The sequence below is a fragment of the Flavobacterium sp. RHBU_24 genome, from assembly GCF_046613695.1.
Classification (GTDB): Bacteria; Bacteroidota; Bacteroidia; order Flavobacteriales; family Flavobacteriaceae; genus Flavobacterium.
The window spans coordinates 1-46,258 of record NZ_JBKJHD010000024.1 but is presented as its reverse complement, the minus strand read 5'-3'; the positions used below and the strand labels follow the sequence as shown (position 1 = coordinate 46,258).

Below are 46,258 nucleotides of genomic sequence, written 5' to 3'. Positions count from 1 at the left end.
GACTTTGTTTGTGTTTGGATTACAGTTAACTAAAGCTATTAACTAGCAACTTGAATTACTTAATTAGGTGTTGCAGTTTGAGTCAAAAAAATGACGGTTTCGCGCAGAACCTCAAATAAATTTTAGCCTGAATTTTACCTTTCAACAGATTTAATTGTTTTTTGCCGAAAAAACGTGCTGTTTCAGACAAACAGGATTTTACCTATTGGCTAGTTTGGATTTACGTTTATAACTTTACCTCACACCGAACGACTACAGCGTTCATAACAGAACCTGAACACTACACGAATTATTGTTGGTCACATAACCTTAAACTTTAAGGAATGATCATTAAAAAAGTCTTTACAGAATTTATTACAATACTACTGGTTAGTTTGTTTCTTTATACAGCGCTAAGCAAATTCCTTGACTTTAAAGGTTTTGTTTATGACATGAATAACCAGCCGTTTCCAGACTCGTTAACACCAATACTAGTGTGGTCTACTCCTTTTTTTGAAATAGGCATAGTAACCGCCCTCGTATTTAAAACAACAAGGGAAGTTGGCTTTTTCGCCTCAACGCTTCTTATGGGCTTATTCACTATCTATACGGCAATGGTCATGCTCAATGGGTTTGCCTACATTCCCTGTAGCTGCGGAGGTATAATTAAGCACCTGACATGGCCGCAGCACCTTGTCTTTAATATGTTTTTTCTGGTCATAAGCTTCGTAGGGATAAGATTGAACCGCAGGTATGATCAGTTACGAATAATGCGTGGCCAGGCCACTTAAAAATACATTCCGGCCGGGATTAGGGTAAGCCGAAAACCTTACAGAGTAGGCAAAAAATTTCCAATTATTTACATTATGAAAAGATTTCAGATTATGCTTATAGCAGCCGTTGTGTTTGCTGTAGGCAGCGCGTTCACTACCGCAAAGAACAGCAAAACTGCTGCGGTTGATCTTTACTGGTTTAGTACCAATACGGCTGGGACAGTTATTACATCTCCGTCTATTCCCGACGTCGCGGAGCCACTTGCAACAAATCGCACAACTTGCCCCAATGCAACGGGCGCATTATTCTGCGGTCGAGGCTATACCGAAGCACAGACTGATCTGGATGGCAGCGGTAACCGTGTTTTGAAATCCTCTACCAACATAATCTCGGGTTCTCCTGCTAAGAAGAACAATTAACAGGTATTCACAAAGGATATAGATTGCGGTTATGCTCTCTATATCCTTTATTCTATATGTAAGTTAACACTTGTTAGTTTCATTTTTTAGTCAGTGCAGTTACCTTGTATTGGGCACCTATTTATCTGAAATAACCAAAACTGGCATCGTTGCTGAGTTTTCTTTCAGGATTAGCCCGAACTTCTTCAATCGGTTATTGTATTCTTGGTAATTTTCATTTTCTGCTAAAGCCAAAGATATATTGACATTTCCTTTAATTCCTGTTTCATCTTTGATAAGCGGCCCCACCTTATTACGTGCTTGTATATAGGAGGTTAATAGCTCAACAGGCCGATTTTGAAACATAAAAAAGCTTTCATCATCCGCCATTTTGTAAGTAGCTGTTTGTTCGGTAGTGCTTTCAATTGAACCATCGTAACCAATATCCTTTACCAACGCAAGATACCGGACTGGTAATTGCTGGACGGTTATATTAATCTTGAAAAAACGTTCTAAATCGGTTCTCATAAAGGCAAATGCTTCATCCCATCTATAATCTGAAGGAATGATAAGTTCATAGCACTTGACATTTCGCTGTATCCATTTGGAATATGCCGTATCGAGATAATCTAAAGAAAGCCAAAAAAATCTATCTTTATCTTTAGCTTTAATTAACAATTGCTTATTATAGACGTCGGAATCGAAGAATCCGTTTGGTACATACAGATGGTCTGTTAAATAGCTTATTGTATCACTTAATGAGGTTTTAATTAGCTCTAAAAGTGTCTTATTAGGCATTGTTATTCTTGTAACAGAACTATCCTTATAAAACACATTACCAGCCTGCACACCATTTTGAAATCCCGACATTGAAGATTTGTATAATAATTGGCGCGATGAACTATCCATATTCTCTGCAAATAAGACATCTCCTTCTTTATAATCTGGGTCCAGGGTTTGCATTGTCCAATCAACAGGCAATCCTTTTAAAAATTTATTAATCACTCCTTCATTAACGAAAGTCTCATCAGTGGTGGCTCTTAAAATGCCCTCTTTATCAATCCAAATCTCATGAGGTATTCCCAAAAAAGGGAATAACGCCTTAAATGCTTTTTCTTCCTCAAGAGTATACACCACAGTGGGCAATTTCAATTCAAATTCGGTACCCTTACGTGCCTTCAGGAATTTAACGGTAGGGCCCTCAAGACTATAAGATACCGGTAATATCAAAAGCTCATCACCAAATAACTTTTGAAGCTTTTCCATTTTGGGAAAAGCTGCGATACATGGGCCACATCCTACAGACCAAATATCAAGAATGACCGCTTTACCTTTCAGTTCCCCCAAGCTTACACTTGGCTTGCTGTATTGCAAAACCTTAGAAAAGAAAAAGTCGGGTACCTTTTCGCCGATTTTTACAGGACGGATTTTTTTGGTTTGCGCATTACAAACCTGTGTCATGGAACTAAATGCCGATAGAACGATGAGGAAATTATATAAGTGAATTTTAAGCTTTTTCATATTATCTTTCATTTTCAGGTATGCCTGTTAAGGCGATTACATTGTTGGGAATAGGAAAAGTATACTTCGGGCTGTTAGGCGTAAGCGTATATGTTTTCCCATTAATTGTATGGTTTATTTCTTTAGCAAAGCGCGGATCTTATTTAGGCGGCGAAGGTCGCTCCAGCGCAAGCCCCGTAACACAAGCTCTTTTCTACGTTCAGAAAGGATAATGTCAAGGGCAGCCGTCCCGGTAGCACTTAAAGGGAAAAACGTTCCAGCTATCCAGCGCTTTTCAAGCAGAGTATTTAATACCTGCATAGCTTCAGTAAATTTTCCTGCCCTGGCAAGGCATTCCGATTTTATGAGGTATATCTCATCGGTTGCAATCCCCGAAAAAGGTAACGGCGATCCGTCATAACTTCCCCAGTAAGAATGGCCATTTCCATCATCAGACGGCATAAAGAATAAACTTTTCCTAAGATCATCATTTCTATATGATTGATAGAGGGCATTATCAATCCTTAAAGGAAAAAGCCAATTTTGCGGATCAGGCTGCATATGCTCGAAAAAATAACCTCGTCATTAAACATTGGTATAGGGTAATATTGGGCCGAGAGCGTATTGTAATCCATGAGGTCGCTTTTGAGGTTCAGGCATGAATCCGCGTAGGCTAATGCTAATGGGTAATCTTCCATAGAAAGGTACACTCTTGCAAGCAAACCGTAAGCCGCAACCTTTGATGGCCGGGTCTTTACTTTTGGCATTATAGGTAATAATCGTGCCGCCTCGCTAAGATCTGTGAGTATTTTGCTGTATGTTTCTTCAATCGTTGAACGGACGGTTGGCATGTTGACATCAGAAGTAATCCTGATTGGTATGCCCAAATCCCGGGAAGCTGTTATTGTATTGTAAGGCACGGCAAATGCCTGAGCCAATTGGTAAAAAGCATGCGACCTAAAGAACAAAGCGCTGCCTGCCACATTGTTAAACTTTTCCCTCTCAGGTGTACTTTCTAACTTAGCAGTGCCGTCCAGCACAACATTAGCGTAAAATACGACCCTGTATGGATTGCTCCAGTCAAGCACCGGTCCACTTTCATAAACTTCCTTTTATCAAGTTCGCTTATTCTAAAGCAATGTACAACTTCCGCAACTCGGTGAAAGAATGGATGAGCGAAGTACTGGAAGTGCTCTTTCAGGCGGCTGCCCTGTGTATCGACACGCTTAGGACGTTCCAGCTTGTGGTATTGGCGATACTTGGCCCGCTCGTATTCGGCCTCGCTGTTTTTGACGGGCTGCACCATACCCTTAGCGCTTGGCTTGCACGCTATATCAACATCTTCCTGTGGCTTCCGGTAGCCAATATCTTCGGGGCTATCATCGGGAAGATACAGGAGAAAATGCTCGAACTCGACCTTGCACAGATCGGCCAGCAGGGCGATACGTTCTTCAGCAAGCAGGATGTCGCTTACCTCATATTTATGATCATCGGCATCGTAGGGTACTTTACCGTCCCTTCGGTAGCAAACTACATTGTACATGCCGGTGGTGGCGCTTTCCAGCAAAAAGTAACCAGTGTCTTCAACAGTTCTTCGCAGGGTGTGGCCAGTACCGCGTCAATGGGTGCAGGTGCTTTAGGGGAACGGCTGGCGAGCGGGGCCGCCAATATGGCCAGTGCCCCATTTGATATAGCTGAGGGCTACCGGGGTGCCGGGCAGGGCAAGCAGGACACCTACCAACAGGATAAATTAAAAGGTAATTCATAAATAAAGGAGGAAACCATGTTCACAAAAATGAAGAATATTGATACGGCGGTACGCCATTTAAAGGCTTTCAGTATTACGGTGGTGATAAGCTGCGTGGCCATCTGCTGTTTTGCAATCTGGAAAAGCTTCAGCCTCGTTTCGGAAACACAGTCGCGTGTGTATATCCTTTCCGGGGGCAAAGCCCTTGAGGCGTTTTCGGCAGGCAGGAAGGATAACGTGCCGGTGGAGGCACGCGACCATGTGAAGACCTTCCACGAACTTTTCTTTACACTCGACCCTGACGACAAAGCCATTGAGGCCACTATAACCAAGGCGCTCTACCTGGCCGATGGCAGCGCTAAACGGGCGTACGACGACCTCAAGGAAAACGGTTACTACGCCGGGCTTATTTCGGGCAACGTCAGCCAGACCATCAGCGTGGATAGCGTAATGGTGGATGTCGCGGAATATCCCTACCGCTTCCGCTGCTACGGCACACAAAGTATTACCCGCCCAACGAGCGCGACCACGCGCAGCATGGTCACCGAAGGCGCGTTGCGCAATGTGTCGCGGAGCGACAATAACCCTCACGGCTTTCTGATTGAAAGGTGGAACACCATAGAGAATCGGGACTTAAAAACAACCGCAAGGAAATAAAAACAAGGCTATGGGATTATTCAACAGACAAAAAAAGGGGGCAGCACCCCCGCAAAGAAATGTGGTAGGCGAAACGCTTCGCAGCTTTACTGTAAAAGCCACAACAGCCTGGGCAAACTGGGTGTCCCTTCGTACCGCAGGGCTGACAAAAAAAGGCTGGTTGACGGCGCTTGCCTGCTTTATACTGCTTATGGGAAGTTACAGCGGCTACCTGATCGTAAGCGCTTTTACCGGCACAGCCCCAATTTCGCTGAAGGTAGCTGCCATCCGTAAGCCTGCCCATACCTTCAACACAGGGGAAGCAAAAGCACAAGCGCGTATTTCCGATGCGGAATACCGGCGGATTGAAGGATTCCACAGGTACATGGACAGCCTTGCTACTGACCCCAAAGGCAGGAAGGCCTACGAAAGCATTATCGCCAAACGCCCCGGCCTGATGGATTCTATCCGGCAGGTCGAAAAATATTATCAGCAATCAAAAACAAATAAACCATGAAAAATCAAGAAATGACACCCAAAATGAAACGCCAGCGCAAATTCATGCTGGTACTGCCGCTACTGGTACTGCCGTTCATCACACTGGCCTTTTGGGCGCTCGGTGGCGGAAAAATGCAGGCCGCCGAAGCCAGCACGGCGCAAACTAAAGGTTTTAACCTTAACCTGCCGGACGCCAACCTGAAGGATGATAAGCCGATGGATAAGATGCGCTATTACGAAGAAGCGCAAAAGGATTCGGCGCGTATCCGGGGGCTGGAACAAAACGACCCGTCCCGCTTAAGCCAGGGGCAGCCCGAAGCCTTCGGCAATCCCTTTAAAGATAATCCCACAGCAGGTGGGCTGAATACTTCTGTAAGCGGAACCGGCCAGAGGAATGACCCAAATACTGCAACTATTTACCGTAAACTCGAACTGCTCAATAAGGAACTGAACAAACCGGCGATTGCCACGGGCAATAGCGATGCTTCAGCCCCCACGCCCCGTGGCGGGGCATCGGTCGGCACCGCTGACGTAGACCGCTTAGAAAAAATGATGCAGGCGATGAACGCATCCGGTGGGCAGGACCCTGAAATGGCCCAGCTCAACAGCATGTTGGAGAAAATTATGGACATCCAGCATCCGGAGCGGGTGAAAGAGCAGCTTGATAACGCTAAAGCGCAAAAACAGCAACAAGCCTACACGGTATCAACGGGTAATGATAAGGCGGTTACACTTTTGGATAATAATGTGTATTACCAAAATCCTGGAAATGGATTTTACGGGCTTGAAGATGACCTTACCAATACGACTGCCCAGAATGCCATACCTGCCGTGATCCATGAAACGCAGACGCTGACCAGCGGTTCCATTGTAAAGCTGCGCCTGCAGGCCGATATCAATGTGAACGGCGTGGTCATTCCCAAAGACAGTTTCATTTTTGGGACCGCCTCCCTTAGTGGCGAACGGCTGGGTATCGAGATCACCAGCATTCGCTCGGGCAACTCCATTTTTCCCATAGCCCTTGAAGTATTCGACATGGACGGGCTTGGAGGCATCCACATTCCCGGTGCTATCGCTCGGGATGTAGCCGCACAGTCGGCTGACCGAAGTGTGCAGGGCGTCGGCCTGACCTCCCTTGATGCGACATGGCAGGGACAGGCGGCAAGTGCGGGTATCGAAACAGCCAAAACGCTTTTCAGCAAAAAAGTCAAGCTCGTCAAAGTGAACGTGAAAGCAGGCTACCAGGTGCTCCTGCGTGACGCAAGGCAAAAGCAGGCAACCGTACAGATTAGTAATAACAACTAAAAACAGCAGATATGAAAACGATCAAAGCAGTAGTGATAACGGGGATATTCCTTCTCCTGAATATAGTGGCAGCAAGTGCCCAGACAGATATAAAGCCGGTTCCGGTTTTTATCACCGCAACAAAAACAACCAATATTATTTTCCCGCAAGCCATCATCAGCGTAGACCGCGGCAGCAGGTCGATACTGGCGCAGAAAGCCAAGGGCGTTGAAAATATTTTGCAGGTTAAAGCGGCAAGGGATAGTTTCCCGGAAACCAACCTCTCGGTGATCACTGCCGACGGCAGGCTGAATTCCTTTGTGGTGAATTACAACAGCCAGCCCCAAGTACTTAACCTTTCAATTGGGGAAAGTACGGTTAGAAACAGTATTACGTTCTCGGAAGCCAACTATAATAAAGCAGAAGTCACACGCTATGCTAAAGCAGCTTTACATAAAAAGACTAACGGGGCGGTTGCCCGCGATAAAACGGCGGGTATCCGGTTTGCGGTACAGGGCTTCTTCATCCACGACGACGTGATCTATTGCAGGCTCGAAATTGAGAACCGTACTAATATCGGTTATGATATCGGCCAGCTTCGCTTCTTCATCCGTGACCAGCAAAAGGCAAAGCGCACCGCCACGCAGGAAATCGAGGTCACGCCGGTACTTGCTGAAAACAGCACAGAAACGGTAAAGGCGAACGCTACACAGGCCATAGTTTTTTCCCTTCCAAAATTTACCATCCCCGATAAAAAATACCTGGTCCTCCAGCTGATGGAAAAGAATGGCGGCAGGCATCTGGAAGTGCGTGTGAAGAACAGGCAGCTCGTCCGGGCAAGGCTTTTACCATAAAGAAAAAATTATGATAGTAGCACAGCAAGATTACAGCATAGTAATGGAAGACCTTTTGGCGCTTCATAAGGAAGGGTTTTCCCACATGGCGTACCCTGAGGGCATACCCTTAAAAAGGGCATGGTCGGATGAAGTTATGACTTTTGATAACCAGTATGACGCGGCGGAGTTTTGCCATGACAACACCAGCGACAGGGATATTTTCAATTACCAGCCGGTATGGCCACTGTACAGGGCAATGGAAAAAGGCCTTGATTCGCCTGAACTTCTTAGCATCCAGGGCGGCATGGTTGACCTTTCCGCATTACTGCGGGATTATTACCAAGTAGAATCAGAAACGATTAAACATAAAAATAACATGGACATGAACCAGAAAAATTTGGATTACCTGCAAGACCAGGTAAAGTACACAGGCTTTGGCGAGGAATTGCGAAACGACCTGAAACAGAAAATAGAAAAAGGCGGCGACGATTTCAAGTTGCAGCACAGCACCAAATTCGGTAACGATACGGTTGAGGCGACGTTGAACTTCAGCAAGTCCAAACAGAGCGAGATGTACTTTTTCAACTCGTATAATGTGAGCCTGCAAAAGGATGGCAGCGCTGAAAAACTTGACCAGACCTTTTACATCAACAAGGGTAATAACATCACCCTCAAAGAAGCCTATAACCTGATGGAAGGGCGCTCAGTGCATAAAGAGTTGACGGCCAAAGAAGGTGAAAAGTATAATTCCTGGGTGCAGCTCGACTTCAAAAATAGCGATGATAAAGGCAATTTCAAACTGAAGCACTACCATGAGAATTATGGCTACGACCTGGAGGCTGCGGTTTCAAAACACCCTATAAAAGAACTGGGCCGCGACGATTTTAAAGACAGCCTGATGGACAGCCTTAAAAAAGGGAATGTACAATCGGTAACCTTCCAGGTGGACGGAAAAGAGCAAAAGCATTTTATAGAAGCCAATCCCCAATTCAAAACCGTTAACGTGTATGACAGCGACATGCAAAGGCTGGGCAGCCGCGAATCGAAATCTGAAAAACAATCGCAGGGTGAAAGCCAGGATAATAAACGTGCCGCTAAAACGGACGTTAAGGATGCGGAAATGGTTGGGGATGATGCACCGAAAGCTGATGCCAAAAAGAAGCGGGGACAAAAGGTGTAAGTGATGGACAGGTCAAAGCCCTTATCGGATTTCTTTACAGCTATCGAGAAAGATGGCCGTATCGGTACTACGCACATCAGCGTTTACGCGGCGTTGCTGAAATACCGCCTTGATAAGGGCTTTGACAATCCTATACAGGTGTTCGGGCGTGACATAATGCGGATCGCTAAAATATCATGGCCGAATACATTTTACAGGTGTGTAAACGACCTGAGCGATTATGGATATATCCGTTACATGCCCTCTTTTAAAAAGACGGAAGCGAGCAGGATATATTTTCCGGAATAAGGGAGTAATTAGTAAAAGTCAATCTAATAACGTGGGTATGGAAAATGTGGTAACGAAAGATGACTTAAGGCAATTTGGGCTGGTATTGTTGAATGATATCCGCCAAGTCGTCGAAAAGACTAATGAGCAACAAGAAAGCTCGCTTCATCCCGAATGGCTGAAAAGCAAGGTGGTGCGCAGGCTCATGGATATGTCGGCCGGTACGTTGCAAAACCTGCGTATAACAGGTAAGATAAGGTACAAAAAGATATTGGGCTCGTACTATTACAATAAGTCTGATTTGCTGAACCTTTTTAACGAATAGTGGCATGATGCGCGATGAATTATTGGTATACCTCGCTCTTTTTGAGAAAGACGAGAGGCTATCGGTATGGCATTTTGCACTGTTGACGGCTATCCTTATTTTGGGATATCGGCAGGGGCAAAGGAAAGTAATAAAGGTAAGCAGGAGTAAAATCATGTCCCTTTCCCATATAAGTACTTTACCGACCTATCATAAGTACTTTAAAGAGCTACAGGAAATGGGATACATAACGTACCGGCCCTCTTATCATCCGGGATATCGGAGTGAGATAGAATTAATTAAGCCTTAAAGATCGTTTCTTTAAGGCTTAATTATTATGGTTTAAAATTTTTATGAGGCCTTGTTAAGTAGTCCTAATTTCTTCTTCATCTCATTTAGTTCAGCTTCCATCCTCATAATTGTATCTATCGATACTTCGGCAGAAGGGGTTTCTTTTTGTATCAGTTTTTGCTTTAATTCCTTCATGCTAACACCAATGTTTTGCTGCTCTGTAATAGCATATTCTTCCGTTTGTTTAACCGATTGGTGTCCCAGCATCTCTTTTACAATATGGATGGGGACATTGTTTGCAAGGGTAACGGTACTGCCAAATGTCCGGCGTGCCTTATGGGTATTGAGTTCACAGGTGATACCAACAATACCGGCTATTTCTTTAAGATACGCGTTCATTTTTTGATTCGAGCGTACCGGAAGTACACAACCTCGTTTACGGCAAACAGGATGGCTTTTATACTTCTCGATAATCTGAAGCGCTTTGGGCAACAATGGGATATTGGTTTCAGAGCTTGTTTTTTGCCGCGCAGACATAATCCATAACTCTCCGTCGATGCCCGGCTTTATATCTGTCGGTTTTAATTGGAAAGCATCAATATAGGCAAGGCCTGTATAGCACTGGAATATAAATATATCCCTTACTTCTTCCAGGCGGGGTACAGTAAACTTATGTTGTTCGATTGCCCGAAGGTCAGTAGCACTTAAAGGCTTTTTATTGGTTTTTACCTTCTTTCCTTTATAACGGTTGAAAGGGTTGCTTGCGATAATTTCTTTATCCACCGCCCGCAAGACGATTTTCTTAAAGTTTGTAATATACTTAACAGTGGTATTATTGTTGCAGTTTTTTACGGTCCTCAGGTAAAAATCATAGTCTTTCACAAATTCAAAGTCCAGGTCCCTAAAATCAATATCCTCTAAACTGTATTTGTACCTCAGGTATTCTTTAACATGTGACCTGGCGGTAATGAAACGCTGGTACGTACCATAAGCGTAATCACCTCTGTCTACCAGCGCCAACATTTCCCTGTTATGCAAATCAAACTCTTCTAAAACTTTGACCTTGGGGGCAATTTTTCCGGTTACAAAGTCCATAAGCTTTTGTACTGTAACGGGTTTATTATTCTGCACCAGTTCAGTCGCAAACTGTGTAAGCCGATAGGTCAGCGTATCAAGATAATAGTTAATTGTCCTTGCGTCTTCCTTAGTTCCGGTGGCACGCTCAGATTTCTGATGCCATCGGTTGGGGTCCCATTTCTTCTTTGTTGATGTTTCCTTTCGCACACCATCCACCGTAATTCTAAGGTAGATATACCTGTAGGATGTTTCCTTTTCCGGGGTCTTCATGAAGAAGTTTAACCCGAAGCTGCTCTCTAACATAATGTAACTTTTTAAATTATTATTAAATGTCGGAATACAGCGTTCTTAAGTCAAGTCGTTAACGTGCTTTACATGTTGATATACAGTACGTTATATCGCTTCCAGTGGCAGTTTTTTTGTTGAAAAAAAACTGCCACTATTCTGCCACAAAACTTTGGGCATTTTTATAAATTTTGGGTGTACAGGGGGTAAAATAAAAACCCTGCAAATCCAAAATTTGCAGGGTTTATGGGCTTTTAAAGATACTTTTACGCTCTTTGTAAAGAAAGTGGTGGGCGATGAGGGGTTCGAACCCCCGACCCCCTCGGTGTAAACGAGGTGCTCTGAACCAGCTGAGCTAATCGCCCCAATATTTGCAATTCTTAGCAAGTGTATTGTTCCGTATTGCGAGTGCAAATATAATACTGTTTTTTATATCTGCAAGCATTCGGTTATAAAATTTCTGCAACCACAAAGGTACTGCCGCCCACATAAATAAAATCGGCAGGCGCAGCATCTTGTAATGCAGCAGAATATGCCTGCGCAGCATCCGAAAAAATTTTACCGGTAAGGCCGTATTTTTTTGCAGCATCTGCCAAAATATGGACATCAAGGCCACGGGGAATGTCCGGACGGCAAAAATAATACGCTGCATTTTTAGGAAATAACGGCAACACCTCATCAAGGTTCTTATCGTTTACCATACCTATAACAAATCGTAAGGTACTATATTGTTGCGCCAGTACCTGCTCAATCACCGGCTTAAGTCCGTGGCTGTTGTGGGCCGTGTCTGCAATTGCCGTTGGGTTAGTGTGTATCTGCTCCCAGCGCCCACGCAGGCCGGTATTTTTAATTACGTTAAGCAGGCCTGACTTTATGTTCTCTTCAGATATGCTAAAATGTTGTTTTAAAATTTCAACCGATTGAAGCACCGTTTTTATATTATTTTGTTGATAGTTGCCTTTAAGCGCCGACTCATAAATGTTTACTGTTTTATCTGCTGTAAAAAAAAGCGGCGCATCCATTTCTACCGCTTTTGCCTCAAAAACCAAGCGTGTTTCATTTGTATATTCGCCAATAACAGCAGGAACATCACGCTTAATTATACCGGCCTTCTCCCCTGCTATTTTTGTTATGGTATTGCCTAAAAACTGGGTATGGTCCATACCAATGTTAGTAATAACCGAGAGAAGCGGCCTAATAATATTGGTACTGTCCAGCCTGCCGCCCATACCTGTTTCTATAATGGCTATATCCACATTTTCTTTTGCAAAATAATCAAATGCGAGGCCCACCGTCATTTCGAAAAAGCTGAGTTCGTGTTGCTCAAAAAATGCCCTATTATCAGTAATAAACCGCACTACAAAATCTTCAGCAATACTTTTGCCGTTTACTTTTATGCGTTCGCGAAAATCTTTTAAATGTGGCGAAGTATACAAACCGGTTTTGTAGCCAGCCTCCTGAAGTATACTTGCCAGCATGCTCGATGTGCTGCCCTTGCCGTTAGTACCCGCTACGTGTACCGACTTAAATTTATGCTCGGGATGTTGCAGGTGGTCAACCAGCAGAATAGTATTTGTAAGGTCTTTTTTAAATGCCGATGCCCCCTGAATCTGATACATGGGCAGTCGCGAAAACATCCATTGGGTAGTTTGCTTATAATCCATACTGTGCTCATAAAAAAACAGGACTGTAGCCAGCCCTGTTTAAATTTCACTATATCCTATTATACCAGCTGGCTTAGCGCTATTTTAAAGGCTGTACCGCTTATACCGGTTTTTGCGGAGCTGTTGTTATATACATTTTGCAGGGCATTCTTTATGGTATCACTCGCATCCATAAAAACAGCTTCATCTGTCATTGATACTTTCGTCTCCATAAAATAAGCAAAAACCCTTGCCATACCGCAGTTAGAAATAAAATCCGGTATAAGGCTAACCCTTTGGTCTGTCGCCTCCATGATAGGGCCAAAGAAAATTTCCTTGTCGGCAAAAGGCACGTTAGCCCCACACGAAATTACTTCAAGCCCGGCAGCTACCATATTGTCTACCTGCTCCTGTCTTACCAGCCTTGAGGCAGCGCATGGTGCAAATATCTCCGCACCCACGGCCCACACCTTGCTGTCAAGCTCATCAAACGGAACCATATCATCAGCTACCAGCTTGTTGCCCTCTTTATCAAGGAACAGTTTCTTTATCTCTTCAAATGAAAAGCCGTCTTTATTAATAAGCCCGCCTTCCCTGTCTATAATGCCCACTATTTTTACCCCCATATTAGCAAGGTAAAATGCCGCTGCAGACCCTACATTGCCAAAGCCTTGTATAATTGCCCTCTTACCGGCTACCGTCCCACCAAAAATAGCATAGTAATGTGCTACCGCCTGGGCTACCCCATACCCGGTTATCATATCTGCAACGGTATATTTACGGCTTACATCTGGCGAAAAAACGGGGTTCTCTATAACCTTTACCACGCCCTGGCGTAGCTGGCCTATTCGGTTTATCTTATCTGCCTCGGTGGGCTTAAAGTGCCCTGTAAAAACGCCTTCCTGCGGGTGCCACACCCCACACTCTTCCGTCATGGGTATAACTTCATGTATTTCGTCTACATTAAGGTCGCCGCCGGTACCGTAATAACTTTTTAGCAATGGCGAAACAGCCTTGTACCAGCGTTGCAATACTCCCTGCTTACGCGGGTCGTTAGGGTCAAAATTTATGCCTGATTTTGCACCGCCTATAGCCGGGCCGGAAACGGTAAACTTTACTTCCATTGTTTTGGCCAGCGAAAGCACCTCATTCATATCAAGGCCTTTGCGCATGCGCGTTCCGCCGCCTGCTGCACCACCGCGGAGCGAATTTATTACCGCCCAGCCTTCGGCTTCCGTTTCGCTGTCTTTCCAGTTAAAAATGATTTCGGGCTGTTTATTTTCAAATTTCGATAGTAGTTCTTTCATTAACATGTTTGTTTTCTCAGCACAAATATACTTAAATGAAAATTGTATGCAACCCGCTATTGTATCGAAAGCTGCACCTTTACAGTGGTGCCTTTACCTTTTTCTGACTCAATTTTAAAAAGCCCGCTTAAGGTTTCGGTCCGTTTTTTAAGGTTTTTAAGGCCAATGCCCGTGGCAGCCTTTTTAACATCAAAACCAATACCATCATCGCTTACCATTATTAATATCTGGTTATCTTCAATTTTACTGATGCTTACCTGCGCGTGTGCCGCATGCGAATATTTATTTATATTTTGCAGTGCCTCCTGTACTATGCGGTAAATGTTAACCTTAAGGGTATTAGAAATAACATCCCAGTCGATATGTTTATCGATGGTAATATCAAATTCGGTATTAAAATTGTTTTTTTGAGATATTACCATAAAATACAGCATGGCCCCAAAATCTTTTCCCTCTACCAGGTTTGCGCTACGGCTAAGGTCATGCGACACCGAGCGTATTTCGGCCTCGAGCGACTGTAGTTCTTTAATATACTCTTTGCGCTTCTCTATGGTTTCGGCATCGGTTTTACGGTTTGTAAATTCCAGGTTAAGCCTTACAGCATATATATTATTAAGTATACCATCATGCAGTTCCATCGCTATGCGGTTTTTTTCTTCCGAACGCGCCACTTCCACCTTGTTTTGCTGTTCGAGCATCAGTTGGTAAATTTCCTCGCTTGCTTTTTGCTGTTCCTGGGTAAGTATAAGCTCCTTATTGCGTGAGTTAAGGTAATAAATGATAAAAATAGCGGCTACAAACAGTAGTACCACTACCGATATACCTATTATAAAACTGTTTTTTCGCAGCAACTCGTCGTTTTGATTCTGCAACTGGTCCGTCTCATATTCAATACGGGCATATTTATTACGGTTTTGAAGGGCAATATCCTGCAGGCTGTCGTTAAGCGATATGTATATATTAAAATAATAATGGCTCCTGCCCAGGTCAAGGTCGCTAAGCCCTTTTAACGTTTTTAGCTTATCGTTATTACTGTCTATTTGTTTAGCGCCTGCGTAAGCTTTGCGGTAGTACTCTACAGCCGTAAGGGTATCCGAAACAGACTGGTAGTATTCTGCAAGGCTAATTTGTGTATCTAATGCCCCCTGCTTATCATTTATACGTTCAGAAATAGCAAGTGATTTTTTATAGTTGCTAAGCGCATCTTCTTTATCTCCCAGGTAAAACCTCGCTTTTGCCAGGCTGTTTAAGGTGCGGGCATATATAAGATCATTATCTTTAGTAACCGGAGAGGCTAATGCAAGGTTATACTGGTCTATCGCTTTTTCGTACTGGCGGCTTTTCTCATATACCGAACCTATATTATGGTAACATATTACACGGAAAGCCTCTTTATCCGCCTCAGAATATTCCTGGTTAGAAAATTTATTAATCTGCTCTACGGCAAGCCTGAAATAATGAATTGCCTCATCGGTATTATCCTGCTGTTTAAGGGTAGAAGCGATAACAACCAGGCATTTATAAACCTCTACATTTAGATTTTGCTCTTTTAGCAGCCGTAACGCCTTAAAAGCCTCTGTTTCACAAAACACATATTCGCCCACGTCATACAGTACATAGGCTTTAAACAGCAATACCAGGCCAAGGTCCGGGTCCTGGGATGCTTTATAATACGGCTCCGCCTTTTGGTAGTATATAAGGGCGCTATCCCTTATTCCTAATTTATAATAGGACAGTCCTGTTAAATAGGAAGCCCTTTTAATACTTACCGAATCGTTATCTTCATGAGACAACTCTATTACTGCTTTAGCTAATTTAATCGACTTCCTCAGGCTTTCTGTTTCAAAATATACCAAAGCCCCCCTTCGGTAATACATACGGGTAAGGGAATCGTTATTGTATTTTTGAAAAATAGAAAACGCTGAATCTATCTTACTTATCCGGAAATTTAAGTCATTGGCCGGATCCTCGCCCGCTGTAATAAGATGCTCCACTTCCTGGTTTTGCGGCAGGGGCTGCGGCCTCTCGCACGATAAGAGGATAAGGGATAAACAAAATATATAAAAATAACCGGCGTGCTTCAAAATTTTTGAGGGCGTTGGTAAAAATACCAACGCCCTCAAAAATAATAAAATATACTATAATATAATACTTCGCTTATGGTTTTTTAGGTGTGCTTACCGGAGGCAGTATAGTACCGTCAGAAAGTGTTTCTGCCTGAGTTGTGTTTTGTAGTTCGCTGTCGTCAGCTGAACAAGATACAAGAGTTGTAGATAGTGACGCTACAAGTGCTATTGCAAGGATAAATTTTTTCATGGTGTCAGTAATTTTAAGTGGAGTGAATACTTTTATTTAATTTTTAGCTTTTTAAGACTCCCAACTAACCGGTATTGTTTGTTTGTCTCTAAAGCAAAAGTAGCACGACACTTGGTATAAACCACTATATTTTACTGGTGTTTTAGCCGATTACACCTTTTTGCGAGGCGTTGGTACTATTTGCGGGGTGAAACACTATATTATATATATTCAGGTGCAATTTTTTTGATAATTGTATCAATATTATCCTTAAATGTTTTTGAAAAAGATACCGAAACCTCATTATTATGCAAATAACATAGTGATTTGCCAGTATTTATACGTGAAACAAAGTTGCTATTTACAATATAGCTATTATGTATACGGTAAAAAAAGGAAGGCAGATTGTTTTCGTAGTGTTTTAATGTTTTATAAGCCGTTAATTTCTTACCGTTTTGCAAATGGAAATCGGTAGTATTATTGTCTGCCTGCAGATATACTACGTCTTTAAGTGCTATAAACTGGTAATCGCCATAACTTTTTATACACACCTGTATATCGATTTCTGATTTTTGATTATCATGGCTTTGCCTGTCCTGCTCCTGGGTTACCTTCTCGGGTAACTCTGGTATATTTTCTACTACCCGGGGCAGTATCCCGCCACTTAAGGGTACTACTTTTTGGAATTTGAAAAGGGTTTTGCGCAACTCTTTGGTTTCTACCGGGTTGATTATATAATCAAATACACCCAACTTTAACGATTCAAATGCAAATTTGTCGCTGTCTGCCAATATTACAAAATAAGGCATCTCATTTTGGTAGCGGTACAACTCGTATATAAAACTTAGTGAAATATCTGATTTAGTTTTCTCTTTAATATTTAAAAAAACAAGTTCCGGTTGCTGTTCCAGTATACTATTTATACCTTCTTCTCTGTTATTACAGGTACCAATACAGTAGTATTCAGGAAAGTCTTCAAACCGATGAAGCAATTCCTTAATGTTATCAGCACTGTCATCTATAATTACGTAAGAATATTGCACAATACAGCAATCTACTATTTATTGGTAAGAAATAACAAATTAAATAATTAAAATTCAGTAAATTTACACTGAGGCTTTTTTTTTAAGAAGATTTGCTTTTACTTGTGTCCCCTAAAATGAATAAAGACCTTAAAATACTGATAGTTGACGACCACCCAATGACGGTTAACGGCTATGTTAATGTACTCTCAGAAGAAAAATTTGAAGGGTATAATTTACATTTCTATAAAGCGCTGGGTTGCGAAGAGGCTTATAACCTTATAGTGAACCCTAAAACCAAGCCGGACATTGCTTACCTGGACCTTAGCCTGCCACCCTACCCAGAGCAAAAAATATTTTCAGGGTTAGACCTCGGCATGCTTATAAGGAAACTGTACCCTGATTGCACTATTATATTCCTTACCATGCACAGCGAGGCATCGCTTATAGAGCGCCTTATAGAAGCTACAGCGCCGCAGGGCATACTGTGCAAAAGCGATATAGACATAGATGAGTTTTTAAAAGCCTTTAAACTTATTTTTTCTGGCAAAACCCATTACAGCCATAAAATTTTAAAATCGCTTAAAGACCGTACGCTCGATAATTTTAAACTGGACAATTATGACCGGCAGATACTCATGCGCCTTTCTGAAGGCATTGCCGCGCATAATATACCTAACTATGTACCATTGTCTTTAAACGCCATAGAAAACCGTATAGCACACATTAAATCGCTAATGCTTGACGGCAAAAATGGTAATGATGACGAAGCACTTATAGAAGCCGTTAAGAAAATAGGCATACTCTAAACTACTATATTGTATAAATTTTTCCGCTGCTGTGGTCCCGCGGTGCGCCGGTAACGCTGCCCAATACATTAATATCGCCCCTTAATTTTAATACCCCAAGCAACGCAAAAATAAGCGCCTCCTTATATTGTATGGTTTTATCGTCGGGTAGAGCAATTTCCATATCCGGCAGTAAATTCTTAAGGCTCTTAATAAGATAAGTGTTGTAAGCGCCGCCCCCTGTAATAAGAAGGCCCGGCTTTTTTACATCTGTGTTGTTTATTGCCTGTGCTATCTGCCGTGCCGCATGCCGTGTAAATGTGCGCAGCTTATCCTCAGTTTGTATATTAAATTCCTCAATAAGCGGTATAACCACTTCTTTTACATATTCAAAACCTAACGACTTTGGGTAAGGCTGCTTATAGAAATCAAGATTTTCCAGCCGCTCCAGCAATAGCGGGTTAATCTGGCCGCCTGCCGCTATCTTTCCCTCATCATCATAAGGGTAACCCAGCCGGTTTGCATAGTAGTTAAGCACGGTGTTTACCGGGCATATATCAAAAGCCACCCGTTTGGCCCCTTCCTCAAAAGAAATATTACTAAAGCCACCCAGGTTAAGGCAGTACCCGTAACCTGCAAACAGCAGCCTGTCGCCTATAGGCACCAGTGGGGCGCCCTGCCCGCCGAGGGCCACATCCTGCACTCGGAAGTCGCACACTACAGTCTGCCCGCAATATGCCGCTATCTGCGGCAGGTTGCCTATTTGCAGCGTGAGCCCATGTTGCGGCTGGTGTAATATTGTGTGGCCATGAGAGCATACCGCATCGAGGTTGGTTAGTGTGTGGCGGGCTATAAACCCTTTTATGATACCGCCCAGCAATGCGGTATATCCTATATTTAGTTGTGTAAGCGCTTCATCGTTATATGATACGGCTTCCTGCAATGTTTTTACCCATTCTTTTGTATAGGGAAGGGTTTCGGCTGTAAGGGTTTCGTAATTCCACTGGCCATTTTTTTCAGAAAGTAAAATATGTGCAATATCCACGCCATCAAGCGATGTGCCCGACATGACCCCTACAACGTTATAGTTTTTCTCAATCATGCGCTAAAAATACAGATTAGTTTTGAAAAATCACCAGTAAATAATTACATTTGGGAAGAATAAACCAAAAATGTAATTTTATAATTATGGATTTTCAACTTACCGAAGAACATAAAATGATACAGCAGGCAGCCCGCGATTTTGCCCGGCATGAGCTGTTGCCCGGCGTAATAGAACGCGACGAAAAACAACAGTTTCCTTACGATCAGGTAAAAAAAATGGGCGAACTGGGTTTCCTTGGCATGATGGTAGACCCTAAATATGGCGGCAGCGGGCTTGATACCGTATCATATGTGTTGGCTATGGAAGAGATAAGCAAGATAGATGCATCGGCAGCTGTTATAATGTCGGTAAATAACTCACTAGTGTGCTGGGGGCTGCAGGCCTTTGGTAACGAAGAGCAAAAACAAAAATACCTTACCAGGCTTGCCACCGGACAGGTTATCGGCGCGTTTTGCCTTAGCGAGCCCGAGGCAGGCAGCGATGCCACATCGCAAAAAACAACTGCTATAGATATGGGCGACCATTACCTGCTTAATGGTACCAAAAACTGGATTACAAACGGCGCCACTGCCGATGTATACCTGGTAATAGCACAAACCCATGCCGAACTAAAACATAAAGGCATTAACGCGCTTATTGTAGAAAAAGGCATGCCCGGCTTTGAAATAGGCCCTAAAGAGCAAAAACTCGGCATACGCGGCAGCGACACCCACTCCCTTATGTTTACTGATGTTAAGGTGCCAAAAGAAAACCGCATAGGCGAAGACGGCTTTGGGTTTAAATTTGCCATGAAAACACTGGCAGGCGGGCGCATAGGCATAGCAAGCCAGGCACTGGGCATAGCAAGTGGCGCTTATGAGCTCGCACTTAACTACAGCAAAGAGCGAAAAGCCTTTGGCAAGCCCATTTGTGAGCACCAGGCCATAGCCTTTAAGCTTGCCGATATGCATGTAAGCATCGAGGCTGCACGCCACCTGTGCCTTAAGGCTGCGTGGGATAAAGACAACGGCCATAACTATGACGTTAGTGGCGCTATGGCAAAATTATTTGCAAGCCAGGCCGCTATGGACATAAGCGTAGAGGCCATTCAGGTGCATGGCGGTAACGGCTATGTAAAAGAATACCACGTAGAACGTTTTATGCGCGATGCTAAAATAACCCAGATATATGAAGGTACATCTGAAATACAAAAAATTGTAATTTCCCGCGCCATTATAAATGAGTAACCGGCAAGCCCGGGTTATGTAAGTACGGCCCGGGCTTTGCCATTATCATTGCCTATTTCCAGCAAAGCGAGTATCTCGGTTATTTTATGCAACAGCACATCCTTAGTCCTCTTCAGGTCTATATGGTAAATCCCTTTTGTATCAGCAGGGGTATCCAAACCTCTTTTAGAAGTTGCCAGTATAAAGGGGAGGCTCATATTAGACAATTTTGCCATGTCGTGCGCTTCCAGTTCGTCGCCCATAAAAAATGTTACAACGTCAAATTTAACTTCAGGCAGCAGGGTATCATACAATATAAACGATATATCCTTGCCCAGGCTATCAACAAGCATTTTATAGTAACCTATCTGGTTATCATATACTAAAACTTTCATCTTCATCTTCATATTTTTTTGTTTTTGCTTACTATATCTAAATAATAAATATTAATTCTTGACTAATTAGTTACAATTTATCTGTTACTTAACGATTAAACTGCACAGTATATCGAAAAATGAATAAAGTGTAGTTAGCCGGTAGTATTAATGTATATTTTTACATAACAGATATGCATTAAACGCATGCAACGCACAGTAATAGTGCATGATGCAGTCCCGGAAGAAACATAACAGTTAAACTCAGGGCCTTATTTAAATAATGCAAGGTGTATAGCGAAGAATAGTATAGCGAGTATGTAAATTTAAGGTGAAAATCCTTAATAAAGAGTTAACAGAGCATCCAACAAGTCACAATAAAAAATTAAATCGGCATCACACACTAAAACAAATCTAAATTATGAATGTAATCGGCCAAAGAATCAAGAAATTGAGAGAAGAAAAAGGTGTTACCCAGGAGAGCATGGCGCTTCAGCTTGATGTAACACAAAGTAACTACGGCAGGCTTGAAAAAGACGACCGCAGGCTAAATGTGGTAAAGCTAATTAAAATAGCAAGGATACTTGATGTAAACCTTATGTATCTTTTTAACGGCATGCTTGAGCAAACCAGCGCGCAGGGCATTGACGGCGGACTTACACAAACTAACAAAGAGGTATATGACATCCTGGTAGAGAGCCTTCGCTCTGAAATACATCACCTTAAAGAAGAAATAAACTTTTTAAGGGTTATTGTAAGAAGTTAATCGACAAAAAAAGCAGCCCCCAAATTACTGCTTATTGATACTTTACCCCTGTTAAGGCCGTTATAAATGTGACATAATTTTTTGTACATTTATATATTATGGTACAACAACCCAAAGCTGTTAAATACAAAGTTATACTTGGTTATTTGCTACTATCGGCAGTAGCTGTAGCAATGATATGGTTTGTTTATACCGAAATTTTAAAAATAGCCCAACCCAGCCAGCTGTCTGATGATAATGCAAAAATCATCAGGGTAAGTAATACCATTGCGTCGCTATATGCCTCTGAGGCACTGGGCCGAAGCGCCATATTATCGGCAAACCCCAAAGAACTGCAACGGTACAATAAACTTACCGATAGCATAAGTAAAGAACTTCATGCCATACGCCTGCATGCAGATACATCCCAAAAGCCAAAATTTGACCGCATAGAAACGCTGCTCCTACGGAAAAAAAGCAGTATTAATGAAATAGCCAAATTTCATGATAAATATGGCCGTGAAAATGTATTTACCAATGCCGTAAATGCCGTATATGCCATACGCGAAGATGCGTTTAAAAAAACAAAGCCCGTAAAAAATACTAAAAAGCACGAGTGGGATGAAACGGTAGAATCGCTGCTAACACCAAAGCTTTTAGACTCGCTAAGGAAACTTCCCGTTAGCAACGACTCGCTGGCGCACGCGTTTGGCAACGCGCTTACCGACATTAAAAAGCAAAATACAAAGCTTAGCCTGCAGCTGTTTCATAAAGAGCAAAAACTGCTGGAAGAAAACCGCATTATTTCAGACCAGCTACGCACCATACTTACCGGTATAGAAAATGAGTTTATAACAAATTCCTATACCGAGGTGCAAAAAACAAGGGCCACCCTAAACAGTACTGTACGCACCGTGGCATGGGCCGGGGCTATAACCCTGTTTTTCCTGATAGTACTGGCCTGGATAATAGTGCGCGACCTGAGCATTAACCAAAATTACCGCCGCCAGCTTGAGCTCCTTAATGATGAAAACGAACAGTTATTGCGTACCAAGAGTATGCTGATGGCCACGGTTACACACGACCTGCAAACACCTCTGGGGAGCATTATGGGCTTTAACACCCTGCTGGAAGAATCGGGTGTAAACACTAGCCAAAAGGCTTACCTTGACAATATACGCGAATCGGCTAACTACATTATGAAGCTGGTTAACGACCTGCTCGACTTTTCGCGGCTCGAAAACAACCGCATTACAATAGAAAACATCCCTTTTAATGTAAAAAAAACCATTGAGGCCACATGCAGCACGCTCCTGCCCATGGCAGAAAATAAAGGCATAGAGCTAAACTGGGATATAGACGATGAGCTGGACCGCTTTTGCCTCTCAGACCCGTACCGTATTAAACAGGTGCTTACTAACCTGGTAAGCAACGCCATAAAATTTACCAGCGAAGGCTCGGTAGAGGTTACAGCAAAAATAACCGGGTTTGATATTACTATTTCGGTAATAGATACGGGTATTGGCATAGCCGAAAGCCAACAGCACCTTGTTTTTAAAGAGTTTACCCAGGCGCACGGGGGCATTGAGAAGAAATTTGGCGGTACAGGCCTTGGGCTTACCATATCTAAGCGTATTATAACACTGTTAGGCGGCACTATAAACCTGGAAAGCACGGAGGGGCAAGGTTCTATTTTCACGATAGTACTGCCGTTTATAGCCGCAAATGAAATTGCCGAAACCAAGCCGCGCGAGTTCCCAAAAAATTCGCTGAAAGGGCTAAAAATACTTATTATCGACGATGATATTACCCAACTGAAGCTGATGGAAGAGCTGCTTAATAAATTAGGAGCCGAAACAGCAAAAGAAATAAACCCTGAAAACATACTGCCGTACCTTAACCGCAATAGTGTGGATATAGTGCTTACCGATGTGCAAATGCCGGTAATGGACGGTTTTGAGCTGGTACAAAAAATACGTAACAGCAAAAACAATGCTATTGCCACACTGCCTGTAATTGCTTTAAGCGGGCGCCGTGACCTTGATAATGAACACTACCTAAATGCGGGATTTACCACAAGCCACCCTAAGCCGGTACGTATTAATGAACTTACACAGCTTATAGCTTTTTATACCGGAATGACGAACGACGAATCACACGACGAACCAACAATTGCCCACCCTACCGATGCGCTTTACAACCTGCGCAGCCTCTGCCAGTTTACCCAGAATGATGCCGAATCGCTGCGTATTATAGTGAATACCTTTATAGAAAGCGCAGATGATAATTGTGAGGAAATGCTTATTGCCGCACGCAATAACGACCATAACCGCCTTGCACGTATAGCACACAAAATGATACCCATGCTAAAGCAGATGGAGGTAAATAGCATAGCGGTGCTGTTACTGCCCCTGGAAGAAAAAACGCTTACCCTCTCCCCTGCCGAACTATTGCAATATTGCAAGGGTATATGTGCAAAAATGGATGAACTGTGCGATATGCTGGGCAGGGAAATTGCGTAACCATTTATAACTACAGGTCGATATTATATAACTTTAATTTGTTATATAGTGTTTTGCGGTCTATGTCCAGCAGCTTTGCGGCTTTAGATTTGTTGTAGTTTGTTTTTTCGAGTGCTTTTTTAATTGCGGCCTCCTCGTTTTCCTTACTGTAACCCAGGTGCTCAACTGTTGCAGCGGCAGCCGGCTCACGCATTTCACTGGGTAACACTTCAAGCTGTATGGTATCGCTTTTTTCTAAAAGTACCGAGCGCTTAATAATATTCTTCATTTCGCGCAGGTTGCCCGGCCAGTCATAGGTTTTAAAAAGGGCTTCCACTTCCGGGCTAAAGCCTTCAATATCTTTCTCAAGGTCGGCATTGGCGGTTTCAAGGAAATGGTTGGCAAACACCATGATATCCTTTTTTCGTTCAGAAAGTCTGGGTACCCTGATATTAAACTCGTTTAGCCTATGGTATAAATCCTCACGGAAGTCGCCGCGCTTTACAGCTTCAGCTAAATCTTCGTTAGTGGCTGCTATAACCCTTATATCTACTTCTATTTCGTGGTTGCTCCCTACAGGTTTTACCTTACGCTCTTGTAGCGCCCTAAGCAGTTGCACCTGAACTTCGTAAGACAGGTTGCCTATTTCATCAAGAAAAAGCGTGCCGCCGTTGGCGGCTTCAAAATGGCCTGTTTTATCATTAACAGCGCCGGTAAATGAGCCCTTTATATGTCCAAAAAATTCGCTGGACGCAAGTTCTTTCGGTATAGCGCCACAGTCTACGGGTATGTAGGGTTTTCCGGCTCTTTTGCTTTCGTCGTGTATTGATTTTGCAATGTGTTCTTTACCTGTACCGCTGTCGCCTATAATAAGGACCGACATATTTGTAGGCGCAACCAGCTGTATGTGCTCCTGTAGCTGTGCGGAATTAGCACTAACGCCTTTTACGTAGCCTTTAGCCACGGCGGGTTTTGCCACTTTCTTTTCTTTTTTTTCAGCAGGTTGATCCAGCGCGTTTTCTTTAGACGAAAGTGCAAGGCCTATAATGTGCAGTATTTCATCAGGGTTTATGGGTTTGCCCACATAGTCAAACGCGCCAAGCTTCATTGCATTTACTGCGGTTTTAATATCGGTATAGCCCGTCATGAGTATAACTCGGGCTTTAATTGCTTTTTCCCTTACATATTTAAGCAACTGTAGTCCATCGCTATCTGGCAAGCGAATATCGGTAAGCATTACATCAAATGGCTGTGCCAAAAGGGCTGCCATAGCCTGTTCCCCGCTAAAGGCATTAGTTACCTCATATCCTTTTTTCTGCAAAAAAGTCTTCAGCATTACGCAAAATGCGGTGTCATCGTCTACTACAAGGATTTTAAAACTCATCTGGGAGATAAAAGGATTATTTACAAATGTAAGGCAAATGCTTATTATTAAATGTTAATAAAAAACAAAAGGAGACGCTCCCGTCTCCTTATGTTGAAGAAAAATTCTTCAAATCACCTTACTATATGTCTTACGCTATTTCTTTTTCTTAATCGCTTACATAATATATATTGTAAAAATCGAGCCAAACTCAAATAGTCATCAGAAATACATTTAAAAACATGAATTTCAGATACTTATTATTTCAAACATAGAGAAGCACCAAAGTAAAAGTGTAGAAATTCTACAATAAAAATGTGGAATTTACACAGTTCTACACACACTACCTCAATAGAGAAAAATGCCCTTTATGTACCTGCCCGTTTGCACGGGTTACCACAAACCAATAGTCTGTAGCGGGAAGCGGGCTACCATTAAACGTACCATCCCAGCCGTCGTCTTCGGGGCCAAAATTAGTTAGGAGTTTACCATAACGATCGTAAATAAAAACCCTGAGCTCAGGCTCTGCCGAGGAAAATTCTATACGCCAGTTTTCATTTTCGCTATCGCCGTTTGGCGTAAAAAAATTAGGGTAATAGAGTAAATGGAGCCTTTTGCTTACCATACTGCATTGTTGTAAATCCCTTACATAGACCGTATAAATTCCTGTGGGTAATCCGGTAAAGGTATTACTCTGCTGGAAATTTATATTGTCAATTGAATATTCATAAAGTGATGGATTATCCATAATAACAGTAAAGCTGTTATCATCACGCGTCCAGTCTACTGTCTCTATATCTTGTATTTCAGGGGGCGGTATGGGCAGCACTATTATCGTAGCCTCGGCCGGGCAAAAAGAGTTTGTATTTATATACCGCACTTCCACACTATACTCACCAGGTTCAGTTACTGTAATGGTTTGGGTGGTTTCGCCGTTGGGAGACCATAAATAGGCATCATACCCGCTACCTGCATCAAGTACTAAAGAGCCTTCTACTTCACACAGGTATTGTGTTTCATCTACGCTAATGCCAGGGCTTTCACCAACCTCTAACTCAAAAGAAACCACCTCCGGGCATACCAAAATATAAATCTGCTCCATACGTGCGTAAATGGTTTGCGGGTTAGCAGTATTGGTAAAATGTTCGGGGTCTGCAATTGCATTAACTCCCGCATCAGCATCTGCCTGGTTTGTATAATAAGTTATCGAATACAGGTCAGGGCTTACCCCGCCCAGTATTGCTGCATTTTGCTGGGTGAGGTCAATTTCCTGAAAAAGAGGTTCATCGGGCTGGGCACAAAAAACAATATCACCAGGGGTTTGAGCATCTACAAGGTCGGGCAGTATAGATATATCGCTAAGCTGGATTGCCTGCTCACCACAGTCATTTTCAACCCTAAACCTATAAACACCTTCCGGCAGGTTAGTAAAAATATTGTTAGTGCCATTATCTACAACTACAGCTAATGTAACGGCGTCAAGCGCATAATATCTCAAGGGTGCAAGGCCTTCGGCATCAATGTATACGCCATTAGGAAAGGTAGTACAATCAAGCTTATAAATGTTTTTGATTTCAACTTTATAGAAGTACTCAAACGGGTCGCCTAATACTTCGGTACATACCTTAGGCGCGGTACCATTTCCTACGCTTTCAAAGGACTTTATAATTCGGAAGTTGCCAAAAAACTGTAAATTAAAATTTACCTGGTTATTTGTGAGTGGTACAGCATTATTATTGTTTGGGAGTGTACCTTCGGTATATGGCACACCGGTATCCGGATGCCCCCACTGCCCGGGATTCGCAGGATCCTCTTTCTGTAACCAGTATGTAGGTGTTAATGACGAAACATCGTTATCGGTAAGGTTAATATCAAATGAATTGCAAAGCGGCGTAAAGGTAAAAGGCGTACCCGTGCCGGGCTCGTATCCGGTAATGGTAACCGTTACTGTATCTGTTACGTCGCAAACGTCAAGCCCTGTAAAAGTATAGTTACCTGCCGGTAGGTTATCCATATACAGTTCTCCTGTGTCGGGGTCTATTAACGCGGTCACATTATAAGGAAGCGTTTCGGTGAAACCGGCCGGAGCTGCTGTCATGTTCAAAGAAACCAAATCGCCGTTGCCGCTGGAAACAATTACCGAACCTATGGAAATCGTACAATCTGAAAGTGGTGTCGCACTGAAACCCAGCGGGACATAGGGTGATACTGTAACTGGAACATCAATATAATTATCGCCGCAACTGTCAGTAAGGGTTATTAAATAATCGCCTACAGGGACATTATTTACTACTAATATACCCGAGCTGTTAATAAGGGCAGTAACGTCATCCGGTACTGGACCGTATTCCGGAGGTGCGTCGGTTATTGTAGCCGTTACTATCTGCCTGTCAGGCACCGTTGCCCTAATATAGTTTGAAAAACAGCTATTATTTCGACCCACAACTGCAGGCACCACTACCTGCTCATCTATTACCAGTGTAAAGGGTTCACTTACCCGGTTACAGGCATCTTTGATGGTAACGGTATAGCTTCCCTCAGGCACTGGCATTCCCTCACCGCCAAAACTTATCGAAGGGTCTGTATAGGTGGCCAAATAACCGGCGTTAAAGTCTACAGGGTTAAAATTTGGCGGCGTATCAACAAAGTGAACTGAGTAAGGTTCATGGAAACCCTGAGCCGAAAGGTTAATATAATAATCGCTGCAGGGAAGTGGAACATCCGTAAGGGCAACCTGTGGCAGTGCATCAAAAACTAATCCCTGCGGCCCTACCGTTATACCGCAACCATCGGTAACGTTAATATCATACGTATACGATACACCGGGGAGAAAAGTAAATGTATATGAAAATTCTACAGTCGAAGGATCGCCACCGGTGAAAGTCTGTGTATCGGTAATATCGGGCGATCCGTCTGAAGGGTGGATAACATACTGAATAGTCAGCGGGTAGCTGATAGCCGTACCTTCCGGGTATGACATGTTGCTTGTTAATGTTGTTGTAGTACAGTCGCCTACTACGGGCGTCTCAAATATGGGCGATTCAAAAATAGGCTCCTGTGGGTCAAAAACAGCGGTAAAAGTAGTTACAAAACCCTGGCCGCACTCATCAAAAACACGGATGTTGTAGGTACCGTTTACAAGCCCTGTAAACACATTTGAAGATTGCGGGGGTGCTACCGATATGATTTCATAGGCACTTGCGGTTCCATTTACCACAGTTACAATAATACTGTTACCGCCTGCACAATTTTGTGATTCAGTCGCTAAAGTATACTCGAGGCCAGAGGTTATGTCGTTAATGGTAAAATTAAGGGTAACGGTTTTGCTTTCAGTGCCAAGTGATGCACTGATAACGGCGGTATATTCTCCGGATACGAGGCCATTATAAACAGGGTTGTTTCCGGAATATTCTATCTCCATACCCGGAAGCGAATATATAGTATACAAAAAATCAGCTCCGGGGGTAGCATTATCAATGGTAAATGTTACCCCCCCGCTACCGGCACAACTTTCATCGGTAACCGAAGCGCTTGCCGTAAAATCTGCGAGCTGTGCTGAAAGAAGACCGGGAATCATTGTGAAGAACAGCATGATTAAAACGCTCCTGAAACTGGGGATATATGTCTTTGAAAATGTGTTCATCGCTACAGTGGTTTTCTCTTACAATCTAAATAAACAAAAAAATATAGTAAGCGAAACAGATGAAAAGGTGAACATAAAATTACATAAAAATACTACTACATTCTTACATAAACGTTTAAAATAATGTAAACAAAGGCCAAGAGTAGACGAATTATATGTTTAGTAAAATTAGCGCAGGAAAAATACCAAAATCATAATATTGCAAAAAAAACAGCCAATCCGGTATAGATTGGCTGTTAATTTATTATAACAAACGGGAATTAGTAATTCCACATATCCTGCTCAAAATTGCGTATTTTTTCTTTAACACGCTCAGCTTCTAAAAGCTGCATCTGAGACTGGTCTTTAAGGTAATCCTGTATGTCCCTGTCTCCATAAACATTCTCCTCTTTCGTAATAGTAGCGGAGAACCTCCTGGCATTTAACAGGTGGTCAAAGTTGATAGGAATAGCACTGTTTTTTTCATTAAAAGCACTTGCTTTGTGAAGCACGTCCCTTGCCGAAGGATAATAAATCCAGAACAATCCATTAAGCTCCGCTTTCTGTTCCTCGGTTACATTGTCCTGCGCAAGAACGTTAACGTCCGGTGCCAAGGGGCTGATACCCAAAATCCTGTACTTTAACTCTCCCTGGCGTTTATCAAAATACCATACCCCCACTATATCATAAGCAGTTATAGCATCAGCTTCTATTTTAGTTTTAATAACATACTGCTCATCAAGCTTCTTCTTGCCACTTTGATAAGCAACAAGATCCTCGTTCATAATTTCAGTACCTTCGTCAGATATACGAACATTTTCAAGCTTGGCTTCAATATCCTTATAGGTAAGCTTAGTATTAAAATATGAGTCGCTAAAAACCTCAGAGATAGTACTGTCTTTAACCGCCTCCATAAGTACGTTATATAAAGGCCTCCTGTCCGGGGTTAAATCTTCTACAGGAAAATAAAGAGGAAAATTAATCCTTTGGTTTAAATCGATCCTTTCCCAAACTTTCTTGGAAAATAATATATCCCTGTCGCCCACATAGCCATAAGGCAGTGGAGTATCATTATCCAATGAATCCTGTGCGGCAGTTTTTTTACCTATATCTTCCGGCTTTTTAGCATTCAAAAGGTTTGATTGGGCAAAAACAGAAGTTGACAAAAGGCAAAGAAACAATCCCAAAAACATTTTCCTATTCATCATCGTATTTATTAAAAAAATTATTTAATCTCGTAAGTAGCAGTAGATACCCTCTTAGGTAGCTGATTGATACCTTCGAATTTAGCTTTAATGTTCATAATGGTAACTACGTCACCTTTTGAAGCTTTAGCAATAGCAGCCTTAGCGCTTGAATTCATGGTAGAACCTTGAACAACTACTGAAGACTGTCCTGGCACTTTGATGGTAAACTCGGTTACAGTAACATTAACCGGGAAGTCAAAATCTTCAAGGGCAGCTGTAATAGTACACACCTCAAGGTTAGATTTAGGGCCGCTTGCAGCAACCTCACCCCTAATTTTACCTGTAGGAGCAGGAAGGCCTTTAATACGGAATGCTTTCTTAGCAGTGAATGCTCTACCGCCCGGCATCTCTGCATTAACATTTATAGTAACTTCGCTACCGGCACCTGGGTTAAGTACAAACTTACCAGGGCCACCCGCAGGCTTTAAGCCCGGGGCAGTAGCTTTAACTTTATCTGCACCAATACCTGCAACAGATATAGCGATAGGATTATCTACACCGCGGTATACCACATTCATTTTTTCAGCAGATATTGTAGCTTCCTTAGGTTGAGGAACTACCACATATTTGCCAGAGAAAGCAAGTGGTACTGGCTGTCCATCTTCAGTAAATACAAATTTACCTTTGATTTCATGCTCACCCACACCAGCCGCGCTAAAGTCAAGTTTAGCCTGTCCGTTCTCAATTTTACCAGGACCATCAAAACTTGTAGGCTGAGTATTCTCGTCATAACGGCCTAAAACAACCCTACCGGTTACCTTCTCGCCTTCAAAGTAAGCATTCTTATCAAGCATAACCATTGCTGTATAGTGCTTCATTGAACTTTGCTCAATAGCCGCTTTTCCAAGTGCTGTGTTATAAACGCTGGCCTCAAGAACTTCTACGTTGTTCTGCATTGCAGAAAGTTTAGTTAGCGAAGCAATAGCAGGGAAACCTTTATAGTGGTAATCAAGATATTTTTTCTTAACTCCCTCACGGTCTGTCACATCAGCTGTACTAAATTTAGCTTCAAGTTCAGCAATAATAGGCTTATACTTAACGTCATTACCTATAGCAGCTTTCATATCATTCTTGTATTTCTCAATAGTAGCTACAACTTCGTTACCTTTAGCAGAATAACCGTCACCGGCAAACCAGGCTTCGTCAATTTTGTCGCCTTTATCCATCTGCTCGTAAGGAAGCTTACCATTTTCCTTTTCTATTTCTTTAGTAATATCACGTTTAAGACCTTCTATATACGTAAAGAAACCCGCAGAAACTCCTTTTACTTTTTCCGATATAGCTAACGCAGGCTTAAATGATGGAGATTCGGCAGCCTTAGCAGCAAGCGCATCATACATCTGACCATTTGTTTTGTTAGCTTCTATGTTTGAAGACTCAAACTGCTCATTCATTAATCCAAAAGCGGATAGTACCTCTTTTGACATATTAAGGGCCATCATGGCGATGAAAACCAGATACATCAGGTTTACCATCTTTTGCCTTGGGGTTTGTTTTCCTCCTGCCATTTCTAATTAGTCTTTCTTTTTGTGTTTTAAAAAATATAGTTTTGTACTAATTAGCTAATAATTAGCCCCTGTTGCCCATTGCAGACAGCATACCGCCGTAAACACTGTTTAGTGAAGCAATGTTTTTAGTCATGTTTGCCATTTCTGTTTGCAGTTTGGCAGCATTTTCAGCAATTTCCCTGTTAGCGGCAGCGTTACGCTCAGCGCTGTCAAGCTGTACTTTGTAAAGACCGTTAAGGGCTTCCATCTGTGCAGCAGCAGACGTCATTTCTTCGCTGTATTTTTTAGTAGAAGCAACAGCATCTACAGTAGGAGCAATTCCTTTTGCAGCAGACTCAAAGTTTTTGATGCTTGAACCAAGGCTTGCCATAAGTTCGCCATCAATTTTTGCTTCTTTTAGAAGGTTGTCAAGTTTTTGAGAAAGTAAACCCTGAACCTCAGCCGGGTCTTCTTTTTTAACAGTAACTTTTTTCTCTTTAGCTTCGCCGCCTGCAAGTTCCGGGTAAACTAAAGACCAGTCAAGATCTTTGTGTATTGGCTCGAAAGCAGAAAGACCAAAGATTAGTGCCTCAGTACCAAGACCGGCAATAAGCATTTCGCTCGCACCAGGCCAGTGCATTAGTTTAAAAAGTGCCCCGATGATAACAACCGCTGCTCCAAGACCATAAGCCATGTTCATAACTCTTTGTGGTAGTGCCATAATAAATAATTTTAGTTTTTAGTTAAGTTAATTCAATTTAATATTCAAAAAATAGAGTTTGGTACGAATTTATTGATTACCTGTGTTTTGTGTACCCATGTAATCCTGTACGGTCCTGAAACCTATATAACTCCTGGCAGAGTCGCTATATTCCCAGTCCCTTGTGGCATTTTGAAGGAAGTAAGCCACATCCTTCCAAGAACCACCGCGCAGCACTTTACGTTTGTTAGAACGGTCAGACACGTTAGGGTTCATAGTAGAAACATAATCATAAGAACTTGCATCATAAGATGAATCCGTCCATTCAGAAACGTTGCCTGCCATATTATAAAGGTTAAAATCATTCGGGTCAAAAGACTGTGCTTCTACAGTGTAAAGCGCGCCGTCTGCAGCATAATCTCCCCTGTTTGGCTTAAAGTTTGCAAGGAAACAGCCCGTATCATTTTTAGCATACGGCCCACCCCACGGGAATGTGCCTGACTGCAGGCCACCCCTTGAAGCATATTCCCACTCCGCCTCGGTAGGCAGGCGGAAAGAGTTAACAAACTGCCTCTTTTTATCTTTTTGATAGGTATTTTTATTTAAAGTCCTCCATGCGCAGAACGCCTTAGCCTGACCCCAGCTAACACCTACTACTGGATACTCACCATATGCATCATGCCAAAAATAATCATTGTGCATAGGCTCATTGTATGAGTAAGAGAAATCTTTTATCCACACCGTAGTATCAGGATAAACACCTACTTTTTCAGTAATAAGATACTTACTTCTCTTAGTCCTGGTATTTGCCGTTGACTTATCTTTAGCAGCTGCCTGTATATCAAGCCATTTGTATCCAAAAATAAGTTTAGACACGTCAACAGTCCTTAAACCATTGTATGATTCTGACTCAGGCAGGTACATCGAGTCCATAACTTCTACATAAAACTCATCCGGATATTTTTGAGGATCGGTAATAAGCTTTGCTTTATGGTTCAGCTTCCTGCCCGCATATGGGTCGTCGTCTGTACCAAGGCTCCAGTAGTTTTCAGTCATATATTTGTCATATGCCGACTGCTCTTCGCCTTCTGCCGCCTGGTCTTTAAAAGCATATTCGCCAATACCTCCGCTACCGGGGGTCTGTCCTTGTTCATCAGCAAGTATAGCAAGCCTGGTCCTGATTGTAGAATCTTTAACCCACTCTACAAACTGGCGGTATTCGCTGTTTGTAATTTCGGTTTCATCCATATAAAATGAACGTACTGTTACTGTCTTAGTAGGGGCATCTAAAACGTTAGCCAAATCATCGTCTGACTTACCCATGATGTAAGCACCGCCGGGAACTAAAGTCATCCCATAAGGCTTTTCAGGCCTCCACTTCTTTCCTCTAACACCTACCAGTTCTCCACGGTCGCTGGAGCCACAGCTGATTAGTAATGATAAAGTTGCTGTTAATGCAATGAACTTCTTCATAAATTCGGGTTATTAATGTATTCTATTTTTTAAGGGCGTAAACCTATTTATAAATTTTGAAAAAAACAATTTTTTTAATAAAAAAACCTATCTGCTCTTAAACATTTGACAACTTAATGAAAATTAACGTTTATTTATAATGAAAACGTTAAATTATGTTTTTTCTTTGAGCTTTCCATAATCTTTCCGGGTACTCATTATTGCATGCAGCAAGGTAATCTTTATAGCTACATGGTAATAACGCAGTATTTTTTTGTTTATTATCTGCCCTATTACCTGTAATTAACTCAATCCACCACCTTTCGGTTTTGTCACTCTTATAAAAAATGAGTTCCTCATCTTCAAAAGGGACAATATATTTAATAAAATTCTCACGGCTCCCAAACGGAAACTCGTTGCTACGGTAATGCACTCCTTCTATAAAATACCACAGCAGCTGGGCTATAAGCACCGATTCCTGCTTTGTATCATAATGATTGAATATACCGAATGCCGAAACCTTGTCGCTTATACCCGCATAGCGTGCTAATGTACAAATTTCTTTGCCATCAAAACCGTTTGGCATAAATTTAACAATATTTCCACTATCCCCTGACTTTACTGCACCCATATCAAAGCTCACAAAATCGGCATCGCGAAACACCGGTTCGGCAATTGTGAGGTCTTTGGAAACCTCGCCCAGCCGCAGTGCGTCAAAATACAGCTTTTCTATTAAATCTATCTCTTCCTGCGAATTAAAATAGGTTTGATAGCCTAAATTTGCATAATTAAAGAGGTTATGAGGCTCCTCAACAATCATTTTTGTAACGTAAGAGGAGGCTGACATAACATCATCTTCCTTCCCAAAGTTAAAACGGCTGCATACACTAACGTAGTTCACCATCTGTTCGAGTTTATCGTAGCCACGGTATACGCCATAAGCCACATCTTGAGAACCACCAATTACAACCGGGATAATACCCGCCTTAATAAGGTCGGCAACTATGCTTTTTACAGCATAATAGGTATCCTGCATCGTTTCGCCGGGATGTATATCGCCAAGGTCGGCAATCCCCATTTCCCAGTTGCCCGGAAAAAGGCCATATAACTCTTTCCTTATATAATTAAGGTGCACATGCGTTTTATTGTCGCCCTGCCCACGATTATCCAGTACACCAACAAGTGCAATCTTTACGCCCTCAAGTTCCGGAAAAACATTCTGGGTATGCAATACTATTTTTCTTCCCAGCGCCTGCGCGGGCGTACTGATGGCAAAATCGGCCAGGGTTGTATCTAAGGGTTGTAAAAATTCTAATCCCATATGGTATTATTTCTTTTTTGCAACAGGTTTATTTGCTACCGGTTTTTTAGCTGCTGTAGTTGCCTTTTTAGCGGCAGTTTTTTTGGCAGGGGCTTTCTCCTCTATCATGGCTTTTACCCGGTCAAGGGTAAGTGTAGCAGGGTCTATATCCTTATTAAGCTCAATTTTTACCTTGCCTTTAAGGATAACCGAGCGGCCCCAACGGGCTTTTTCCACTTTTATGCCTTCAGCCTCCCAGTTGTGCACCACCTTATCGTGGTCTTTTTGCATCTTATCTTCAATAAGCGCCACCAAGTCAGCCTGGGTAAGCATGTCAAAATTATACTTTTTACTTACATTGATAAACGTTCCGTTCCATTTGATAAACGGGCCAAAACGCCCCACACCCTTTTGTACCGGCATGCCTTCATATTCGCCAATAGGCGCATCTGCCTGCTGCTTCTCCCCTATCAGTTCCTTAGCCCTTTCAAGCGATACATCAAGCGGGTCTTCGCCTTTTGGCAATGAAATAAACACTTTTCCAAAACGCACATACGGGCCAAAACGGCCGTTGCTCACCTCTACTTCTTCTCCTTCATGTGTACCCAAAACTTTTGGCAGTGCAAAAAGCCCAAGCGCCTCATCAAGGCTTATGGTACCAATATTCTGCTCCGGTAACAAGCTGGCAAATTGCTTCTCGTCGTCGTCCGGTTCACCTATCTGTGCCATGGGGCCAAATTTACCCAGGCGCACACTTACCGGTTTGCCCGATTTTGGGTCGGTACCCAATATTCGTTCGCCACTTTCGCGGTCGGCGTTCTTTTCTACATCTTTTACTTTCGGGTGGAAGTGGCTGTAAAAATCTTCCATCATTTTTGTCCAGTCTTCATTACCTGAAGCTATCTCATCGAAATCCTGTTCTACCTTAGCAGTAAAGTTATAATCAAGTATCGACTCAAAATGGTTTACTAAAAAGTCGTTTACAATAGTACCAATATCCGTAGGCACTAGCTTACCCTTATCTGAACCTACATTTTCGCTAAGTTGCTGTTCTTTTACCTCACCACCTTTAAAGGTTAGCTGGGCATAGGTGCGCTGCTGGCCCTCAAAATTACCCTTCTCAACGTAATTCCTGCTGATGATGGTACTAATGGTAGGCGCATACGTAGACGGTCGGCCTATACCAAGTTCTTCAAGCTTTTTAACCAGTGCAGCTTCAGTGTAGCGGGCAGCAGGGCGGCTAAAGCGCTCGGTTGCGGTTATGTAATTATTTGCCAAACGCTCGTTTACACGGAGTGCGGGCAGCATGCCTTCCTGCTCGTCTTCGTCGTCGTCGTGGCCTTCAAGATATACTTTAAGGAAGCCTTCAAACATCAGCACTTCGCCCGATGCGGTAAACAGTTCGCTGTGGTTGTTTGCCTGTATTTTTACATTAGTACGCTCCAGCTGAGCATCGCTCATTTGCGAAGCTAAGGTACGCTTCCATATCAGGTCATACAGCCTCGCCTGGTCGCGGTCTATATTCACGCTGTGCAGCGTCATATCGGTAGGGCGAATGGCCTCGTGAGCTTCCTGCGCACCTTTACTTTTAGTGTTGTAGTTACGCGGCTTGCTGAACTCAGAACCGTACGACCTTGTGATTTCCGCGGCAGCGGCACCCATAGCATCGTTGCTAAGGTTTACGCTGTCGGTCCTCATGTAGGTAATAAGCCCCGCCTCATACAGCCTTTGTGCCAGCATCATGGTAACACCTACAGGAAAGTACAGCTTGCGCGCTGCTTCCTGTTGCAGGGTTGATGTGGTAAATGGCGCCGCCGGCGATTTCTTGGCAGGCTTTGTTTCAAGGTCTGCCACTTTATATTGCGAGCCTGTATTTTTTTTAAGGAAATCTTCCGCCTCTTGTTTTGCAGCAAAGTTTTTAGGCAGTTTTGCCTTGAATGCTTTACCGGCTTCGTTAGTAAACTCTGCGGTAATGCTGTAGGTACCTTCTGATTTAAAGTTTTGTATTTCGCGCTCGCGCTCTACGATAAGGCGCACCGAGACCGACTGTACCCTACCGGCCGAAAGCCCGCTTTTTACTTTTTTCCAAAGCACTGGAGAAAGTTCGTAGCCCACCAGCCTGTCGAGCACGCGGCGTGCCTGCTGTGCGTTAACAAGGTCGTAGTTTATACCCCTTGGGTTTTCGATTGCTTTTAGTATGGCTGTTTTTGTAATCTCATGAAAAACAATACGCTTTGTCTTGTTTTTATCCAGTTTCAGTTCTTCCGCCAAGTGCCAGGCTATTGCCTCACCCTCGCGGTCTTCATCGGAAGCCAGCCAAACGGTTTCAGCCGATTTAGAGAGATCCCTGAGTTTTTTAACCAATGCCTTTTTATCGGGAGATACTTCATACTTAGGTTTAAAGCCGTTCTCTACATCTACCCCTATTTCCCTGCTTGGGAGGTCGGCAATGTGCCCGTAGCTGCTCTCTACCTGGTAGTCTTTCCCTAAAAACTTTTCAATGGTTTTTGCCTTTGCGGGCGACTCAACAATCACTAAATTCTTTGCCATACAACATTTCTTTGGTCGCAAAAGTATATGATTTTTTTAAATATCGGCTTTTTATACCCACAAAATACAGGTTTTTTAAAGTAGGTGGCATTTTTACACCTATATAATATATAGGTATAACCCTTAAAAAAATTAACACATATCAAACTGTCAAGATGGCAGGGTATTGAATTTATAATTATCTTTGCCCATTCAAAAAAGCATGTGAAGTAGCGTAGTATGGAAAAGATAATTGAAGAAAGTAAGCAGGGAGAGAGCCTTGTTTTAGAACAAAAAGCAGGCAATACCAAAAAACTTTTTATAGAAAGCTACGGCTGCCAGATGAATTTTTCTGACAGCGAAATTGTTGCGTCTATCCTTGCCAATGAAGGGTATAACACTACCCAGAACCTTGAGGATGCCGACCTGGTGCTGGTTAACACCTGCTCCATTCGCGACAAGGCGGAGCAAACCGTGCGCAAGAGGCTCGAAAAATATAATGCCGTAAAAAAGATAAACCCAGGAATGAAGGTGGGCGTATTGGGCTGTATGGCCGAGCGACTTAAAAGCCAGTTCCTGGAGCAGGAAAAAATAGTAGACATGGTTATAGGCCCCGATGCCTATAAAGACCTGCCCAACCTGCTTAAAGAGGTTGAGGAAGGCCGCGACGCTATAAACGTTATTCTATCTAAAGACGAAACCTACGGCGATATATCGCCGGTTAGGCTAAACAGCAACGGCGTGAGCGCGTTTGTATCGATCACCCGTGGGTGCGATAATATGTGTACGTTTTGCGTAGTGCCGTTTACCCGTGGCCGCGAGCGCAGCCGCGAGCCGCAAAGCATTATAGATGAGATTGCCGACCTGCACAGCCGCAACTATAAGGAGATAACCCTGCTGGGCCAGAACGTAGACAGCTACCTGTGGTATGGCGGCGGACTTAAAAAAGATTATGAAAAAGCCAGCGAAATGCAAAAAGCTACCGCGGTAGATTTTGCCCAGCTGCTGGACAGGGTGGCTACACAGTTTCCTAAGATGCGTTTCCGTTTTAGTACCTCTAACCCGCAGGACATGCACATTGAGGTTATTGAAGTAATGGCCAAGCACCATAATATATGCAAGTACATCCACCTGCCGGTACAAAGCGGCAGCACCCGTATACTTAAAGAAATGAACCGCCAGCACACCCGTGAGGAGTATATGGCGCTGGTAGATAATATTTACCGCCTTATACCGGATATTTCGCTTTCTCAGGATATGATTACGGGCTTCCCTACCGAAACGGAGGAAGACCACCAGGACACCCTGAGCCTTATGGAGTATGTGAGGTATGACTTCGGGTTTATGTTTGCCTACAGCGAAAGGCCGGGCACCCTTGCCGCACGCAAGATGGTTGATGATATTCCCGATGAAGTGAAGAACCGCCGCCTTACCGAAATTATTGCCGTACAGCAGCGCATTGCCCTGGAGCGCACCGAGCGTTTTATAGGCCAGGTGGTAGAGGTATTGGTAGAAAAAACATCTAAACGCAGCGATGCGCACTGGAGCGGGCGTAACTCGCAAAACACTACGGTGGTATTCCCGAAAGGCGATTATAAGCCTGGCGATTTTGTAAACGTGCTCACCACGCACTGTACTACATCTACGTTAATAGGCGAAGCCGTGGGGTATAGCGAGATGCAGTAAAATTTGTTCAGGTTTCAAGTTTCAGGTTCTTGAAGCTGTATGACATTATAACTTTTCATATAAAAAGAACCTGTAACCAACAACAAAACCAATGGAAAAAGAAGTTATAACAACACAAAACCTTGACGCAAACATATTAAAAAAAGGCAAAAAGGCAATTTTGTTATCATTAAGCCCAAAGTTGTGGTTATACATAGTAATTATTATACTGTTGGTATCTGTTAATTTATTCACATCTCAGGATGAAATTATAAGTGATAGTAACCCAAATACTAACACTAACCGAAATGACGCGGGAATATGGCTTGAGTTACTCAATGCACTTGCTCCTATAATAGCTTTAATCGTTATTTTTATTGTTATGTTGCGATTTATGAGAGCAAGAAATTCAAAAAAAATGATTGAAAATAAAGCCCGATATTTTACAAACATAACTTATACTATAAATCAGGCTTTTTTTAAAAAGCAGGGAGAAGGATTTGAAAACACATACAACTGGAAAGAAATATACAGAATACAGGAAACCCTGGAATTTTATCTCGTTTTTTCAGAAAAAACACAGGCACACATAATAGACAAAGCCCAGCTTGACCCTTGGCAACTTGAAGAAATTAAAGAAATTTTTGAGTTAATAAAATCAAAAGTAAAAGTATCGCTTAAATAAGTCAGTTTTAGAGTATGAGTAAGAACTTGAAACTTTAAACCTGAAACTTTAAACAAAAGAAAAATGGAAAGCGTACAAGCCATAAAACAACGATTTGAAATTATAGGGAACGACCCTAAGCTAAACCGCGCGGTAGAAAAAGCCATACAGGTGGCCCCCACCGATATTTCGGTACTGGTTACCGGTGAGAGCGGCGTAGGTAAAGAGAGTATCCCAAAAATAATACACGCCCTCTCCCACCGCAAGCATGGCAAGTACATAGCCGTAAACTGCGGGGCGATACCCGAGGGCACTATTGACAGCGAGCTTTTTGGCCACGAAAAAGGCTCCTTTACGGGTGCTACTGCTACCCGCGAAGGGTATTTTGAAGTAGCTGACGGCGGTACCATTTTCCTCGATGAAGTAGGCGAACTGCCACTTACCACCCAGGTACGTTTATTACGTGTATTGGAGAACGGCGAGTTTATAAAAGTAGGATCCAGCCAAGTGCAGAAAACCAATGTGCGGATAGTGGCGGCCACAAACGTTCAGATGTTTGACGCCATTGAGAAAGGCAAGTTCCGTGAAGATTTATATTACAGACTCAGCACTGTAGAAATAGGCCTGCCGCCGTTGCGCGAGCGTAAGGATGATATACATTTACTGTTCCGCAAGTTCTCATCAGATTTTGCACATAAGTATAAAATGCCACCCATAAAGCTGGAAGACGATGCCGTGGCACTACTGCAAAAATACCGCTGGGCCGGAAATATCCGCCAGCTGCGCAATGTTGCAGAGCAAATTTCCGTTTTAGAAACAAACCGTATTATAAGCGGGGCGGCGCTGCATGCCTACCTTCCCGGTGAAGGAAGTAACCTGCCGGCCGTTATAAAAGAGCGGAAAGCAGAAAGCGACTTTAGCAACGAGCGCGAAATACTATATAAGGTATTGTTTGACATGCGCGCCGATATCAACGACCTGCGCAAGCTTACCATGGAACTTATGCAAAACGGCGGCAACAGCAACAAGGTGCAGGAAAACAACAAAGGGCTTATACAGCGTATTTACGGCCAGGATGGCAACCACCGGGAATATGAAGACCTGCCCCGCGCAGAGGTATATGCGCCACAGCCCATACCACGTGCAGAGCCGATAGCAGATCATCACGATGACGACGACGATGATGATGATAACTACCTGTATGCCGATGCGGTAGAGGAAGAAGAAACCCTGCGGCTGGATGAAAGAGAAATAGAACTGATAAAAAAAGCGCTCGAAAGAAATAAAGGCAAACGCAAGGCCGCCGCCGATGAACTGGGCATTTCTGAACGCACACTGTATAGAAAAATAAAACAATATGACCTGTAAGCCTTATTTACGCTTTTTAAAATTACTGCCCGCAGTTGCCATGCTGCTGCTGTTTAACAGCTGTGGTATCTATTCGTTTACCGGGGCAAATGTAAATGCGAATGTAAAAACCTTCCAGGTTAATTATTTCCAGAATACAGCCGAGGTGGTAGAACCCGGGCTTGACCGTACCTTCACGCTGCGCCTGCAAAACCTGATACAGAACCAAACTAACCTGAGCCTTACAAACTCGGGCGGCGACTTACTGTATGAAGGTGAAATTACCGAGTACCGGGTGTCGCCCATGACGGCTACGGCAAACCAGCGTGCGGCGCAAAACAGGCTTACCATAACGGTAAATGTTAGGTTTACTAACAGGAAAAAGGAAGATGACGATTTTGAAAAGCGCTTTAGCTTCTATTACGACTATGATGCCGACGACCTGCTTACAGGGGCGGTGCTTAACAACGCACTGGAAGAAATATTTGAGCGTATAACCCAGGATATCTTTAACGAGTCGCTGGCGAAATGGTAAATTAGTTGGTGGTTGTTGGTTGATAGTTGCTAGAAGCTACATATAGGTTCGAGTAAGTTCAACAACAGACAACCAAAAACCGACAACTAACAACCATAAACTAAATTCAACAAAATGCGAATTTTAAAAATAATAGTGTTGTGCTTACTGCTGCCTGTTTTGGGCTGTGGGAGTAGCAACAACAAATATAACCTTAACGGCATTAGCGTAGGCGAAGATGTAAAAACCTTCCAGGTTAATAACTTCCGGAACAATGCCGAAGTGGTAGAGCCGGGTATTGACCGTACCTTTACACAGCGGCTGCAGGAACTGGTAAAAAACCAAACCCGTTTAACCATTGACAGCAGCAGTGCCGACCTGGTTTATGAAGGTGAGATAACACAGTTTAGGGTGACCCCAATGACGGCAACCGCTAACCAGCGCGCGTCGCAAAACAGGCTTACCGTTACGGTGAACGTTAGGTTCACGAATAATAAGAATAGTAAATACGACTTTGAAAACCAGTTCAGCTTTTATCATGATTATGATGCAAATAAACTGTTAACCGGGGCAACGCTGAGCAACGCCACAGATGAAATATTTGAGCGTATAACCCAGGATATCTTTAACGAGTCGCTGGGAAAATGGTAAATTAGTTGGTGGTTGTCGGTTGATAGTTGCTGGAAGCTACATTAGGTTCGAGTAAGGCCAACAACCGACAACTAACAACGAACAACTAAAATTTGACTACAAAAGACTACACATACCTGCTTAATAAGCCTTATTCGGTTACCGATAAGCACACCGCGGAGCTGGAGGGCATCCTTGCGGAATTTCCGTACCTGCAAAGCGCGCGTGCCATTTACCTGAAGGCGCTGTACAATAAAGACAGTTTTCGCTACAATGGAGAACTGAAAAAAACCGCGGCTTATACTGCCGACAGGGCTGTGCTGTTTGACTTTATTACGAGTGAGGAATTTAGGGGTATTGATGTAAAGCAGCTGGACAAGCAAAAAGAGGCTGTTAGCGCTATACCGGTTGCAGATATAGAAATTGTTGCCCCTGCGCTTACGATTAGCACTCCTGCCCCAACCATTATTATAGAAAATCCGGAAAAAAAACTGGAGGACTCGATAAAATTATCCATCAAAGAAGCGGAGCCGGAAGTTGAAGAAAAAACTGTTCCGGCAGAAGTGCCTGAAGCAACAGCCCCGGTTACAGAAACAGCATTACCGGAGCAGGGAACGCCTTTGCAGTTTGACCAGGCTGAGAAACACTCTTTTGCCGAATGGCTGCAACTCTCTAAAGCAAAGCCTGTAGACCGTACTCAAAACCCTGAAAAACAAGTAGAAACAACAGCAGCACCTTCGCCCGAAATTGAGAAGAAACTGGACATGATTGATAGTTTCATCAGGGCCAATCCTAAGATAACCCCGGTAAAAACCGATACCTCATCATGGGAAAATTTAGGAAAGAAAACTACTGAGGCACCGGGCCTTATGACCGAAACCCTGGCACGGGTATACCTGGAACAAAAAAAATATTCAAAAGCAATACAAGCTTATGAAATTTTAATTTTGAAATATCCGGAAAAAAGTGCTTACTTTGCAGACCTTATTTCAGAAATAAAAGATTTACAATAAAATAACAATTCGAGCAAAATGACTTTCTTTATTTTTTTAATCCTTATTACAATCGTAAGCTTTTTGCTTATAATAGCAGTTATGGTACAAAACCCTAAAGGTGGCGGCCTATCGTCAGCAATAGGTGGTTCACAGGTAATAGGCGGTGTTCAAAAAACATCAGACTTTCTTGATAAAGCCACGTGGACGCTTGCTACCATACTGGTAACCCTAATTATACTTTCAAGCCTTAGCTTCGGCTCTGCCGCTGGCGAGTCGCTAACCGATGACACGGCAGCTCCTACAGCAGCGGCACCAGCGCCTACTGCACCTGCAGCAGGTACAACTGCTCCCGCGGGCACGGCTACTACGCCTGCCACACCAGCAGCGCCTGCAGCGCAGCCAAAGTAATATATCATAATATATACATAAAAAATGCCAGCCTGTCAAAGCTGGCATTTTTTATACCTGTAAATTTGGCAGGATTTTAAACTGGCATAATTTCTGAAAAGCAGAAGTCAAACAAGTTAAAACAACAACAATCATAAAAACAAAGTACAATATGGCTTTAAACATTAAACCGCTTTCAGACCGCGTTCTAGTAGAACCGGTTGCTGCAGAAACCCAAACTGCTTCGGGTATATTTATTCCGGACACTGCAAAAGAAAAACCGCAAAAAGGTGTAGTAGTAGCTGTAGGTAACGGCACTAAAGACCACGACATGACCGTAAAAGTGGGCGACACCGTACTGTATGGCAAATATGCAGGTACCGAATTAAAATTTGAAGGTAAGGATTACCTTATCATGAAGGAAGAAGAAATATTTGCAGTTATCTAAAAAACGTTTAATAGTTAATGTAAACCTGTAATAAACAAACAAAATGGCAAAAGATATAAAATTTGATATAGAAGCACGCGACGGGTTAAAGCGTGGTGTAGATGCATTGGCTAATGCTGTAAAAGTTACCCTGGGACCTAAAGGGCGTAACGTTATCATCAGTAAGTCATTTGGCGGCCCTACCGTAACTAAAGACGGTGTAAGCGTAGCTAAAGAAATAGAACTAAAAGATCCTTTAGAGAACATGGGTGCGCAGATGGTTAAAGAGGTTGCTTCTAAAACCAACGACCTTGCCGGCGACGGTACCACTACTGCTACCGTGCTTGCACAGGCTATTGTAAAAGAAGGCCTTAAAAATGTAGCTGCCGGCGCTAACCCTATGGACCTTAAGCGTGGTATAGACAAAGCGGTGGCTGCCATTGTGGCTAACCTTGCCGAGCAAAGCACTGAAGTGGGAAGCACTTCAGAAAAAATAAAACAGGTAGCCTCTATATCGGCTAATAATGATGAGAGCGTGGGCGAACTTATAGCACAGGCTTTTGAGAAAGTAGGCAAAGAAGGCGTTATTACTGTTGAAGAGGCTAAAGGTACAGATACGTACGTAGATGTAGTCGAAGGTATGCAGTTTGACCGTGGTTACCTTTCGGCTTACTTTGTAACCAACTCTGAGAAAATGGAGGCTGAGCTTGACAGGCCGTATATTTTACTATACGACAAAAAAGTATCGTCAATGAAAGACCTGCTGCCTATACTGGAGCCGGTAGCGCAAAGCGGCAAACCGTTGCTTATCATTGCTGAGGATGTTGACGGCGAAGCGCTTGCCACACTTGTGGTAAACAAACTTCGTGGCGCGCTTAAGATAGCTGCTGTTAAGGCGCCGGGCTTTGGCGACCGCAGGAAAGCGCTTCTTGAAGACATCGCTATACTTACAGGCGGTACCGTAATTGCTGAAGAGCAGGGTTACACCCTTGAAAACGCTACCCTTGCCATGCTGGGTACGGCGGAGAAAGTGGTAATTGACAAAGACAATACCACACTTGTAAACGGTGCCGGTACTGAAGACCTTATTAAAAACCGCGTAAACCAGATAAAAGCGCAAATAGAATCGACTACGTCTGACTACGACAGGGAGAAACTACAGGAGCGCCTTGCCAAGCTTGCGGGTGGTGTTGCCGTACTATATGTAGGCGCTGCCAGCGAGGTAGAAATGAAAGAGAAAAAAGACCGTGTAGACGACGCGCTTCATGCTACGCGTGCCGCTGTAGAAGAAGGTATAGTAGCCGGTGGCGGTGTTGCACTGCTTCGCGCTAAAAAAGCACTGGCAAATATTGCTACAGAAAATGCCGACGAGGCTACAGGCGTACAGATTGTATCGCGTGCTATTGAGTCGCCGTTACGCACTATAGTTGAGAATGCAGGCCTTGAAGGCAGCGTAGTTGTTGCTAAGGTGGGCGAAGGTACGGGCGATTTTGGCTACAACGCTAAAACCGACGAGTATGTAGACATGCTTGCAGCAGGTATTATAGACCCTAAGAAAGTAACGCGTGTAGCCCTTGAAAATGCTGCATCGGTTGCGGGTATGATACTTACTACAGAATGTGCCCTTATCGAAATAAAAGAAGAAGGTGCCGGAGGCGGTATGCCAATGGGCGGCGGTATGCCGGGCATGATGTAATAATCTGCATATATAGTTAATAAGAGGCTGCCTATTTATTTGGGCAGCCTTTTTTTGATTTAGTTTTTACATGTTTTCAGTCTAACACGTGCAATCATCAATAAAATTAATTGAAAATGCAGGCTAATTTCAGCAGAGTTTTTACACTTCTACTTTACTATTGATAGCATTACTCATGATGAAAAATATAAT

The 46,258-nt window shown here is 43.0% G+C and carries 42 protein-coding genes and 1 tRNA gene; 23 read left to right on the top strand and 20 right to left on the bottom strand.

What is annotated here, in order from left to right; all coding sequences use genetic code 11:
* Positions 1-323 precede the first annotated feature (323 nt).
* The gene (locus tag ACLI09_RS16840; RefSeq protein ID WP_411420813.1) at positions 324-770 is read left to right on the top strand and encodes a MauE/DoxX family redox-associated membrane protein; all 447 of its coding nucleotides are present in this window, start codon (positions 324-326) and stop codon (positions 768-770) included.
* 75 nt (positions 771-845) lie between these two features.
* The gene (locus tag ACLI09_RS16835) at positions 846-1,172 is read left to right on the top strand and encodes a hypothetical protein (RefSeq protein ID WP_411420812.1); all 327 of its coding nucleotides are present in this window, start codon (positions 846-848) and stop codon (positions 1,170-1,172) included.
* A gap of 117 nt (positions 1,173-1,289) precedes the next feature.
* Here the strand turns inward: ACLI09_RS16835 and ACLI09_RS16830 are convergent, their stop codons facing one another.
* The 3 genes from ACLI09_RS16830 to ACLI09_RS16820 all read right to left on the bottom strand — a co-directional run bounded on the left by ACLI09_RS16830 (position 1,290) and on the right by ACLI09_RS16820 (position 3,739).
* The gene (locus ACLI09_RS16830) at positions 1,290-2,672 is read right to left on the bottom strand and encodes a TlpA family protein disulfide reductase (protein ID WP_411420811.1); all 1,383 of its coding nucleotides are present in this window, start codon (positions 2,670-2,672) and stop codon (positions 1,290-1,292) included.
* A 114-nt stretch (positions 2,673-2,786) separates the two neighbouring features.
* On the bottom strand, positions 2,787-3,113 hold the full coding sequence (locus ACLI09_RS16825) for a RagB/SusD family nutrient uptake outer membrane protein (RefSeq protein ID WP_411420810.1): 327 nt from the start codon (positions 3,111-3,113) through the stop codon (positions 2,787-2,789).
* 62 nt (positions 3,114-3,175) lie between these two features.
* Positions 3,176-3,739, bottom strand: a complete 564-nt coding sequence (locus tag ACLI09_RS16820) for a RagB/SusD family nutrient uptake outer membrane protein (RefSeq protein WP_411420809.1) — start codon at positions 3,737-3,739, stop codon at positions 3,176-3,178.
* Between the two features lie 50 nt (positions 3,740-3,789).
* Here ACLI09_RS16820 and ACLI09_RS16815 point away from each other — a divergent pair, with 50 nt between their 5' ends.
* From ACLI09_RS16815 to ACLI09_RS16780, 8 genes are read left to right on the top strand one after another with little or no spacing between them, the layout of a single operon-like run.
* Positions 3,790-4,419: a hypothetical protein gene (locus ACLI09_RS16815; protein ID WP_411420808.1), complete on the top strand. Its 630-nt coding sequence runs from the start codon at positions 3,790-3,792 to the stop codon at positions 4,417-4,419.
* Between the two features lie 27 nt (positions 4,420-4,446).
* Complete coding sequence (gene traK, locus ACLI09_RS16810) at positions 4,447-5,055, top strand: conjugative transposon protein TraK (RefSeq protein WP_411420807.1); 609 nt, start codon at positions 4,447-4,449, stop codon at positions 5,053-5,055.
* 10 nt (positions 5,056-5,065) lie between these two features.
* Entirely contained in the window at positions 5,066-5,551 is a 486-nt protein-coding gene (locus tag ACLI09_RS16805; RefSeq protein ID WP_411420806.1) for a hypothetical protein, read from the top strand.
* Positions 5,548-6,837 carry a conjugative transposon protein TraM gene (gene traM / locus ACLI09_RS16800; protein WP_411420805.1) on the top strand — a complete coding sequence of 430 codons (1,290 nt, stop codon included), beginning with the start codon at positions 5,548-5,550 and terminating at the stop codon, positions 6,835-6,837. Before ACLI09_RS16805 ends, traM begins: the two co-directional genes overlap by 4 nt.
* 11 nt (positions 6,838-6,848) lie before the next feature.
* Positions 6,849-7,670, top strand: coding sequence for a conjugative transposon protein TraN (gene traN / locus ACLI09_RS16795; RefSeq protein ID WP_411420804.1), 822 nt, complete (start codon positions 6,849-6,851; stop codon positions 7,668-7,670).
* A gap of 10 nt (positions 7,671-7,680) precedes the next feature.
* Positions 7,681-8,832, top strand: a complete 1,152-nt coding sequence (locus ACLI09_RS16790; protein WP_411420803.1) for a hypothetical protein — start codon at positions 7,681-7,683, stop codon at positions 8,830-8,832.
* A 3-nt stretch (positions 8,833-8,835) separates the two neighbouring features.
* The gene (locus tag ACLI09_RS16785; protein ID WP_411420802.1) at positions 8,836-9,120 is read left to right on the top strand and encodes a hypothetical protein; all 285 of its coding nucleotides are present in this window, start codon (positions 8,836-8,838) and stop codon (positions 9,118-9,120) included.
* A 37-nt stretch (positions 9,121-9,157) separates the two neighbouring features.
* The gene (locus ACLI09_RS16780) at positions 9,158-9,424 is read left to right on the top strand and encodes a DNA-binding protein (protein ID WP_411420801.1); all 267 of its coding nucleotides are present in this window, start codon (positions 9,158-9,160) and stop codon (positions 9,422-9,424) included.
* Between the two features lie 330 nt (positions 9,425-9,754).
* On the opposite strand, the gene ACLI09_RS16775 is transcribed toward ACLI09_RS16780, so the two are convergent.
* The 7 genes from ACLI09_RS16775 to ACLI09_RS16745 all read right to left on the bottom strand — a co-directional run bounded on the left by ACLI09_RS16775 (position 9,755) and on the right by ACLI09_RS16745 (position 17,344).
* Positions 9,755-11,074, bottom strand: coding sequence for a site-specific integrase (locus ACLI09_RS16775; RefSeq protein WP_411420800.1), 1,320 nt, complete (start codon positions 11,072-11,074; stop codon positions 9,755-9,757).
* A 269-nt stretch (positions 11,075-11,343) separates the two neighbouring features.
* Positions 11,344-11,421, bottom strand: a tRNA-Val gene (locus ACLI09_RS16770).
* Between the two features lie 84 nt (positions 11,422-11,505).
* The gene (locus ACLI09_RS16765; protein WP_411420799.1) at positions 11,506-12,720 is read right to left on the bottom strand and encodes a bifunctional folylpolyglutamate synthase/dihydrofolate synthase; all 1,215 of its coding nucleotides are present in this window, start codon (positions 12,718-12,720) and stop codon (positions 11,506-11,508) included.
* Between the two features lie 59 nt (positions 12,721-12,779).
* Entirely contained in the window at positions 12,780-14,006 is a 1,227-nt protein-coding gene (locus tag ACLI09_RS16760) for a Glu/Leu/Phe/Val dehydrogenase dimerization domain-containing protein (protein WP_411420798.1), read from the bottom strand.
* Positions 14,007-14,062: 56 nt separating this feature from the next.
* Positions 14,063-16,090, bottom strand: a complete 2,028-nt coding sequence (locus ACLI09_RS16755; protein ID WP_411420797.1) for a tetratricopeptide repeat protein — start codon at positions 16,088-16,090, stop codon at positions 14,063-14,065.
* A 73-nt stretch (positions 16,091-16,163) separates the two neighbouring features.
* Positions 16,164-16,322, bottom strand: a complete 159-nt coding sequence (locus ACLI09_RS16750) for a hypothetical protein (RefSeq protein WP_411420796.1) — start codon at positions 16,320-16,322, stop codon at positions 16,164-16,166.
* A gap of 200 nt (positions 16,323-16,522) precedes the next feature.
* A complete protein-coding gene (locus ACLI09_RS16745) occupies positions 16,523-17,344 on the bottom strand; it encodes a LytR/AlgR family response regulator transcription factor (protein ID WP_411420795.1) in 822 nt (273 codons plus the stop codon).
* A 116-nt stretch (positions 17,345-17,460) separates the two neighbouring features.
* Between ACLI09_RS16745 and ACLI09_RS16740 the strand changes: the two genes are divergently transcribed.
* Positions 17,461-18,132 carry a response regulator transcription factor gene (locus ACLI09_RS16740; protein WP_411420794.1) on the top strand — a complete coding sequence of 224 codons (672 nt, stop codon included), beginning with the start codon at positions 17,461-17,463 and terminating at the stop codon, positions 18,130-18,132.
* 4 nt (positions 18,133-18,136) lie between these two features.
* Here the strand turns inward: ACLI09_RS16740 and ACLI09_RS16735 are convergent, their stop codons facing one another.
* Positions 18,137-19,213 (bottom strand): anhydro-N-acetylmuramic acid kinase, encoded by a 1,077-nt coding sequence (locus tag ACLI09_RS16735; protein ID WP_411420793.1) that lies wholly within the window; start codon positions 19,211-19,213, stop codon positions 18,137-18,139.
* Positions 19,214-19,299: 86 nt separating this feature from the next.
* On the opposite strand from ACLI09_RS16735, the gene ACLI09_RS16730 reads away from it, so the two are divergent.
* On the top strand, positions 19,300-20,442 hold the full coding sequence (locus ACLI09_RS16730) for an acyl-CoA dehydrogenase (protein WP_411420792.1): 1,143 nt from the start codon (positions 19,300-19,302) through the stop codon (positions 20,440-20,442).
* A 14-nt stretch (positions 20,443-20,456) separates the two neighbouring features.
* Here ACLI09_RS16730 and ACLI09_RS16725 read toward each other — a convergent pair whose 3' ends face one another.
* Positions 20,457-20,828 (bottom strand): hypothetical protein, encoded by a 372-nt coding sequence (locus tag ACLI09_RS16725; RefSeq protein ID WP_411420791.1) that lies wholly within the window; start codon positions 20,826-20,828, stop codon positions 20,457-20,459.
* Between the two features lie 388 nt (positions 20,829-21,216).
* Between ACLI09_RS16725 and ACLI09_RS16720 the strand changes: the two genes are divergently transcribed.
* Together ACLI09_RS16720 and ACLI09_RS16715 are read left to right on the top strand one after the other, a co-directional pair.
* Positions 21,217-21,561 (top strand): helix-turn-helix domain-containing protein, encoded by a 345-nt coding sequence (locus tag ACLI09_RS16720; RefSeq protein ID WP_411420790.1) that lies wholly within the window; start codon positions 21,217-21,219, stop codon positions 21,559-21,561.
* A 98-nt stretch (positions 21,562-21,659) separates the two neighbouring features.
* Positions 21,660-24,062, top strand: a complete 2,403-nt coding sequence (locus ACLI09_RS16715) for a hybrid sensor histidine kinase/response regulator (RefSeq protein WP_411420789.1) — start codon at positions 21,660-21,662, stop codon at positions 24,060-24,062.
* Positions 24,063-24,072: 10 nt separating this feature from the next.
* Here the strand turns inward: ACLI09_RS16715 and ACLI09_RS16710 are convergent, their stop codons facing one another.
* The 8 genes from ACLI09_RS16710 to topA form a co-directional block, all read right to left on the bottom strand.
* Entirely contained in the window at positions 24,073-25,425 is a 1,353-nt protein-coding gene (locus ACLI09_RS16710; RefSeq protein ID WP_411420788.1) for a sigma-54-dependent transcriptional regulator, read from the bottom strand.
* A gap of 322 nt (positions 25,426-25,747) precedes the next feature.
* Positions 25,748-29,047: a T9SS type B sorting domain-containing protein gene (locus ACLI09_RS16705; protein ID WP_411420787.1), complete on the bottom strand. Its 3,300-nt coding sequence runs from the start codon at positions 29,045-29,047 to the stop codon at positions 25,748-25,750.
* Positions 29,048-29,307: 260 nt separating this feature from the next.
* Positions 29,308-30,231, bottom strand: a complete 924-nt coding sequence (gene gldN, locus ACLI09_RS16700; RefSeq protein WP_411420815.1) for a gliding motility protein GldN — start codon at positions 30,229-30,231, stop codon at positions 29,308-29,310.
* 20 nt (positions 30,232-30,251) lie between these two features.
* Complete coding sequence (gene gldM / locus ACLI09_RS16695) at positions 30,252-31,781, bottom strand: gliding motility protein GldM (protein ID WP_411420786.1); 1,530 nt, start codon at positions 31,779-31,781, stop codon at positions 30,252-30,254.
* Between the two features lie 61 nt (positions 31,782-31,842).
* A complete protein-coding gene (gene gldL, locus ACLI09_RS16690) occupies positions 31,843-32,481 on the bottom strand; it encodes a gliding motility protein GldL (RefSeq protein ID WP_411420785.1) in 639 nt (212 codons plus the stop codon).
* A 69-nt stretch (positions 32,482-32,550) separates the two neighbouring features.
* Positions 32,551-33,933 carry a gliding motility lipoprotein GldK gene (gldK, locus tag ACLI09_RS16685; RefSeq protein WP_411420784.1) on the bottom strand — a complete coding sequence of 461 codons (1,383 nt, stop codon included), beginning with the start codon at positions 33,931-33,933 and terminating at the stop codon, positions 32,551-32,553.
* 148 nt (positions 33,934-34,081) lie between these two features.
* Positions 34,082-35,233 (bottom strand): formimidoylglutamase, encoded by a 1,152-nt coding sequence (locus tag ACLI09_RS16680; protein WP_411420783.1) that lies wholly within the window; start codon positions 35,231-35,233, stop codon positions 34,082-34,084.
* Positions 35,234-35,239: 6 nt separating this feature from the next.
* Positions 35,240-37,762 carry a type I DNA topoisomerase gene (topA, locus tag ACLI09_RS16675; protein WP_411420782.1) on the bottom strand — a complete coding sequence of 841 codons (2,523 nt, stop codon included), beginning with the start codon at positions 37,760-37,762 and terminating at the stop codon, positions 35,240-35,242.
* 219 nt (positions 37,763-37,981) lie between these two features.
* Between topA and miaB the strand changes: the two genes are divergently transcribed.
* From miaB to groL, 9 genes are all read left to right on the top strand, one after another.
* Positions 37,982-39,427, top strand: coding sequence for a tRNA (N6-isopentenyl adenosine(37)-C2)-methylthiotransferase MiaB (gene miaB, locus ACLI09_RS16670; protein WP_411420781.1), 1,446 nt, complete (start codon positions 37,982-37,984; stop codon positions 39,425-39,427).
* A gap of 91 nt (positions 39,428-39,518) precedes the next feature.
* Positions 39,519-40,091 carry a YcxB family protein gene (locus ACLI09_RS16665; protein WP_411420780.1) on the top strand — a complete coding sequence of 191 codons (573 nt, stop codon included), beginning with the start codon at positions 39,519-39,521 and terminating at the stop codon, positions 40,089-40,091.
* A 63-nt stretch (positions 40,092-40,154) separates the two neighbouring features.
* A complete protein-coding gene (locus ACLI09_RS16660; protein ID WP_411420779.1) occupies positions 40,155-41,438 on the top strand; it encodes a sigma-54 interaction domain-containing protein in 1,284 nt (427 codons plus the stop codon).
* A 40-nt stretch (positions 41,439-41,478) separates the two neighbouring features.
* Positions 41,479-41,952 carry an LptE family protein gene (locus ACLI09_RS16655; protein WP_411420814.1) on the top strand — a complete coding sequence of 158 codons (474 nt, stop codon included), beginning with the start codon at positions 41,479-41,481 and terminating at the stop codon, positions 41,950-41,952.
* A gap of 114 nt (positions 41,953-42,066) precedes the next feature.
* Positions 42,067-42,582: an LptE family protein gene (locus tag ACLI09_RS16650; protein WP_411420778.1), complete on the top strand. Its 516-nt coding sequence runs from the start codon at positions 42,067-42,069 to the stop codon at positions 42,580-42,582.
* A 92-nt stretch (positions 42,583-42,674) separates the two neighbouring features.
* Positions 42,675-43,574 carry a hypothetical protein gene (locus ACLI09_RS16645; RefSeq protein WP_411420777.1) on the top strand — a complete coding sequence of 300 codons (900 nt, stop codon included), beginning with the start codon at positions 42,675-42,677 and terminating at the stop codon, positions 43,572-43,574.
* Between the two features lie 18 nt (positions 43,575-43,592).
* The gene (secG, locus tag ACLI09_RS16640) at positions 43,593-43,964 is read left to right on the top strand and encodes a preprotein translocase subunit SecG (RefSeq protein WP_411420776.1); all 372 of its coding nucleotides are present in this window, start codon (positions 43,593-43,595) and stop codon (positions 43,962-43,964) included.
* Positions 43,965-44,115: 151 nt separating this feature from the next.
* On the top strand, positions 44,116-44,391 hold the full coding sequence (groES, locus tag ACLI09_RS16635) for a co-chaperone GroES (protein WP_411420775.1): 276 nt from the start codon (positions 44,116-44,118) through the stop codon (positions 44,389-44,391).
* Between the two features lie 43 nt (positions 44,392-44,434).
* Complete coding sequence (gene groL / locus ACLI09_RS16630; protein WP_411420774.1) at positions 44,435-46,066, top strand: chaperonin GroEL; 1,632 nt, start codon at positions 44,435-44,437, stop codon at positions 46,064-46,066.
* Positions 46,067-46,258 lie beyond the last annotated feature (192 nt).

Excerpts from the sequence above, each read along its gene's own strand:
- ACLI09_RS16775 (WP_411420800.1), bottom strand. The coding sequence starts at position 11,074 with ATGTTAGAGAGCAGCTTCGGGTTAAACTTCTTCATGAAGACCCCGGAA.
- ACLI09_RS16710 (WP_411420788.1), bottom strand. The coding sequence starts at position 25,425 with ATGAGTTTTAAAATCCTTGTAGTAGACGATGACACCGCATTTTGCGTA.
- traK (WP_411420807.1), top strand. The coding sequence starts at position 4,447 with ATGAAGAATATTGATACGGCGGTACGCCATTTAAAGGCTTTCAGTATT.
- gldL (WP_411420785.1), bottom strand. The coding sequence starts at position 32,481 with ATGGCACTACCACAAAGAGTTATGAACATGGCTTATGGTCTTGGAGCA.
- ACLI09_RS16830 (WP_411420811.1), bottom strand. The coding sequence starts at position 2,672 with ATGAAAAAGCTTAAAATTCACTTATATAATTTCCTCATCGTTCTATCG.
- ACLI09_RS16840 (WP_411420813.1), top strand. The coding sequence starts at position 324 with ATGATCATTAAAAAAGTCTTTACAGAATTTATTACAATACTACTGGTT.
- ACLI09_RS16655 (WP_411420814.1), top strand. The coding sequence starts at position 41,479 with ATGCTGCTGCTGTTTAACAGCTGTGGTATCTATTCGTTTACCGGGGCA.
- ACLI09_RS16805 (WP_411420806.1), top strand. The coding sequence starts at position 5,066 with ATGGGATTATTCAACAGACAAAAAAAGGGGGCAGCACCCCCGCAAAGA.
- ACLI09_RS16650 (WP_411420778.1), top strand. The coding sequence starts at position 42,067 with ATGCGAATTTTAAAAATAATAGTGTTGTGCTTACTGCTGCCTGTTTTG.
- ACLI09_RS16760 (WP_411420798.1), bottom strand. The coding sequence starts at position 14,006 with ATGAAAGAACTACTATCGAAATTTGAAAATAAACAGCCCGAAATCATT.
- traN (WP_411420804.1), top strand. The coding sequence starts at position 6,849 with ATGAAAACGATCAAAGCAGTAGTGATAACGGGGATATTCCTTCTCCTG.
- ACLI09_RS16825 (WP_411420810.1), bottom strand. The coding sequence starts at position 3,113 with ATGCCGTCTGATGATGGAAATGGCCATTCTTACTGGGGAAGTTATGAC.
- ACLI09_RS16790 (WP_411420803.1), top strand. The coding sequence starts at position 7,681 with ATGATAGTAGCACAGCAAGATTACAGCATAGTAATGGAAGACCTTTTG.
- ACLI09_RS16725 (WP_411420791.1), bottom strand. The coding sequence starts at position 20,828 with ATGAAGATGAAGATGAAAGTTTTAGTATATGATAACCAGATAGGTTAC.
- ACLI09_RS16765 (WP_411420799.1), bottom strand. The coding sequence starts at position 12,720 with ATGGATTATAAGCAAACTACCCAATGGATGTTTTCGCGACTGCCCATG.
- ACLI09_RS16735 (WP_411420793.1), bottom strand. The coding sequence starts at position 19,213 with ATGATTGAGAAAAACTATAACGTTGTAGGGGTCATGTCGGGCACATCG.
- groES (WP_411420775.1), top strand. The coding sequence starts at position 44,116 with ATGGCTTTAAACATTAAACCGCTTTCAGACCGCGTTCTAGTAGAACCG.
- ACLI09_RS16665 (WP_411420780.1), top strand. The coding sequence starts at position 39,519 with ATGGAAAAAGAAGTTATAACAACACAAAACCTTGACGCAAACATATTA.
- traM (WP_411420805.1), top strand. The coding sequence starts at position 5,548 with ATGAAAAATCAAGAAATGACACCCAAAATGAAACGCCAGCGCAAATTC.
- topA (WP_411420782.1), bottom strand. The coding sequence starts at position 37,762 with ATGGCAAAGAATTTAGTGATTGTTGAGTCGCCCGCAAAGGCAAAAACC.
- miaB (WP_411420781.1), top strand. The coding sequence starts at position 37,982 with ATGGAAAAGATAATTGAAGAAAGTAAGCAGGGAGAGAGCCTTGTTTTA.
- secG (WP_411420776.1), top strand. The coding sequence starts at position 43,593 with ATGACTTTCTTTATTTTTTTAATCCTTATTACAATCGTAAGCTTTTTG.
- ACLI09_RS16730 (WP_411420792.1), top strand. The coding sequence starts at position 19,300 with ATGGATTTTCAACTTACCGAAGAACATAAAATGATACAGCAGGCAGCC.
- ACLI09_RS16720 (WP_411420790.1), top strand. The coding sequence starts at position 21,217 with ATGAATGTAATCGGCCAAAGAATCAAGAAATTGAGAGAAGAAAAAGGT.
- ACLI09_RS16750 (WP_411420796.1), bottom strand. The coding sequence starts at position 16,322 with ATGAAAAAATTTATCCTTGCAATAGCACTTGTAGCGTCACTATCTACA.
- ACLI09_RS16660 (WP_411420779.1), top strand. The coding sequence starts at position 40,155 with ATGGAAAGCGTACAAGCCATAAAACAACGATTTGAAATTATAGGGAAC.
- ACLI09_RS16785 (WP_411420802.1), top strand. The coding sequence starts at position 8,836 with ATGGACAGGTCAAAGCCCTTATCGGATTTCTTTACAGCTATCGAGAAA.
- ACLI09_RS16715 (WP_411420789.1), top strand. The coding sequence starts at position 21,660 with ATGGTACAACAACCCAAAGCTGTTAAATACAAAGTTATACTTGGTTAT.
- ACLI09_RS16780 (WP_411420801.1), top strand. The coding sequence starts at position 9,158 with ATGGAAAATGTGGTAACGAAAGATGACTTAAGGCAATTTGGGCTGGTA.
- ACLI09_RS16680 (WP_411420783.1), bottom strand. The coding sequence starts at position 35,233 with ATGGGATTAGAATTTTTACAACCCTTAGATACAACCCTGGCCGATTTT.
- ACLI09_RS16705 (WP_411420787.1), bottom strand. The coding sequence starts at position 29,047 with ATGAACACATTTTCAAAGACATATATCCCCAGTTTCAGGAGCGTTTTA.
- ACLI09_RS16835 (WP_411420812.1), top strand. The coding sequence starts at position 846 with ATGAAAAGATTTCAGATTATGCTTATAGCAGCCGTTGTGTTTGCTGTA.
- gldK (WP_411420784.1), bottom strand. The coding sequence starts at position 33,933 with ATGAAGAAGTTCATTGCATTAACAGCAACTTTATCATTACTAATCAGC.
- groL (WP_411420774.1), top strand. The coding sequence starts at position 44,435 with ATGGCAAAAGATATAAAATTTGATATAGAAGCACGCGACGGGTTAAAG.
- ACLI09_RS16815 (WP_411420808.1), top strand. The coding sequence starts at position 3,790 with ATGTACAACTTCCGCAACTCGGTGAAAGAATGGATGAGCGAAGTACTG.
- gldM (WP_411420786.1), bottom strand. The coding sequence starts at position 31,781 with ATGGCAGGAGGAAAACAAACCCCAAGGCAAAAGATGGTAAACCTGATG.
- gldN (WP_411420815.1), bottom strand. The coding sequence starts at position 30,231 with ATGAATAGGAAAATGTTTTTGGGATTGTTTCTTTGCCTTTTGTCAACT.
- ACLI09_RS16740 (WP_411420794.1), top strand. The coding sequence starts at position 17,461 with ATGAATAAAGACCTTAAAATACTGATAGTTGACGACCACCCAATGACG.